The sequence below is a fragment of the Leisingera sp. F5 genome (assembly GCF_001593695.1).
Genome location: NZ_LUKH01000031.1, coordinates 1 through 54,713 on the forward strand (window position 1 = coordinate 1; position 54,713 = coordinate 54,713).

Here is a 54,713-nt window from a genome sequence, read left to right on the forward strand (position 1 = left end):
GCCGTAGACCGGCGCTTCGAGGCCGCGTTCCAAATGCTTGCGCACTGTCTTGCGGTCACAGCCAACTTTCCGCGCGATCGCGGAAATGCTGAGACCCTGTTTCTTCAGATCATGGATCAAAACGATCTCCCTCAGTCCCTTCACCTGCCTGCCCCTGTCACTCTCTGTTTGGAGCATCAGGCCTGTGTCCCGCGGCAGCGCCAATTCCGAATATTTGAGGTTCGGAATTGACCCTGCCGCTCACGGCTGGGGAATTTTCAAACGGCGGTTTTGGGAAGATTACGTCCGGCGGTTACAACTTGTCTTCTGAGATGTTCCGCTGCATGGGCTGCGGCACATGTACTGAGTGCGTCGCTGCCTTTGTCGAAAGTTGCCAGCACCCCGTCACCCATGAATTTGAGGATGTTGCCGCCGTATCTATGGACGCTTTCCACCACGCATTCGAAATAGCTGTTGACCATGTCCAGCAGCTGGTCGCGCGGAATCTCGTCTGATATCTTTGTAAACCCCTGCAGATCCGACGACCAAAGTGCCGCCCGGATGCTCTGTCCGGCACCTCTTTCGATCAGACCGTTGAATACGGTTTCCGCTGCATTTTTGCCAAGGTATGCCCGAACGACGTTGCGGCCGATCTGCTGATTGGATGATGTTTTGATTACCAGGGCTATTGCTTGCGCGATACGCTTGATTGCATCCAGATGCCAATCCTCAAAGCCGCCCGGCCGGTCAGTGGCCCAGGACATCAGAATAAAACGGGCCGGACCCAGGGTCATTCCTGTTCCCAGCGAGATGCGCAGCGCGAAATAGTCAGTCCCGCCGTTCTTTTGCAATTCGTTCAGCAAAGGAAACTGGGTGAAACCGCTGGAACCTGTTAGCGGATACCTGATGGAATCTGTCGGCTGTGAGATCAGCTTGTAGAAAGGGGTTCGGGTAAAATCAGTACCTGTTTCCTGCGATGCGCGCAGCCAGCTTTCTGTCTCAATGCTGCCGTTGCCGCGGGTCCAGATGTGCAGATGGCCGCCGATCGTAGGATGCAGCACAGGCTGGGATGCGTTAAACCTGTAAATGGGTATGCCCGCTTTCAGCAAGCTTCGGCAGGCGCGTTCAAGCACCGCGGCTTCACCTAAATCGCTGAGAGCATCCTCAATGATGGCCTGGGTGATCCGGGAAATCTTTTCATCGGTCATCTGAAGTTCTCAACCTGTCTGGCCTTTCAGCATATCGCCTGTTGGACTGCGGAAGCACTGCAGCGCTTCCGCATCGGAAAACTCCGCCTCTAGTTCTGCGACGTATCCACTGGGCCGCCCTGTTTGACCCATTCGTCAAAACCGCCGGCCATGTGCATTACTGGAGACATGCCCATATCCATTGCCAGCTTGGCAGCCAGCGCCGAGCGGCCGGCGGCCGCGCAGTAGAACACATAGGTCTTGTCTTGGTTGAAGACAGGTTTGTGATGCGGGCTATCCGGGGCAATCTGGAACTCCATGGTGCCGCGTGAGCAATGCACTGCGCCGGGGAGAAGACCGGTCCGCTGCACTTCCGTGCCGTCGCGAATGTCGACAAACACATAATTTTCGTCTGAAACTTTTACCTTTGCGTCGTCAATTGTCATGACGGCAACTTCGCTGTTCGCTTCGTCGATCAGGGACTTGAGACCCTTGGTGAAGTTCTGTGCCATAGTTCTACTCTCTCATTACTTGAGTGTTGCGGTGGTTCCGCTGCCGCGCAATCTTATATAAACCTCAGATATTTATGATCTTTCCCGCTTGTGCTAACCAGGAGTACAGGGGATCTTCTGAAGATTTTTCCGACTCATGTTGACAGAACCGGTTTTTTAGATATTTTGCTGCTATGACTATTTCAAGCTCCAATGCCCGTGCCCTTGCTGCCCTTGGCCATGATGCCCGCCTGGACATCTATCGAATCCTGGTGAAAGCAGGCGAAGAAGGATTGCGGGTTGGTGATATCGCCGAGCATTTGGGGCTTGCTGCGTCTACTCTGGCGCACCATCTTTCGACCCTCGTCGATGCCAAACTTGTTATTCAGGAAAAGAGAGGACGCGAAGTGTTTAACCGGATCGACTATCCTGTTATGCTGAAGCTCTCTACTTTCCTGACTTCCGGGTGCTGCGAGGGAGTAACGCTTTCTGTCAAAGAAGGTGCCGATTGATTTGGATCGGCTTTTTTTTGGCTTGAAAATAACTAAAAAACTGGAAGTTTAGATATGACTAGTGCAACTGAAAACTCTCCAAGACAAGGCGCCGCTGTCTGGCAGTTCCTCAAGGACCAGCGGGTCTGGGTGGCATCCGCTGTCATCCTTTTGCTGCTGGCAGTCTTTGATCCCTCGCAGGCGCCGGAAAGTGCGGCATTTGCAGGTGCCGCGCTTTTGCACACCGCACCTTACCTGCTGTTCTCTATTGCCGTAGCAGCCTGGGCCGGGGCGACCGGAGCGGACAATCTGGTGGCCAGGGCCTTTACCGGCTCACCGCTTTTGATGATTGCTCTTGGAGCCCTGGCCGGCGGGCTGTCGCCCTTTTGTTCCTGCGGCGTGATCCCGCTGATTGCCGCATTGCTCACCATGGGCGTGCCGCTTTCGGCCGTCATGGCATTCTGGCTGGCATCGCCGATCATGGATCCTTCCATGTTCTTCCTGACGGCTGGGGTTCTCGGCGTTGAATTCGCAGTGGCCAAGACATTCGCCGCTGTTGGCCTTGGGCTATTTGGCGGATTTGCCGTCCACTTGCTGAGCCATAGCGGCGCGTTGAACGATCCGCTGCGTGACGGCGTCGGCAATGGCGGCTGCGGCGGCTCGAAAATGCGTGCGCCCAAGCCGGTGGTCTGGAAATTCTGGACTGAGGCCGAGCGCCGGGGGAAATTCACCGCGACTGCCTGGACCACAACCCTGTTCCTGGCCAAATGGCTGCTGCTGGCCTTCATCCTGGAAAGCCTGATGCTGGCCTGGATCCCGGCGGAAACCGTGACATCCACCCTTGGCGGCGAGGGGCTGCTGCCGATCATCACCGCAACGCTGGTTGGTGTGCCTGCCTATCTCAATGGCTATGCCGCGCTGCCGCTGGTCGGCGGATTGATCGAGCAAGGTATGGCACCCGGTGCGGGCCTGGCGTTCCTGGTGGCTGGCGGCGTGACCTCGATCCCCGCAGCAATGGCTGTCTGGGCGCTGGCAAAGCCCAAGGTCTTTGCCATCTACCTTGGCCTGTCGCTCAGCGGCGCATTCGCGGTGGGGCTGCTCTTTCAACTCTGGCACACGGTCTGACCTGATACCGGCCCGGGCGCCCAGCGGCGCCCGGGCCCGCACATACGCGCAAGGCGTACTGTCAGCCGCAAGGCTGCAAAAGAAGGAGGAAACTCATGACAAGCAACACAGGTTTTCTGGGAAGACGCGACTTCCTGAAAACAGGCGCCACATTGCTGACAGCCAGCGCCGCTGCCGTTCCTGCGGCACTGGCGGCAAGCGGATCTGCAAAGGCCCGGGAATTCCCGGACAACATGCTTTACCCCGGGGCCGAGGATGAACCCTATGGCAGCCCGTCGGAGCACGAATCTGATGTTGTGCGGAAGATCTTCCCGCAGCACGGCCAATCGACTCTGACGGCGTCATTTTCGCCGCTTCAAGTCCAGAAAGGGATTATCACCCCCTCCGGCCTGCATTTCGGCGCGCATCATTCGGGTGTTCCGGATGTTGATCCGGACAACCATGAGCTCATCATTCACGGAATGACGGAGCGGCCGCTTAAGTTCACCGCGCGTGATCTGCTGCGCTATCCGATGAGCGGCGGCATCAACTTTCTGGAATGCGGCGGCAACACGGCCCCCAATGGCTACAACTCTGATCCGCAGCAGATGCCGCTTCAATATCTCTACGGTCTTCTTTCAGGATCAGAGTGGATCGGTGTCCCGGTCAAGCTTCTCCTGCAGGAGGCAGGCATCGATCCCAAGGCCAAGTGGGTCATTGCAGTCGGTGCTGATGCAGGCGGTCTGGCTCGCAGTATTCCCTTGGAAAAACTGATGGATGACGCGATCATCGCGCTTTACCAGAATGGCGAGCGCCTGCGTCCGGCTCAGGGCTATCCGATGCGCCTGTTCCTGCCGGGTTGGGAAGGCAACACCAATGTTAAATGGCTGCACCGGCTTGAAGTAACCGACCGTCCCGCGTTTACCCGCGAGGAAAGCCGGCACTACAGCGAAACCCTGGCCGACGGCTCGATCGAAGGGTTCAGCATGTATATGCGGACCAAATCGGTGATCACCTCCCCGGCTGTGGGGCAGACGCTGCACGACAAGGGGTATTATCAGGTGACGGGCCTGGCCTGGTCGGGCTTCGGCCGGATCACCAAAGTCGAAGTCTCCGACAATGGCGGCAAAACCTGGGTGCCTGCCGAGATCGAGGGCCCGGTGCTGAGCAAATCGCTCACCCGCTTTGTTCTGCCTTGGCGCTGGAATGGAGACCCGGCGCGCCTGCAAAGCCGGGCCACCGACGAGTGGGGAAACACACAGCCCACCCATCACGAATGGAAGAGCCGGTATTTTGAAGGCAGCCGAAATCACTACAACGCCGTCCAAGCGTGGCAAATCGACGGTCTGGGAGCCATCACCAATGTCTTCTAAATTATATCTGACGTGCGCTGTTGCCTTTGCATTTCTGGCTGAGGGAGCTGCCGCACAGGACACGCCTGCACTGGGAACCGAGGTCTCGGAAGCGGAGTTCGCGAACTTCTACACCACCATCTTTCCCGACGGTGAAGGCTTGCCTGCAGGCGGCGGTACCGTCCAGGAAGGTAAGGTTGTCTACGAAGAGCAATGCTCAGTCTGCCATGGGGAAAATGGTGAAGGGGACATGAGCAAATACATCCCAATCCTGGCCAGTAACGGCAAGCCGGATCACGGATTCCTTTGGTCCACGGGTTACTCCTGGCCATATGCGACGTCGATTTTTGACTACGTTCGTGTTGCCATGCCGCCGTTCAACCCAAAGGAGTTGAGCGATGATGAAACCTACGCCGTCACCGCTTACATCCTTCACTTGAATGGATTCCTGCCGGAGGACGGCAGCGTGACTCAGGATACCCTGCCGCAGGTCAAAATGCCTTCCCAGGACTACTTCGGCAGCCTTTGGGAAAAAGAAGAAAGCCAGCGCTGAATCTGGCTGAAGATGACCAGGCAGCGTGCCGCCGCTGTATGGCAAGGCGAACTGCGCAAGCAGTTTGCCCCTGCCCGGAGCAGGCACACCTTGTAGCAATCATTGTTGGCACCGCTATAGAGTGCTGTCCTGCTCCGGGCTTTCCATATGTATCAAACGAAAAACAGGAGCGAGCGAAATGCTTGACGGAAAGACCGCCCTGATTACCGGTGGCTCAAGCGGGATCGGGTATGCAACTGCAAAAATGTTGAATGACAGCGGCGCCCGGGTCGCGATCACCGGTCAGGACACGTACAAACTGGAAGCAGCTTGCGCATCTCTAGGCGGCGACACCCTGGCTATTCAGGCTGATATCAGCTCGGCGAAAGATCTCGAGCGTATGCAAGAGACGCTGAAAGACAAATTCGGCAAGCTGGATATCTTCTTCGCAAACGCGGGTGCTGCATTCAACACTCCCCTCGGCAAGACGAGCGAAGAAATGTACTATCGGCTGACGGACGTGAATGTGAAAGGCACGTTCTTCTCTGTCCAGTCTGTTCTGCCGCTGATGCCGGAAGGCGCTTCGATTATTCTGAACACATCTTGGCTCAACCAGATCGGGACGCCGGGAAAGGCGCTGCTGTCGGCATCCAAAGCAGCAGTTCGTTCCTTTGCGCGCGTCATGTCGGCAGAGCTGCTGGAGCGCAAAATCCGCGTGAACTGCGTGAGTCCCGGCACGATCGAAACACCGATCCATCGCGGCAAGGATGAGACTGATGAGCATTTCCAGGCTTATGTTGAGCAGATCGGCACTCAGGTTCCAGTCGGACGGATGGGCACACCGGACGACATTGCCTCAGCTGTTCTTTACCTGGCCAGCGATGCTTCCAGCTACATGCTTGGCGCGGAAATCGTAGTGGATGGGGGCCGGGCGGAACTTTGAGCATCTGGTGATTGCCTGAGAGACCGGAGTTGAATGTAACTCCGGTCTTTTCGCGTCGAGGATCCCGGAATGCTGGCCTGAACAAGCTCAAGCAGGTAAACCTGCCGTGCCGTCAGAAACAGCGCCGGCAATAGGCAGTGTTTGAAGCAGAAAGAGACCGGGAGGCTCCAAACAGATTTGGTGAAACCTCCAGGTCCTAGTTGGCTGCTAGCGTTGACTGAACGGGGGCCAGTCTTAGCAGCAGCTATCTGCTTTGGGAGCGCAAGCCGCCGCGACGCAATCAGAGGCGTCGGAGTTATCGATCACCGTCTTGAACTGCTTGAAAGCGGCTTCGATATCTGCCCGGGGCGCTGCGATGTTCACCCGGATAAAGCGGGTTGCGTCTTGATCGAACCAAGTGCCCGGTGTGGCGCCAAAGCCGGATTCGCTCAGTTTTGCTTTCAAAGCGTCACCTTCGAGACCGGTGGCTGAGCAGTCGAGCCAAACCTGATAGGTGCCTTCAACCGGCGACATCTTGATTGCTGGCAGTTCCTCTTTCAAGAAACTCCCGATCCAATTCACGGTACCTTCCAGATAGGCGATCAATTCGTCCACCCAGGCGTCGCCTTCTTCATAGGCCGCAACGGTTGCAGCCAGAGTGAAAGCGTTGCTGTGCGTCAGATACATGGAGTCGGCGATCTTCTTGAAGCGCTCCAGAATATCGGCATTCTCCGTATAGACGTAACCATTCGAGATGCTGTGCAAACCGAAGGTCTTGGCAGGCGAGCCGATTACCGCCACGTGGTTTGCTGCATCAACGGCCATCAGGCTGGTAAACTTGTGGCCGCTGTAAATGATGTCCGCGTGGATCTCGTCGCTGATGAGGGTCACGCCGTGTTTGTTTGCCAGCGCGGCCAGTTTCCCGAGTTCGTCTTCGCGCCAGACGCGGCCGACAGGGTTATGCGGGTTGCACAGGATCATCGCTTTTACAGCCGGTGCGCTCAGCTTGGCGTCGAGATCGTCAAAATCCATCTCATAGGCGCCATCTGTATTGCGCAATGGGCTTTTGACGATTTCACGGCCTGCACCACTGATCACTTTGCCAAATTGGTGGTAGGCAGGCACCTGCATCAGCACGCTGTCTCCTGCTTCGGTCAGCTCGCGGATCAGCATCGACACGGCGGTCAGCACACCTGTCACTTGTTCGAAATTGTCGGGGTTCAGCGTCAGCCCATGGCGGCGCCCGTACCAGCCGGAGATTGCGGAAAACACGCCTTTTGCATTGAACTCGTAGCAGAACTGCCCGCGGTTTGCGATGCGCAGCATGGCATTCTTGATCGGATCTGCGATGGCGAAATCCATGTCAGCTACCCACAAAGGGGCCATCTCTTCCTTGCCGAAGACCATTTTCAGGAAATTCGGGTTGTGGCGGACAAAATTGTCGCCGGTCTTTTCAGGTGCGGTGTCAAAGATGCTCATTGAGGTTCTCCTTCAGGCCGTGGCCTGGTTAGTGACAGAGTTGCGGTTGGAGAGGAAAACTGCAGCCACGAAGGCCAGCAGCATAGTGGCGCTGACGGCCGACAGGCCAAATAGGAGCCCGGCGTAGCTGCCGCTGCTGCTCCAGACGAGCGCCGCAATTGCAGGTGCGAAGGCCTTGCTCATCAAGGCAGGCGTATTGAGCATACCGTTGATTGCGCCGTAGGACGTCTTGCTTAACAGCTCCGGAACGGACAGCCCCATGACGATAGTCATGACACCCGTTGCGGCTCCATAGGCGATTGCAGCTGCGACCAGCACGGGAAAGCTTTCCGGGAACAAGGCAAAGGCGAGCAAGGCCAAGGGAAAGATGGAGGCTACGAAGATCCCGATGGATGCGATGCTTCTGGTCTGAAAGACCTTCATGAAAGCCCGCCCTGCTACTTGGGCGGGGCCGAACAGAGCCAGGATAAAGACAGCGTTTTCGCTTGAGAGGCCGTTTTCTCCAAGCAGCGGATAGAGGTGGAAGCGGAAGGATGTCTCCATGGCGCCATAGAGCACAAAGCACATCAGGAGCGCCCAGAAGACAGGCCGCCGCAGCGCCCGCGCCGGAGCCTCTTTCGTCACGGATGCCTTTGGCTCCGAAGTATTACCGCTGCCGGCCGAAGTAACGCGCGGCAGGAAATAGTAGATGCTTGCGCATACCAGAACGTTGACCAATCCCAGTGCAATCAGCACCTGGCGCCAGTCAAAGTACCCCATCAGATATTCGATCGAGGGAATGAAAACCGTGCTGGCGAAGCCTCCCCAAAGAGTGAGGGTTGTCACATAGTCCCGTGTTTTGGATGTATCGCAGTGCCGTGCGACGACAGCAAAAGAAGCATTGTACAGGACAGCAGCTTGAAGACAGCCTATCCCGCCAAAAGCAACGTAGAACCACAGCAGCGACTGGGTCTGAGACCATGCAAAGAACAATATTCCCGCGAAAACTGATCCGCCAGTCATAATGGCACGGCCATATCCTTTGTCGATTGCGGCGCCGACCGGGACGGATACCAGCGCTGACATCAAAAGCCCGATTGTCAGCGCAACATAGATCTCGGATTTGGCCCAACCGAATTCAGTCCCCATTGCCACGGCCATTTGCGGGAATGCGTAGTAAAGCGTTCCCCAGGAACACAGCTGAGCGAAGCCAAATGCAGACAGAAAAACCGGGCTGAATTTCGCCGCGCTGCCCGTCTCGTTTTCTGAGGTTTGCATCAGAGGTGCTCCATGCAGTTGCTTGCTGGGATGGGAGCCATGCACCTATCAGGGCAGGCTGCCGCCATCCTGTTGTTGGTCAGGCCGGTGTTAAACACACCCGCGGTTGGGTTCTCGGATGAAGGCCTCATGTTTACTCATCGATGCATCGACCATCTAAGTTAAAGGGCAAAAAAGAGGCGGCTGAAACTATGCCTCAGCCATACTCACGCAGTCATTCAGGGCTTGTGTGATCTTCATCCACTCCCCCAGCCCGACCTTGAAGGCTTCACGGCCCTTGTCGGTGACCGTGTAAATCTTACGCTCGCGGCCGGAAACTGTCTCCGTTTCATAGGTGACGTAGCCACCCTCTGCGAACTGCTTCAGAACCGGGTAGATCGTGCCCTCTTTCGGGGCACAGCATCCTTTTGTTCTGTTGATGACCTCCTTGGCGATGTCATAGCCATGCAGGTCGCGTTCACACAGCACACATAGAATGAAAAACTTCGACAAGCTCATCCTGATGGTGCTGTTCCAGTAGTCGGGGCTGAGGAGGTCCGGCGATTTGGTATTGATGCTCATGCTGCGCTCCTATACATCGATCATCGACATGTCAAGCGGCCGTCGGCATCCTTCCCGACCGGAGCCGTTTGCCGCAACGCAGGCAGTCCGTTGAATCCAGACCTGAAAGGAAAGCGCCTTGGCCGAAACCATTCTCTACCTTCTGAAGTCCGATTTTATAGATGCCCAGCATGGGGACAGACTCTTTTATTGCCCGTCTTGCCTTAAGGTTGAAGGCCTTCTGAGCATGTTCCCGAAAATCCGGCAGGAACTTGATGTACGCTATGTGGATTTCGCCCGTCCGCGGGGAGATATGTCCGGCTTTGTTGGAGAAAGCCAGGGGTGCCCGCATATTGTTTTGCCCGGCGGGGATGATGATCATTCTGCGGAATTGAGCGTAGCGGGTGCGGGAATTGTGCGCAGGATTGAGAAAGATGAAGACATCTTTGCTTACCTGATCAACCGTTTTGGGGTTTCACATCCGCACCCCTGAACGCTGCTGGCCGCACGTGGTGCTGCCCAGCTGATCCCGGATTGTGTGGCCGGCACCAGAAAGCGGCGTTGATCTGACAGTTCTTGCCCAAAGCAATAAGACGCTGAGTCCTGGGAAAGGGCCGTAGTTGAAGGGCTGGAAACTCTCACTCCGCGGCGGCTCGCAAAGTCTATGAATCTCCAAGGCGCCGACGCGCAGGATAACAGCTGCGAGAACGCAGGAACAATCCTCCCAGAGGAGTGCCTGGAGCAGTCTTGACACTAATGTCGAATGCAGAGCTAACAGATGGAAAACGATTATCCTTTGAAACTAGACCATATTGCGGTCGCGGCGCGCTCTCTCTAGGAGGGATGCGCCTACATTAAAGGTGCTTTGGCTGTCGATATGCCCGAAGGCGGTACGCACCCTCAGATGGGCACACACAATAAACTGATGTCATTGGGCAGTGAGACTTGTCTGGAAGTGATCTCAATTGACCCCAACGCTCCAACGCTCCAACGCTCAGCCGGTCGAGATGGTTTGATCTGACAGATTCGACGGCCATCCGAAGTTGGGAACTTGGATAGTTAGCACCAAACAGATCAAGGCGGATTTAGCTCAGGCGCATCCAAACAGCGGCCGTGCAATAGAGATGACACGGGGTGATCTTAACTGGCTCATCTCACTTCCTGATGATGGCGTACCTGCAGTTCAGGTGCTAGCATTTGTATTCTCCTTTAAAAGCGGGCAGCCGCACTGAATGCTGCGGCTGCCCAATGAAACTTACTGAAGCTTGCCAGGCAGGCTCAGATCGCCTGAGGCTACGTCGAATACATCGGTGACGCACAGCAGCGGCGCGTGAATGCTGGTGTTCACCCGCAGGGCGGAAGTGACTCCGTCATAGGCAACGCCTTCCAGCTCGACGCCGCTGGCAAAGCCTGCATTCACCTTGATTTCCGGGCCGTCGAACAGCGGCGTGAATCCGGGGCTGTCCAGGAAGATCGGGAACCCGGGCCAGGTCGCGGGCAGTTTGGGCGTCGCGCCTTCCGGTATGTCGCGCACGGCGAGGGCACCGGGGCCGCAGGCTTCGGTCGGAGTCAGAACAACCCAATGGCTGTGCCATTCGATACCGTCATTGGCCGGATCGCCGTCGCCGTTTTCATCAAAAAGCGGGGTGTCGTCAAAATCCGGGTGGCTGGTTGCAGCCATTGCCAGAATGCCGGTGCCGCCTTCAAAGCCCACAGCAGAGGGGTCAAGAGATGTAGGCCACACGTAGGACCAGACATCTGACCCGCCCACTGCCCCGGTAGCCGCTGGGACCGATGCTCCGGCGGTGCCGCTGGTGGTCATGCGGAAGGTAACAGTGTTGCCGTTGCGATGCGCGTGCGCCGCGAGGATGTCAAAATCAGCTACCTTGCCGACATCTGCTGGAGAGACGACGGCCCCCTCCTGATGAATGGCATGGCCGCCGTCCGCAACAGCGGACGAAGCACCGAACACGATGGCGGCAAGGGATATCCAGGGAAGTTTCATTTCTCATCTCCAGTCATTTGATAGCGACTCGCTACTATACGGAAAAACACATTGCAACTTTAATTTCGACTCGCTACCTGTTGAGCATGAGAAAAGACCACGGCATCCGCATCCTCATCAACCGCCTTGCCAGGATAGATTCCGCCGCTGGCTGGACCGGCGACCTGAACCCGGCACAAAGGGCAGCGCTGGAGTATCTGACTGAGGCCAATCAGTTTTCCCGTTCGCCGTCACATGTCGCCGAGTATCTGGGAACAACGCGCGGAACGATGTCCCAAACGCTGAAGGCACTGGTGCGCAAGGGATACGCTGCTGAACGCCGGCAGAAGTCCGACCAGCGATCAATTTCCTATGAGCTGACCGAGGCAGGCCTGGCCGCCGTGACAGGATCTAATCCGATTGCAGACGCCATTGGCAGCCTGCCCGCCGCCGTTCAGGCCGCGCTTGAGGACGGCCTGCTTCAGAGCCTTAGGCTGGCTCTGGCGGCAAACGGCGGCCAGTCGTTCGGGAAATGCAAAACCTGCGCCTATCATGACGCCGGTTCCGGAAATGGCTTCTGCACCTTGCTGGGGCTCGGCCTGGAGCCGGGCGAAAAAGACAAGATCTGCATCGAACACCAAGAGGCCTGAATGACCCTTCCTGAACTCTCGGCAGAAATCGGCGGCATCTTCCTGGGCAGCGTTCAGGACCGCTGGGAAGGAAAAGCACCCTCCGCCATTCAGAAAGACCGGGTGCCCGGCCCTCAGGCCATTACGCAGACCGGATTTTCAGAAGATGCGCAGGCGGACCTGACCGTGCATGGCGGCGAAGAAAAAGCCATTCATCACTACGCGCTGGATCACTATGCGGCCTGGCAGGACGAGGGGCACATGGCCGCCGGAACAGTCCCCGCGGCCTTTGGTGAAAATATCACAGCAACCGGTTTGACCGAGGAAAACCTCTGCATCGGGGATATCCTGAAGCTGGGTAAAGCCACCGTTCAAATCAGCCAGGGCCGCCAGCCCTGCTGGAAACTGGGGCTGCACACCGGAAATGAAAAGATGCCCTACCTGTTTCAGAAGACAGGCCGCACCGGATGGTACTACCGTGTGCTGGAAACCGGCGCGGCTGAAGCTGGCGGCCGCATAACGCTGATAGAAAGACGCAACCCGGACTGGAGTGTCCTGCGCGTGACCCGCGCCCGGCTGACACGCAGGGTTTCCCGCGAAGATGCCGAAGCTCTGGCAGATCTGGCTGATCTCGCCTCCGGCTGGAGGCAGGCATTCGCGCGCGTGGCTGCGGGGGAAACAAGGGAAGACACAAAGGCCAGGCTTGCTGGTTAGGACTGATACCGGCACATTGCTGACCTTGGCTATGGTCGCTGCACGACAGTTACTGCTTTCTCGGCTGTGGATGGCTGCTTGCACAGTTCGGAGAAGTTGCTCTCGCAGCTGCAGAGAATGTACACTTTTCGCTCTACATGTTGCATGGCCATGTCTGCTTTGTGCTGCCTACCGTCATTCACGCCTGGCGCGGCGAATGCCCCGGTCAGAGCCTTGAACGGTCTGGCAGTGGCCGTGCGGCGCGCGTTGAACGTCCCCTAAGTGCCATTCACAGCCTTCTCCCCGTACGAGATGCCTTGAAGGGACTGAGGTCTGCCGCGAAAGGCCGAGGCAGGCATTTCCATGTTTTTAAAGCTCCCCGACGGATCTTACAAAGGATCACATGTTCTGGGCAGAATGTATCTTCCAGTAGCCGTCGGCTGGCGCACCGGAAAACCTGCTTCGTCAAAGTAATGCAGCCGGTAGTCGTGAAACGCCAATGTGCCTGCCACTCCTGGAAGGGCAGCAATGCGTTCCAGATGCTGCTGGAGCGCTTTGTTGTCGCCCCATCTCCGGTGCAGAAGATGGAAGGCACCGTGGTAGGCTATATCAAACCGAATGCCTGTGGCAAAAATCATGAGATCGGCAATGGTGGGGCCTGACCCGAAAGCATAGCCGTCGGCGACCAGTTCTGCAGTCTTGTCCAGGGCGATATCCAGGGCGTCAACGGCGCTGCCATAAGATGCCTGATCCGTGGCAAAGCCAACCTTGTAGACCCCTATGTTCAGGTGCTGATGGATCCAGTTGCACAGGTCTGCAAACTCCGGTTCTTGTGGGCACATTTCCAGCAAGCAGGCGGCTGCAAGGGCTTGCATAATATCCAGGGACTCTGCCGAAGCGATTGCCCCTGCGGTACTGTCCCAAAGAACCGGCACGGTGACGCGGCCCGAATAGGCCGGGTCGGATACCGCATAGACCTGCCAAAGCGCCTCCTGCCCGGTCGGCGGTGCGGATCCGGGCGCAAAGGTCCAGCCCTGCGGGCCGCCCAGCCAGGGATCGCAGTAGGTAACGCCAACGGGCGCTTGCCGGATCAGGGCCCGCATCATCAGAACTCGATGGGCAAACGGGCACGCCTTTGCCGCAAACAGGTGATAGCTACCGGGCTGGTCCCGCAAACGCGCAATGTCCGTATTCACTCGGGATGCCGGAGTGGCAAAACTCGCTGCGATATCAGCGCCGCGGTCGGGCAGCGTCGCAAGATCGCTATACCATTGCCCTTGGTACATGCCGCGCTTGGGTGCAGTGCTCATGTGCATCGCCTCAAAATTCAAGCGGAGCAGGCGGTGTGCCTGCTCCTGTTTGCAAATAGAAACTCTGACCACTTCGTCAGATCAGACTTCGAAGCGGTACTCGTCCGGCTGCCAGGCATAGGCTTCTCCCGAGCGCAGAACCCTGCCGAAAGTCGGGAAGGGCAGATGCGCGGAGGCAATCAGGACGCCTTCGCCGGCGGCCATATCCAGCAGGCTGGCACGGGTTTGTTTTCCGGTTGCGCCATCGACATCGAAGGCCAGACCCGCTTCCGGGTGGGCGAATTGAACCGACGCGACACCGCAAGCGTCGCCCCAAATCAGCAGATCCTCGCCACCTGACGACAGACGGTAACCGCTGTGGCCCGGCGTGTGGCCATAGAGCGGCACCGCTGTGAAGCCCGGGATCACTTCGGGCGCACCAGAGAAAACGTGGATCCGACCGTCATATGCAGTTTTCACTCCGATGGCGGCATCAAACCAGGATTTGGCGAAATCAGGTGCTTTCGACTGTTCAGTCGCTGACGTCCAATAATCGAACTCGAGACCGGCAACGTGGATTTGCGCATTCGGGAACACGGCTGCACCGTTTTCCAAGAGGGCTCCGATGTGATCAGGGTGCATGTGTGTTATCAGAATGTCATCCACCTGATCCGGCGTATGCCCCGCCGCTGCGAGAGCAGAAAGGAATTTGCCAGCGGTCGGACCGAACAAGTCTGCAGAGCCGGTATCGACCAGGACCAGGCGGTTGCCCTGATTAATCAGATAGGAGGTGACGCCGATCCGGATCGAGCCATTGTCCGGCAGGCCAGCTGCAGCTGCCAAGTCTTCGACCGATGCCTGCTCGATACCTGTCCAGAACCCGTGGGCGACATCAATATAACCGTCCAGCAAGGCCGTGACCTGGGCATCCCCTACCTTGCGGCGGTAAAATCCCGGGGCCTGCCCGCTTGCCAAAGGAGCCTTGGCCGAAACTACAGCCGGAAGAACCGTTGCGGCGGCGGCGGCAGCTGTGGTCCCAAATACTTGTCTGCGAGTGATTTGTGTCATCTTCGATCTCCTTGCTAATAAGCCGCAAGCAAGCCCGAGAAAACCGCGTACCGGCCCGGCAAACCCCATGTGAGGCTCTTCAAACCAGCGTCCCTTGCTTGCATCGCTCGAAGCGGACGATAAGATCTAGGGAACCAGATCAAAAGTACGCACCTTTTGGTTCCTATGAGGTTTTCACAAATGCTTGATATCAAGCCCGATCCATACGCAGCCCTCTGCCCTTCCCGTCAGATCATTGCAGTGATCGGAGACAAATGGTCCTTGCTGGTCATCCCCCTGCTGCTGGACGGGCCAATGCGCAACGCCGAATTGATGCGGGCAATTGAAGGGGTTTCACAGAAGATGCTGACCCAGACTTTGAAAAGGCTGGAAGACTACAATTTGGTCACCCGCCGCGACTATGGCGAGGTGCCGCCCCGAGTGGACTACCGCCTGTCGCCGCTTGGGCATTCGCTAGCCGCGGTGATCAGCACGCTTGACAACTGGGTGATTGAAAACTGCGATGACATGACCCGGAAGTGAAGCCACGCTTGAGCTGGTGCCCACCCTGCCCTCGGCCCGGCATCAGTTCAGGGTGCGCTTCATGAATTTACTGAAGGCCTGGATCAGCGGATTGCCGCGGTTGCTGGGATGGTACAAGCACCAGATTTCGGAGAACTCACTGACCTCCAGGCCATCCATTCTGACCAGCCCATCGGTGAGCGCAGGCAGGTCCGGCACCAGTGAAACACCCAGGTCCGCCCTGACGGCCTGTATCATGAGGCTCATGGAATCGAAGCTTGTGACCGAGGCACAAGCCGCGGCGTTCCTTGCAAACCATTTCCTGACCGGATGCTGCGCCAGGCCGCTGCCCGGCACCAGCCAATCAAATTCAGCGCCGCTGCCAGTCCCCTGCGCCGGCTTGTAGCCTCGCCCCCGAACAACGGCATATTCCAGCCGCCTGAGAAACTGCACCATCAATTGTTCAGGCGGATTGGCGGAGGGGCGGACCGCCAGATCAAACCCGCGCTCCCACAGCTTGGCGAATTGATTGCTGGTGCTGAAATCAATGTCGACATTGGGAAACTCGCGCCGGAAACCAGCAAGGTTCGGCAAGATGAAGTGCTCCAGCAGGAGATCCGTAGTGGTGATCCGCAGGCGGCCGCTCAACTGATCATCCAGGCCAGAGCAGATGGCCTCAGCCTGCGACAGCGCCTCGCTGATTTCCCGCCCCTGTTCGGCCAGCTCTTCAGCTGCCGGAAAAGGGTGAAAGCCGGTTTTGGAGCGAGAGAATAACGGCGCACCGGCTTTGGTCCCGATCCGCTTGATCGCCCGGAACACCGAGGACACATCCCGGTCCAGAAACCGGCCAGCCCTGTCCAGGGTCCGCTCCCGGCACAGTGCCAGGATCACCAGAAGATCATCACTGGTCAGTTTCATCGGCCCCCCCGAAACGGATCATTGCAGCAGCGCACATTTCGCTTCTCCGCCATTTCCATAGGTTCATTTGCATCAACTTCCGCCCATGGGGGCAGCCGGGTTGGCTGCCGACCGCCATTGCCAAAGGAGATCATGAAATGGGTATTTTCAAACTTGCCGCCGCAGCCGCGGTTTCGCTCACCGCAGCAACCGCAGCATTTGCGGACACCGGGCTGATGACGAAATTCGACGACATCAAATGGACCCCGATCGAGGGCACCCCGATGTCGCTGTCCATTCTTTGGGGTGACCGCAATACCGGCCCCTATGCCATGTACCTGAAGATGCCCGGCGGTTTCGAGGTTCCCGAACATGCCCACACTTACGCCTATGAAGGCTTCACTATCCAGGGCGAATGGCAGCACAGCTTCGCCGGCGAAACTAAGGTGCTGCCGGTCGGATCGCGTGTCACCCAGCCCGGCAACGCTTTTCACGGCGATGCCTGCGTGAGCGAAGAGGATTGCGTTCTGTTCGTCTTCCAGGATGGCAAGGGCGATGCGATTTTCCACAGCGAATAATCTGCCTGTTCCGTCTGTCACGAGTACAGCCGCCCCCTGCCGGGGCGGCTTTTGCCTGGTCAACCCGCTGGCGCCGAGCAGGGCCTATTGCCGTTGCCGCCACTGCTGCTCATAAGTTCCAAAAGCTTCAGCGAACCCTTCCAGCGGCCATTCCAGGCTGAAGCGGCGGCCATGCCGGCCCACGAATTCAAACCGGAAAACACCGCCCTGCTGCATAGCTTGCAGAACCGCCGCCGACTCGTCCTGACCCAGGCTGCAGTCCGCCCACAAAAGGCACCGCCGGTCCCGCATCTGCCAAACGGTCCGGCCATCTCTGTCTATCCGGAATCCATCCGCCACAAAGGCGGTTCCCGGTTCGGGTCCGAACATGACATCATGCACACTGCCTGCCTCGTCCCGCGGCGTCACGAAAGTGAACAGGGCCCCGAATTCAGGGGCTTCGGCATAAACATCCACCCAGCGGACATAGCACCGCTTATTCAAGGTGCCGTGTTCCTGCCGCTCGTCGCAGATCGTGTTCCAGATGCCATGCTCCGAATAATGGGTGACCCGCCAGTTTCCCGCCGTGTCACGCCCTTGCAGATCCTGCGCTCCGGCTGCGCCTGCGATCAGCAGGCCAATGCCGCCGGCCAGGCAGCGCAGCCAAGTCATCCGCTTTGGCCTGCCAATTGCCGCGCGGAATCCAAAGCGGCGCGCCAGTCATGGCCATGAACTGACACAATCCGGCCGGCTTGCGAGACAACGAATATCGGCGGATAGACAAATTCCAGCTGAGGTGCAGCCAGACGCAGGATCGGATCGCGCTCCCCGTAGACGCCCGGGGTTGGCACATCCCGCGTCCGCCGGATCACGTTATCCTCGACCTCAAACCCCAGCGCGCCCCCTTCTGCCTTGACGCCGGCCAGGTGGTCCCGTTTGAAAGCCATGCAAGGCGGGCAGTCCTCGGCGCCATAGAAGTGAAATGTGACCGCTCCGGCGGCAATTGCCTGCCCGCCCGCGGCCACAGTCAACGCCGCCAGTGCAGCCGCGCAAAACATCCGTCTTTTCAACATCTCTCATCTCCTGTCTTAGAAAACTATCATTCCGCTGCATCCGGAGCAGATGCGCTCAGCAGTTGCTGAACTGCCGGAGCAATTGCCCGCCCCAGGCGGCGTTGGGCCTTGGCGGTTAAGTGAACGCCGTCCGCACCGTCGGCCTTGGTAACCTGCCCAGCGTCGAACATTGGGATGCCTGCCCGTTGCGACATTTGGCTGAAGGCTGAAGCCAGACGTTCCGATGGCTCCGCCGCGGCACCAAAGAGAGATGCCAGCCTGCCCTTTTGCGGATTCTTCAACGGCGGTGGTGCGATGACGAGAACCTGCTGCACCCCGCCCGCATGCAGGATTCGAGCCAACGAGAAAGCAGAGCGCGCGATTGTTTCAGCATCCCGGCGCAGCCCGGCCTGAAGGTCATTTGTGCCCAGCATGATCACAGCGAGGTCCAGCGGCAAATGCCGAGCCGCCACATCCGGGAGCGGGGTCAGAACCGCCAAGCCAATATTGTCCAAGGGTGCTCTGTGGTGCAAATCGGTCCGGCGTCCGATGCGGCCTTCTTCAATGATAACTGCATCCCCCAGTGCAGCACCCATCACTGGGCCCCAGCGGCTTCCTGCATCGTGGCGGGAACCGGATGCATTCGAACCCCATGTATTGCTGTCGCCCAGCGCCAGAATACGGACCTCCGCTAAAACCAGATTCGGCAGCAGGCATATCAAAACGGCGATCAGGTGCTTGCGCATGAGTGGTTCTCCGTTTGCAGGCGCTCTTCTGTGCCAACCTACCGCCCGCCCACGAATGCGTGCAGAAGGCACCTTTTGGTAACTATCCTAATACGGTTCACATTTGCGGGAGGCTCAGCCCCTGGCAGCTTCTGAAATCCAATCCACGAACTGACGCACAGCCCGCTTCCGCATCGCGGACGGAGACCTCAAAACCCGGTAGTGGTATCCAGGCAATTGCGGGCCTTCGAGCTGCACCAGGCTGTCTTCGAACTCCGAGGAATTCACAATGGTCCGGCTCAGCAGAGCCGCACCGTGGCCACGTTTCAACGCGTCGAAGGCCAAGTTGTAGGCATCAAAGCTCATCCGGCGGTAAGTCTCGAAACCATCCCGGCCTGCGGCTGTAAACCAGGCTTTCCAAGACGGTGCCGTCAGCGCGGAATTCTCCCAGCGGACCTCAATCAGACGCTGCTTGGTCAGCATTTCAATTCTGGCGGCCCTGCCCGGCTGCAGCAGCGAATTGCTGACTGCGGCAACGTAGTATTCCTGATAAAGCGCGATTTCTTCGCTGCCATCGGGAGGCTTCGCACCATAGCGGATTGCCACATCAATCTCGCTACCGCTCATATCCGCCACCCCTTCGCTGGCGTAGATATTCAGCGTCATCTGCGGAAAGGCCTCATAGAATTGGCCCAGCCTGGGCTGCAGCCAATAGCGGGCAAACTCGCGTGTGGTCGAAATATTGACTGAATTGGCATCGATGTTGCCATAAGTCTCCTCAAACGCCGCTGCCAGGCAATCCATGCCGCGGGTGATATCCGGCAGCATCCGGGCGCCTTGGTCAGTCAGCGTGATATTGCGGCCCGAACGCTCGAACAGTTTGATATCCAGCAGCGTTTCCAGGTGGCGTATCTGATGGCTGACGGCTGTTGGCGTCACAGACAATTCATCCGCGGCATCCGAAATGCTCTGCAGCCGGGCAGCAGCTTCAAAGGCGCGGATCGCGTTCAGAGGCGGCAGGCGTCGTTTCATCTCACCCTTTCATGACACGGACGGCGGTGTCAGACAAAGTTGAATTATCTGCATAAAAGGGATTGAAAGCGCGTAGGTTCCGGGCCTCCGCGATACGAGAGGCCCGGAGCAACGGCATCAGTGGATGTCGGAATATGTGATCGTGACGCTGTCCACGTTCACCAGACCCAGAAACGGCTTGTTCACCGGGTCGGCAACAAACTTGTCCAGCGCAGCGCGGCCTGCCTCTTCGCTTTCCCAGTATTCGACCTCAATCCAGACACCATCGGCCTGCAAAGCCACATGGCGGTCAACGAAGCCCTCGTAGTTGGCATGCAGATTTGCGTTCACGGCACCTCCGGCAGCGGCTTCTGACATCGCTTCGACAGTAACACCCTCCTTGGCTTTGAAGGTGACGTATTCGATGGTTCCGGCTTTCGTCAGATTTGCAGCCATAGCGGTGGTCACGGTCCCAATGGCCAGCGTTGCCGCAATTGCTGCGGTATTCAGGCCTGTTGCAAGTTTCATCATGTCTTTCTCCTCCGTTTGCATGATGGGATTGTGAGTGGTGGCAATTGAAAATCAGAGCGCCCGCACGGCTTCGGCGATTGCCTTGCCAAGCTGAGCATGTTGTTGCTTGCTCATGTGCAGCCCGTCTGTGCCCTCGGCATTGCCCACCACAGCGCCTGCGTTAAAGCTGGCGATCCCAACCTTGTCCGCCGCGGTTTTGAGCGCAGCTCCCAGCGCCTCGGACTTGGCCTTTCCGCCTTCGAACATTGCTGCAAAATCAGGGTGCGGCATGACGCTGACAGGGGCCGGCGACACCACCAGCACCTTGGGCGCATCATAGTGATAGGCAACACCGCCCGCGCAGCCTTGCGCCACCTTCGCAACCTCAATGATTGCATCGGCAATGTCTTCGGCAGAGCGGTTCGTCTCGGCCTTCAGATCATTGGTACCTAGCGCGATGACCAGCAGATCCACCGGCATTTCGCGGGCGATGGCGGCGGGCAGCGTTTTGGCGCCATTGAACATATCCGCCTTGATGGCGTTCCAGTCCATGGATTCATCGAGGTTCGTCGCCCGCGCAGTCAGCCCATCCACAGCAACCCGGTAACCACCACCAAGCTCTTCCGCCATGACGCCTGCCCAGCGTTCATTGTCGGCGTAGCGGGTGGAGGGGAATGCTTCTTCCACACCGATCCAGCCCCAAGTGTTGCTGTCGCCGTAAACAAGGATCTTCTTTTCTGCCATTTGAGGCTTCCTTTCTATTATTCAGTGATGATGTGGCCGTCTTCCGGGTGCCAGCTCGCCGTCACGCCAGCGCCCACTTCGATATCCAAGGACTGCATGTCCCGCTGCTGAAGCTGGACCGTGACCTGGGTTCCCGCCCCGGTTTCAAGGCGCAGGTTGACCAGAGCCCCAACAAATTCCTCGCCGATGACACGGCAGGGCACCTCGTTGTCTGCCCAGCCTGCCGCCGGAGTGATGGAGATCTGGTCGGCCCGAACAACCAGGCTGACCCGCTGCCCAGGTGCCAGCCCTGCAGTCTTCAACGCATCAGATTTGAAAGTGCCGTCAGCGCTCTCCAGCACCAGTTCACCGTTCTTGCGCGGGCGAACGGTGCAACCGAAAATCGAGGAGCCGCCCAGGAAGTCGGCGACAAAAGGCGTTGCGGGTCGCAAGTAGATATTTTCCGGGCTTCCAGCCTGCTCAATTCGGCCCTTGTTCATGATTACCACGGTATCAGCCATGGAGAACGCCTCCGAATGGCTGTGGGTGACATAGATAAAGGTGATACCCAGCTCGCGCTGCAGGCGCTTCAATTCCCCCTGCATCTGCACTGACAGACGCGCATCCAAGGCCGACAGGGGTTCGTCCAGCAACAAAACGGAGGGTTCCGTCACCAAGCAGCGGGCCAGAGCAACGCGCTGCCGCTGTCCGCCAGAAAGCTGGTTGATCCCCCGGTCCGCATACTCGCCAAGACCCAGCTTCTTCAACCAGACTTGCGCCCGGAGTTTACGTTCCGCCGCTCCGACACCATTCATGCGCAGACCGAACTCTACGTTTTCGCGCACGTTCAAGAAGGGAAACAGCGCCAGGGACTGCCAGACCATCGGCATCTCGCGTTCCCAGATCGGCAAGTCATTGATCCGCCGGCCCTGGTGCAGGATGTCTCCGCTGCTGGCGTCTTCCAGCCCGGCCAGCATCCGAAGCATGGTGGACTTGCCGCAGCCCGAGGGGCCCATAATGGCGATGAATTTTCCTTCTTCGATGTCCAGGTCAAGGTTTTCCACGGCCACGGCCGCACCGTAGGTCTTGCGGAGGTTCTTCACCGAGATATGGGCTTGGCTCATGGCGCGCTCCTGCGGCTGGGGCGCGGCATCCCGCGCGGATTGGAGTTGGAGGGGAGACAAACTGTTCATTTCGCGTCTTTCGTCAGGCGGCGCAGCACCAGGAACTGGGCGCCCAGGATCAAAGAGATGGAGGTGACAAAGGTGATCGAGCCGATGGCATTGATGCGCGGGCTGACGGCGGATTGCAGGAAGCTGAGAATCCGGACCGAAGATGTTTCCTCCAGCCCCCCGACAAACCAAGTGACCGCGTATTCATCAAAGCTCACCGCCATGCATAAAAGGAAGGCTGCGAGCACCGAGGTTTTTGTCGACGGGATGATGACTTCCCTAAACGCGCGCCAGTTGGAAGCGCCCAGGTTCTGCGCTGCAAATTCGAGGTCGCCGTCGATCTGCGAAAACCGCAGGCGGATGATCGCCATTGCAAAGGGTGAGGTCAGGACAATATGGCTGACGACGATGGCGGGTAATGTGCCGGACAGGCCGATGCGGGACAGGTAGGCCAGCATCGCCAGACCAATGACCACCAGCGGGATCAGCGGCGGCATCAGCGCAAAGACCAGCACCAGCTTCTTGCCAAGAAAATTGAACCGGTAATCGGCATAAGCCGCCGCAAAACCCATCAGGGTGGCAACCGGCGCCACAATCAGCGCAATCTTGACTGTGTTCTTGAAAGCGTCGATCACCAGCGCATCTGCTAGGATCAGCCGGTACCATTCCAGCGTGAAGCCGCCGAGCGGGATGGTTGGAAACCGGTCCGAATTCAGGGAAAACACAAAGTTCGTCAGGATTGGCGCATAAAGGAACGCCAGGGCCAAGCCGGTGAAGACAAGGGTTAGACGGCGGGTGATGCGGGAGACACGCATGGATCAGGACCTCCGGTATGCAAAGGTGATCGAGGCCAGAGCTGTGAGCAGCAGCGTCGCGATCATCATCAGGGCGACGACGGCGGCGCGGGGCCACTGCTGGCCGGACTTCACGGTGTCAGCGATCAGGATAGAAAGGGTCGTGAACTTGCCGCCGCCCAGATAAGTCGCCGTCACGAAATCTCCGAAGCTGAAGATAAAGGCGAACAATGCCCCCAGCACGATCCCGGGACGGGCCGCGGGCAGCACCGTGGCAAACAGCACCCGGCGCGGGCCGCAGCCAAGATTGTAAGCGGCGTCGATCAGGGTCCGGTCCAGCGACAGGAGCGAGATCGACTGGATCACGATCACCAGCGGCAGCGTCAGGGTGACCAGTCCGATCATCAGTGCCAGCGGCGTGTTCAGCAGGCTGCCGGTCTCGATGCCGATGGCTGCCATCAGCTTCATAACGATGCCGTTTTCGGTCAGGTAGATCTGCCAGGAGTAGATGCGCACCAGATAGGAGGTGAAGAAGGGCACGACAAACAGACCGAGCAGCACCATCCGGGCGCGGGGTGTCAGGAAAAAACTGATGGCCAGCGCACAGGGCAGCGCAACCAGCGTGGCCAGCGCGGCGGCGCTGATGGCTATCACCGCAGTGCGCGCATAGGCAGACCAGAAATACCCGGCGGTCAGGATCTTCTGCCAGTTCTCCAGCTGGAAATTCGGCGTCAGCAGAAAGTTCTTCACATCCCAGAAGCTGAGCCAGATCAGCAGGACCATCGGCCCCAGGAAGAACCCAGCCAGCCAGACCGGCAGCGGCAGGCTCCACATGGCGCCATAGGCGGCCCTGGAAAGGCGCCGGGCTTGAACAAGAGAAGTCATGAAAGGTTCCTTCGGCTCGATGAAGGGGAAGTGTCCCGCCGCCAATGGGAGCCCGGCAGCGGGACTGAAGCACCTGAGAGGGGAGATCAGGCGCTCTTGTAAGCGGACCAGAAATCGTTCCAGTCACTCAGATCCTGCTGCACCGGCAGCTGGCGGATATGGATGCGACCCTTACGGATCAGATCAATGGCGTTGCCGTCGCCTTTGAACATCCCCAGGTGGCGGGCATCTTCCGGCTTCTCGGCAATCATCCGTTCCCAGCCGGATTTCGACGGGATGATCGCAGGGAACACGTTGAGGTTGGCCAGGTTGTACTGCCCGGCTGGGCTGGAGGCGTGCTGGATGAACTTGCGCGCCAGCTCCGCCTTGCGGGAGCCGCGCCCGATCGAGAAGCTCTCGGTGAACTGGATGCCGCCCTGCTCCGGGATGGTGGTGGTGACATTGGCCCCGTCACGGCGCAGCACGCCGGTAATCCACTCGCCGATTCCCGGCATCACGGTGACTTCGCCGGATTTCAGCGACGACAGGACCCCGCCGTAATCATAGAAACCGCGCACCTGCGGTTTCAGGCTCAGCGTGGTGTCCTGCAGTTTTTTCCATGCCTCTTCGCCAATGTCATAGGGCTGTGCGTTGCCGTCGCGCAGACTCAGAACGCCGAGGTTGGGCAGGTGCCAGTCGAAATGGCCGATCTTGTCCCTGTGCTTGGCGTCCCACAGCATGTCATAGGACATCGCCTCTTTGACAGAAACGGCCTCCAGGTTGTGGGAAATGCCCAGGAAGCCGAACCGGCTGATCACGGCATAAAGCTCATCGTCATGCCAGTGGCCCGGGAACTTGTGGAACTCCGGGTAGAAGTCATCGAACGGGTAGTCTTCCGGGTCCAGCTTCTCGACAAAGTTGGCCCGGACCAGCTGCTGCACATATTCGGCATCGGCATGGATCAGGTCATAGGTTCCCGCCGGGGACTGCGCCAGCAGGGCCAGCATCTGCTCGCCGCCGACATAGTATTTCGGGGTGATCTTCACGTTGTGCAGCTCTTCAAACTCGGCAACAGCGTCCGGCTCCGCCTGGCCGTACCAGGCCAGCATCGTCAATTCCGTGACGGACTGCGCCCGTGCAATCATCGGCATCGCCAGCGCACCGGCTGCCATGGCGCTTGTTTTCAGAAGACTCCGCCGTGTGAGATTAATCTTGGCCATTTCCGGCTCCTCCCTTGCGTGATGAAGGAAGTATCCAGCCCAGCTACCGCCCCAACAATCGAGCAGAACTCAGCCGTTTCCAAGATTTTCTCAGCCTTTTGACAGGGCTTGCCGGGGTGTTTTGCAGGCGGGAACCCTTGAAAGCTGCAATCCAGGCGCCGAATCTTAGCCCTGGGGCATAAACTGCTGGCCATAAGCGCTGTCCCGGAACAGGTCCGCCTCGCTCAGCAGCCAGTCTTGAAATGCCTTGATCTTCGCCGTGCGGGCCCGTTCCACCGGGCAGACCAAGTAATAGCTGCGGTCCTTTAGCACCTGCGAGATAGGGGCCGCAATGCGCCCCCGCTCAATCTCGCGTGAGGCAGCGATCACGCTGACAAGGGCAACCGCGCGGTTGTCTATCGCGGCCTCAATACACATGATTTCATCGCTGAAATGCGCAATCGGGCGGATCTGGCAGGCAGGCACCCCCGCTGAGGTAAACCAAGTTCGCCAGTTCGGATCGCCCTCCTCGAACCCAAGCCATTCATATTCCACCAGATCCCTGCTCAACAGATCTTCGGGGGTTCTGATCTTGCTGCTCAGCTTACGGGCGCAGACCGGGGTCACAAAATCATCCAGCACCCAGGCCGCATGGGCGCCCGGATCAGGCGTGTCCGTGTATCTGATTGAAATATCAACGGAGTAACGCGCAAAATCCAAAACACTGTCCGAGGCAATGACTTTGACATCAAGCTGCGGATAAAGGCGGCTGAATTTTGGCAGCCGGGGACTGAGCCAGCTCCAGGCAAAAGAGCGCGTGGTGGTTACCACCAGCTCACCCTCGATCTCATCCATGCTGAGCTGCGCCACGCCCTGTGTCAGCTGGCTGAAGGCATCGCCGACAAAGGGGCTCAGTATTTCGCCCTCGGCCGTCAGTTTCAGCGAGCGCGTCAGCCGGTGGAACAACGAAATGCCCAGCTGGGTTTCCAGGGTCTTGAGCCGGTGGCTGATCGCGGTGGGCGTCAACGACAGCTCCTCTGCCGCCAGCTTGATGCTCATATGCCGGGAGACGGCCTCGAAGGCCTGAAGGCTGGTCAGGGGCGGCAAGCGTTTCACGGCATGAACCTCTCTTTTCAAGGGGCAAGCCTCTCCCAAACGGGAGAGGCCTGCAGGTTCAATCTGGAATTACCCCCGTCTGGAGCGCAATACGTCCAAACCAGCAGCCACAATCAAAACGGTGCCAGTTGTCATGAGACTCAACTCAGTTGGAACATTCATCAGAATCAGCCCGTTCGACAGCATCCCCAGCAGCCAGACGCCCAGCACAACCCTCAAGACCGACCCCTTGCCACCGGTAAAGGGGATGCCACCCAGCAGAACCGCCGTCAGAACGCTCAGTTCCACCCCGATGCCCAGCGTGCCGGCAGGGGCCGAGTTGATCCGGGAAATGCTCATCAGCGCTGCAACGGCCACAAAGAATCCAGTCGCGGCATACAGACCGACGCCGATGGCCTTGACCCTGAGACCAACCAGGAAGGCCGCGCGCTGATTCACACCCAGCGCCACGATCTGCGGTCCGATCGGCAACAGAGTCATGACCGCCGCCCCAAGAGCGATGACCGCCAGCATGATCCAGGTCAAAACCGGAAGCCCGAGAACCCGCTCGTAGCCGATCACCAGGAACTCCTCCGGAAAACCGAAAATCGGATTTGGTGCCAGCCATTGGGCCACGCCGCGGATAAGGGTGAGCGTGCCCAGTGTCACGATGATCGGGGACATTCCAATCGATGACACAAGCACCCCGTTGATCAGGCCCACGCCTGTTCCCACTGCAAGGGTAAGCAGCACCGCGCCAGTGATCCCCAAGGGCTCAAAGCTGAGGCCCGCCACCACACCGCACAGCGCCAGGGTGGAACCGACCGACAGGTCAATCTTGCCGGCCATCAGCAGCATCGCAAAGGGAATGGAGATCGTCATCAGCGCTGACACTTGCACCGAAATCGCAATCCAATTGTTGGCGGTCATGAAGACCGGCGCCTTTAGATAAAAGAACAGCGCCAGCAGGGCGATGGCCATCGGCAATGCTGCCGCCACCGCGATTTCGAACCAGTCGTGTTCCGTTTTTTCGTCAGCCGCTGCCGCGGCCCGTGTCAGTCCGGTATCTGTCATTGCGTCAATTCCATTTGCTTTGCTTCAGGTGCTGCGGCCGGAAGGTCCTGTTGCGCGCTGTGCTCTGCCCGGTGGGCCAGTTCGATCAGCATCTCTTCATCATGAGGGTTATCGATTAGGGCCACTTGCCTGCCGCGGCCCAGCACCAGCACCTTGTCGGCCAGCAGACAGATCTCAGTCGCGTCCGAGGATGCCACCGCAACTGCGGTGCCTTTGCGCTTCACATCTGCCAGGGCTTCGTAGAGTTCGTGCCGGGCTCCAATGTCGACGCCCTGGGTCGGCTCATCCAGCAGCAGCAGCTTCAGCCCTGTCCCTTCGACCAGCCAGCGGCCGACCATGATTTTCTGCGCATTGCCGCCGCTGAACCGCTGCCCCTGCAAGCGCGGGTTGGGCGGCTGAATGTTCAGGCGGCGGGAGGCACGTTCAAACTCCCGCCCCTCGCGGCGGAAATCGCGCAGCAGCCGCGGCATCGGAGAGCGCCCGAAGTGCGGCACAAGCAGGTTTTCAACGGCAGCGAAGCTTGCAAACAGGCTCTGCTCCTTGCGGTCGCTGGCCACCAGGGCCACACCCTGCGACAGCGCTTCGCGCGGCGCAGCGAAGCTGACATCCTGCCCGTCCAGCTCGATCCGGCCGCCGGACTTCGGCGCAGCACCCGACAGGCATTCCAGCAGCTCGGTTCTGCCCGCTCCCATCAGCCCGTAGATGCCGAGAACCTCGCCTGCCCGCAGTTCAGCGCTGACAGGTCCGACAAATCCTGTGCTCAGGTCTTCCATCTTCAAGACAGCGGGACCGCTGGGCGTGAATTCGGATTTTTCCATCCCCTGCAACAGCGCATCCGGGGAAATCGCGTCCGTCATGTCGGCAATCGTCACTTCTTCTACCGGCCGGGTCCACAGGATACTTCCGTCGCGCAGGATAGTGACCTGATCGGCAACCTTGTGGATCTCATCCAGAAAATGCGTGACGTAGATGACCCCGATGCCATCCTTGGCAACCGCCTGGCGGATCACTGCATGCAGCGCCTTTGCCTCCTTGTCAGAAAGGGAGGCCGTCGGCTCATCAAGAATGAGAAACCTGGGTTTCAGCCGCAGCGCACGCGCAATTTCCACCACCTTGCGCTCGCCGATACCCAGCGTTCCTAGGTCAGAGCGCGGATTGATGCCCGCAACCCCGAGCCGCGCGAGCAGCTCCCGCGCCTGGGCATTCTGGGCGCGGCGGTCCACCCGACCGCCACGCTTGATTTCATGGCCAAGAAAGATGTTCTCGGCAACGGTCAGCCCTTCAAAGACCTGAAAATGCTGATAGATGATCGCCACGCCCAGGTCCTGCACCTGCCGCGGCGTGGCACCGCGCAAGGAAGCTCCAGCCGCAAGAATATCGCCCTTGTCCGCGTCCTGCGCTCCGCTGATGCAGTTCAGCAGCGTGGACTTGCCCGCGCCGTTTGCTCCCAGGAATGCCAGGACTTTTCCGGCCTCGACCTGCAAGTCCACTCCTTTGAGCACGGCAACCGGGCCATAGGATTTTCGAAGATCCTTCACTTCAAGACGCATGGGTCGCCTCCTTGCCGGTTCCGTGCATCAGTTTTCGTAGTTCGACAGCAGGAAGTTCAGCAGCGGCTGGTCCGCCTTGCTGGCCAGCACCGTGGGCGTGTAGGCAAAGCTCGGCTCTTTCTCGCGCACTGCGTTCAGCGCCAGATCTACGATATTGGCTCCCAGCTCATTGATCAGGATAGCTGCGGACGCACGGTAGGCGCCGCCATCGTCTACTGCACTCAGCCCTTCCAGTGAGCCGTCCTGGCCGCCAACAAACATGGCGTCAGGATCAGCGCCTGCCAGTTTGATGGCCCGCAATGCGCCCACCGCAGCATCGTCCGCCATGCCGATAATGATATCCAGGTCCGGATGCTGCTGCAGGACTGTCTCGGCAACCCGCAAGCCGTTGGTCTGGTCTGCAGCGTCTTGCTCTGCCACCACTTCGATGCCGTTTTCTGCAAAGATCCGGGTCACTTCACTCCAGCGCGGAGCAAGCGAGGGCAGCGGAGTCAGCGTGGTTACTAGCGCCTTGGCACCTGTCACACCGTTTTCCTTGGCCCAATCAACCGCGGCCTGAGCCACGATCTGGCCGGACTGGGCGTGATCGAAACCGACAAAGCCATCCGACCCGTCCATTTTCCCCAGGTAAGTCAGCCACTTGATCCCCTGCGTCTGGGCCTGGCGCTGCAGCGGCTGCAAAGCTGTGGGTTCAATCGGCAGAACAACGATGGCGTCAACGCCAAGGGTGATCCAGCCCTGGATCGCATTGATCTGCTGTTCCAGGTTATTGGCCTGCGTGTTGTCATGCAGGACCGTCACGCACCCCAGCTGAGCCGCGCGTTCATCGGCAAACCGGCGCACCTGCTTGACGATTGCAACCTCTGAAACCGAGTGGCTGTATGCCACCTGGTAGGTTTGGCCGCCGGTGCAGGCATCAGCTGCAGCTTCCCGGATCTGTGTGATGGTGACATCTTTGATTTCATCAGCCTGCGCCAGCGTGCCCGCTGCCAGGCCCATCGCCAGAGCGAGGGTTCTTGTAACCATTTTCATCGGATTTCCCTGTTGTTGTTTGGCATTGAGTGACTGCCTTGCCTGGCAGTTCTTTGGTCGGACGGGGCCGTAGCGCCCCGCCCCAAAGCCGGTTTAGAACTCAAAAAGGTTGGAGTATTTCACCGACAGCGAGTCGCCGTTGACCAACGCCAGGAAACCCTTGGTGCGCGGGTCTTCGACAAAGCGCGGCAGGGCCGCTTCGGCATCTTCCTGCGACATCCAGTAAACAACCTCGACCCAGGAGCCATCGGTGTTTCTGGCCAGGTGGCGGGCTACGAACCCGTCATAGCCTTCCAGCACTTCGTCCATTGCCAGGGTTTCGCGCAGGAACGCATCCGGGTTGGCGCCGTCAACCAGGTTGAACTCAAGATATTCGACGACAACCGCCTTGTTGATCGGCAGCGCCTCGGCCATGGCGCCGACGGTGGCGGTCACAGTCATGGCAGCGGCAAGCGCCAGAGATTTCAGCATTTTCATTAGTATTCTCCTGTTGGTTTGGCAAAAAGCGGCCGACACGCCGCAGGGTCGCCTGCGTGTGGGATCCGGCCCTAGAGGCAGTCCGGACTGTTAGAGGGCAATCCGGCTGTAGTGCTGCGACCACGGGCGCAGGCGTTCAAAGGCCGCAGCGGCGGCCAACACGTCGCCGTCGGCCTGGCGCCGTCCGGCAATGTGCAGGCCAACCGGCAGGCCAGAGGTGCCCAGGCCCGCGGGCACTGACACCGAGGGATGGCCGGTGAAGTTGGTCAGGAAGGTCGGACACCAGCCGATCAGCGGATCGATTTCGACACCGTTGATTTCGCTGGGGCCCTTAGTGTTGCCATCCGTGGTGTTCTTGACCGGCATTGCGCTCACCGTGGGTGAAACGATCAGGTCGTATTTCGCAAAAGTAGCCTGGTAGGCGTCAAACACTTCCGAGCGGACAGACAGGTCGCGATAGAGATCATCGGCGCTGTAGCCCGGCCCGACGCGCTCCACCCAATCAAGCAGGTCCGGCGCCAGACCGTGGCGATGCTCCTCGGACAGCAGGTCAAGACCGGAGGCTTTGATGGCGTCGAAGCTGTGGCGCATGATCGGCACGAACAGACGGCACCAGATGTCGCTGTATTCGCGCTGGTCGCAGGTCAGGCCGATCTTGATCTCTTCCACTTCGGCGCCGGCCTGCTCGAACACTTTGACCGCATCGGCGACAACGTCGCTCACCTCGCCTTCGATGGGGAAGACATCCAGGTTCGGGCTATAGCCGATCTTCATCCCCTTGATGCCGCGCAGGGCTGCATCCGAAAAGTCGTTGACCATCTGGTGGCAGTTCGGGTCGCCGGGATGCGCTCCTTGCAGAATGCCCAGCGACAGGATCGCATCCTCGACATTGCGGGTGATGGTGCCCTCAAAGATATAGGGCAGCGTGTTGGCAAAAGCATTCGGGCGTACCAGCAGCGGCGTGCGGCCCGCCGAGGCACGGTAGCCGACGGTGTTGGTCCAAGCAGCAGGAATGCGGATCGACCCTCCGCCGTCGGTGCCTTCGGCAACCGGCAGCATACCAGCCGCAACCGCCGCGGCGGAACCGCCCGAAGAGCCGCCGGCGTTGCGGCTGGTGTCAAACGGGTTGGAGGTCGGGCCAAAGGCCACGTTGTCCGTGGTGCCGCGGTAGCCCATTGCCGGGCTGTTGGTCTTACCGACAAAAATAGCGCCTGCCGCTTCCATGCTTTCGACAAAGCCGCATTTCATGTCGGCAATATTGTCTTTGAGCTGCGGAATGCCGCCCAAAGTGCTCGGCCAGCCCGGTTTGAAGTCAAACAGGTCTTTCATCGCAGTCGGTACGCCATGCAACGCGCCCAGCTCATCGCCGCGGGCGACGGCTTGGTCTGCGGCCTTGGCAGCATCCCGTGCCTCATCAAAGGCGGTAAAGACAAACGCATTCAGTTTTTCATTACCCGCTTCGATCCGCGCAATTGCAGCTTCCATAACTTCTGATGCGGAAACACGCCGCTCCCGGATGGCCAGCGCGGTTTCGGTTGCACTCAGCTTGGCAAGATCCGTCATGGTTAAATTCCTCCCTGTTTCATGTCCGGATCTGAATGGCTTCCGCCCCGGCTTTCCCACAGGATGGCGGAGCTGGGGATTCCAACAACTGAGAAAAGCTCAGCCCATGCGTGAGGAATGATTTCTAGTTTATTTACAGACCGCTGGGTGGATCTGACCGCCCCTCCAAACTGTAAGCTCACGCGCCGGGGATTTCCGCTGCATCCGTGCGAAATCAGGCGCAAAAGCCGGAACTCTGCGCCTGATGGAATTCGGTTTCCGCTGCCCGCCGGAAAGCTTTCCAGGGCCGCTGTTTTAGTCTGGTTTCTCCGCCTGCCGGGGCTTAAAGGCGCCCGCCACGCCCTCGGGGAAGAAAATCACCGTCAGCACCACCGCCACCCCCAGCAGAAGCAGCCGGTAGTCATCGAAACTGCGCAGCAGTTCATTGCCGATCACAACGATAAAGACCCCTGCAATAGCGCCGGGAAACCGGCCCATGCCGCCAATGGCCAGCATCACCATCGCCATCAGGAAGAACTCTGTTCCAAGGACCTTGGGCGTCACCACAGAAGTGTAATGCGCATAGATACCGCCAGCCACCGCCGTAAACACCGCCGAAACCACAAAGGCCAGGAGTTTGTATTTGTACTCATTCACACCAATTGCCTGCGCAAAGGTCTCTGCATCGCGCATGGCGACAAACGCCAGCCCTAGCCGCCCGCGCAGGATGACAAAGTAGATCAGGTAGACACAGACCGCGCCTAAGGCGAGGGTCACCCAGTACCAGGTCAGCTTGTCGATGGAAGAGACCTGGAAGCCAAAGAGGTTGAGCCACGGGATGCCCAAAAGACCGGTATTGCCGCCCATGCCAATCGCCTTGCCCTGCTGGATGAGCGGCGGCAGCGCCAAATGCACCGCAAAGGTGAACAGCGCCACGTATTCCCCTTTCAACCGCAAGCTGGGCACCGCCACCAGCGCGCCGATCCCGGCCCCGACCAGGGCCGCAGCTCCAATCGCCAGCAAGGGCGTCAGCCCGGCATAAATCGACAGCATGGCAGAACCATATGCGCCAAAGGCAAAGAACACGAGCTGCGCATAGTTGAAGATCCCAGCATAGCCCAGGATCAGATCCCAACTGGCAATCACAATGCACCAGATGAAGACCAGGATGAAAATATGCCGGACATAGCTGTCGCCCAAGAGCCCGCCCAGCAGGGCAAGCCCCCCTACCAAGGCCCAGAAAATCAGGCTGTCGCGGCCCAGCCCGGCGCCGGTGAATTGCGACGTGATAGAAAAGAAACGGTCAGTCATCTTAGTTCTCCCAGACTCCGAACAGGCCTTTGGGGCGGATCATCAGAACGGCGATCAGCATCACCAGCCAGGCCGGCATGGCCCAGCTCGGGCCGATATAGAAAATGACAAAGGCTTCGAGGATGGCGAGGATGAAGGCCGCCACAAAGGCCCCCTTGGTGCTGCCCAGCCCGCCAAGAACCACGATCACAAAGGCTTTGAGAAACGGTGCCCAGCCGCCCAGGGGTGAGATCAGGAATACCGGCGCCAGCAAGATTCCAGCGATGCCAGTCAGCACAACCGAGAGAGCAAAGGTCATGGAAAACACCTGATTGACGTTCACCCCCACCTGATTGGCGCCCTGCATGTCCTGGCTGACCGCCCGCACCGCCTGACCATAACGGGTGGCCGACAGAAAGTACTCCAGCGAGGCGACCAGCGCCAAAGAGATGGCAAAGATCCAGACCCGGTACCACGACAGGGTGATCCCGCCGATCTCCAGCACGCCTTCGGTGAAGGGCGGGATCGTCTTGGTGCCGGGGCCGAACACCAGCTGCAGACCGTTCTCTACGATAAAGGCCAGACCCAGCGTCACCATGATGGTGTTGATCTTCCAGTTTGCACTGCCCCTCAGCGGCCGGATGATCAGCCGTTCGATGCCAATCCCTGCCACCGCCAGAATGGGGATGGCAATCAGCACTGCCAGCCACAATGGCAGGTTGAAGTGCCCTACGACCAGGAACCAGGCCAGAAAGCCCCCCAATGAATAGAGCGAGCCATGGGCAAAGTTCAAAATGCGCGAGGCGCCGTAAACGAGGGACAAGCCGACTGCGACAACGCAGTAGACCGCCCCCTGGGTGATCCCGCTCAGCAGGATTTCAATGATTTGTGTCATAGGGCCTCCTGCAGGCTGCGGCTATCTGTTTCGGTGACCACGCCTTCCTCAATGGAATAGACCCGGTCGATCATCCCTTCGAGCAGCGCCAGGCTTTGTTCGACCAGCAGCACAGTGAGACCCTCACGGTTCAGCTGCGACACGGTACGCAGCATGGTTTCCGTAAGGTTCGGCGCCAGTCCCAGAGAGGGTTCGTCTATTGCAAGAAGCGACGGGTTGGACATCAGCCCCCGCCCCAGCGCCACCATCTGCGCCTCGCCGCCGGACAATGAGCGGCACAGCTGGCTGCGGCGCTCCGCCAGGCGCGGATACAGGCTGAACACGCGGTCCAGGTTTTCTTTCTCCCGCCTGCGCGCTTCGGGCAGATAGGCGCCCAGCTGCAGATTCTCCAGCACGGTCATATCGGGAAACAGGCGGCGGTCCTCGGCCACATAGACCAGGCCCTGGCCAACCAGATGCGGCGCCTTGCGCCCGGCAATGTCCTGGCCGTCAAAAGTAATCCGGCCCGACTTCGCGGGCACCAGTCCGCATATCGTTTTCAGCAGGGTGCTTTTGCCGTGGCCGTTGGCCCCGACCACTGCAACCAGCTCCCCCTTGTACACGCTCAGCGATGCATCATGCAGCACATGGAAATCGCTGTAGAAGGCGTTGACGCCTTTCACCTCAAGCATCGTGTTTCTTTCCAAGATAGATCTCGACCACATGGTCATCGTTCAGCACCACTTCGGGGCGGTCCAGCATCACGAACTCGCCGAAATTGATGATCAGGATACGGTCCGCGATCTCTGCCAGCGCCCGCGTCTTGTGCTCGACCATCACGATGGTGATGCCCAGCTCCTCGCGGACGTGGCGGATCACCTGCAGGAATTCCACGATTTCCTCGGCGTTCAGCCCGCCAAGCGGTTCATCCATAAAAATGATCTCCGGCCCCGTTGCCAGTGCCGCCCCCAGCATGATCCGTTTGCGGGTCAAGAGATCGGCCTGTGACGCCGGAAGGTTCAGCGCACCCTCAAGCTGGGTCAGGTAGAGGATATCCTGCATCGGGATATCCGGCGCCGACCCGCGGGCCTCGCTTCCGAACATCTGCCCGGCCAGAAGGTTTTCCCCCACCGTCACGGACGACAACAACGTCGGTATCTGAAAGGTCTGGGCAATTCCCAGCCCGCAGCGGCTGTGGCGCTTGAAACCCGTCACGTCCTTGGCATTGAACAGCACCCTGCCCCGGCTCGCGTGCAGACCGCCGGTGCAGACATTCATCAAGGTAGACTTGCCTGCGCCATTTGGTCCAGCCACGCCCAGGATCTCGCCCCGTTCGATCTGGAAAGACAGATCCGTAAGCGCCCGGAACGGTCCGAATTGCATGGTTACATTTTCGAGAGACATCTGCGTCATGAGGAATGCTTTCTGGACGGTTTGCCTGTGTCAGACCTGCTGTCTGAAAATGCCGCGCCTCCGGAGAAGGAGGGAGAGCGAAGGCGCGGCAGGTGCCCGGACCGTTACTTGATCCAGGAAGGAGACACGATCTCAGCAACCTTCTGGTCGCCGACCACAACACGGACGCGTTCCTTGTTCTGCACCTGGAACAGCTGTGCAGGCTGGGTGTTCGGCCCGTTATCGATGAAGTTGCGCTCGTTGAAATCGAAGGTGCCCACCAGGCCCTGATACTTCATGGTGCGGATAGCATCAGCGACAGCCGCATGGTCCGAAGCATCGCCCGCCTGTTCGACGGCAGCCGCCCACATGTAGACCATGTCATAGACAGCGGCAGCCAGGCTGACCGAGGGCTCACGGCCATAGGCGGCCTCCCAGCTCTCGACAAAGGCTGCTCCGGCTTCGTTTTCCTGATGCGCGTTCAGAGTGAAGGCCAGCAAACCTTCGGCCTGCCCCTGGGCGATCACATCATCCAGCCCGGTGGTGGCGCCAATATAACCGACATTCAGCAACGCTCTGCCGGCGGGCTTGTTCTTGTACTGCGACAGGAAGGTGGTGGCGACAGCCGGTTCCAGTGCTTCCAGGTGGATCAGCGACGGCGCGGCCTCGCGGATCTGCGACTGGATGCCGGTCCATTCCACGGTGTCATAAGGCACTTCCTGAACATAGACAACTTCCCAGCCCGCGTCCTCAGCAGCGGCGGCCATGGATTTGGCGTTGTTGATGTCCCACTCATAGTCGCCATGCACGATGGCCAGGCGTTTGGTCTCAAACTCATGGCCGGTTTTCAGCACCATATCGAATTGCGCACGGCCATAATTCAAGTCGACATCGGAGGCGTTGAAGATGGCATTGCAGCGCATCCGCTCTGCCAGATCGACCACTCCGATGACCGCGTCATTGTGGATATAGGGAATGCCATAGGGGCAGAATGCCGGGATATCCGGCCCCATACCGCCATAGCCATTGATCAGGGCGCTGACCTGTTCCCGTTCGATCAGGTTTGCTGCCGCCGCCGCCAGCTTGTCCGGGGTCAGATCGCCGATGTCAAAGGTCACGACCTCAACCTGATTGCCAAGCAGCCCGCCATTTGCGTTGATCTCGCCGACAGCCAGATTGATCGCCTGTTCCATCGTCTCGCCATCCGCCGCGAAATACCCGGTCAGCGGAATCGGTGCGCCGAGCGAGATTGTATCCGCATTGGCCGCACCCGCTGTTGCAGCAAGAGCACCGGCAAGCAAACCGGCCTTTGCCTGGACTTTTATAGAATTGAAAACCATGTAAGTTCCTCCCGTTGGAACAGCTGTGTTTTTGGCAAGGCTCCGCCCCGGGCGCGCAGGCGCCCTGCCGCAAACCGCAGATTGCGGGCTGGCTTGCAAATCCTTGCTGAACAGAGGCCTTGTGAGGCCGCACAGCGCCAATGCCAGGCGCTGCACATCCCGACACTAACTGCGGCCCGCCGTTTCCTCGCCTGAAATCTCCTCATCCAAGGGCTGAGGTTTCGTCGGGTGACAGCAACTGCCTGTGCGCCTCACCTATTCAGGACATTCAAAAGGAGGTTTCCATGACTGATCAGGAACGCAACAAGGCTACGGTGGCTGATATCTACGCCACCTGCTGGAATAAGAACGATATGCAGCGCGTCGATGAGATCTTTAACGAAGACGTGAGCCACGGGCTTCTGCTGGACGGCTGGCCTTCTGGCCGTGATGGCTTCAAGAAGCTGGTGGCGTTCTGGCGCGAGGCGTTCCCCGACATCCACGAAGACGCGATTGACCTGGTGGCCGATGGCAACACGGTGATGTCGCGTTTCCGCCTGCGCGGCACCCATCAAGGCGACTTTTACGGCATTCCCGGCACCGGGCGCAAAGTCGACATCTATGGCGCCGAGTGGTTCAAGTTCGCCGAGAACGGCAAGGTCACTGATTACCTCTATCACGAAGACACCCTGGGCCTGTTCTTCCAGCTGGGCGTCATGCCGCTGCCGCACCTGGCCATTGCCGGTGTCGACAGCTCGCGGAAGTAAACACTGTTGCCCATGGACCTTTCCAAACTGCCTTCGGTTGTTGGCGGCGAGACGCTGTCGAACAGCTTCCTCGGCAATGCGGTTGAGCTGTGCATTGTCACCGATGACCACGTGAAAACAATGGAGGGCCTCTGCCGGCTGGGGATCGGCCCATGGGCCGTCTACACCTTTTCGCCGGAAACGGTGTCAGACCAGACATATAAAGGCGAACCCTGCGAATTTGCGCTCAAGGTCTGTTTTGCCCAATCCGGCAACATGATCTGGGAGCTGATGCAGCCGCTTTGGGGTCCTTCAATTTTTCAGGACTTCCTCGACAAGCACGGCACCGGCTTTCACCATGTGGCGTATGACTGCAACGATGAGCCCTGGGAAACCCGGATCAGCGAACTGGAAAAACGCGGTTTCAAAATGGTGCAGTCCGGCAAATGGCAGGGCCAGAATGCGTTTGCCTTCTTTGACACAGAAGACGCCACAGGAACCACGTTCGAGACTTATCACTTTCCAGAGGGGTGGGACTATCCGGAACCGGAAAGCTGGTTCCCGGCGCCGCCGCCCACTGGCGCGGACTTGTAAGAACCTCTCCCCCAAACTTCCACGGTGCCCGGCCCTTGCCGGCACCGTCTTTTATTCAGGAGACCCAAAAATGACAAACCCTTCAGCAGTGGACTTTAGCGGCCAATCGGTTTTCGTCACTGGCGCCAGCCGAGGGATCGGCTACGGCGTTGCCCGCGCTTTTGCACATCATGGCGCGAGCTTGCACATTCTGGCACAGAGTGAAGAAATCCATGATGCCGCTCGCCGGATTTCCGATGAAACCGGTCAAAGCGTAACTGGATGGACATGCGACATTACGGACAGTGCCAAGGTCGAAGAGGTCTTTGCCGAAGTCGGTCCGCTGGACGTATTTGTCGCCAATGCCGGGCTGGAAGCCGTCACCCCGATCAGTGACCGTAGCACGGAGGCCGAGGCCCAATTTCGCCGGGTGACCGAAATCAATACCGTCGGCACCTATCTGACCACCCGCGCCGCAGTGCCGCAGATGGGGCCAGGCGGGCGTATCATCATCACCGCATCGATCTGGGGAAGCACCGCGGTGCCCGAACTCAGCGCCTATGTGGCCTCCAAACACGCCAACATCGGTTTCATGCGGTCTATGGCCAAGGAGCTTGGCCCGCGCGGCATCCGTGTCAACGCGGTCTGCCCGGGCTGGGTGATGACCGGCCCTGCGCTCAACACGCTCAGGGAAATGTCGCGGGAGCGGGGGGTGGCGGAAGAAGTAATCACTCAGGAGATCAGTACGGAACAATCCCTGCCTGGTGTGCAATCCGCTGATGATGTCGCGCTCAGCTATCTCTATCTCGCCTCACCTCTGGCAGCCAATATCACCGGCCAGACTCTGAACGCGGATCGCGGTGCGGTGCAGGGCTGAACACACTCAGCTTAGATTTTCTTCGCTCTGGCCTGAAGATTCCTCAGTTTTCGCAGGAGGGCCTTTGGTGTGTTCTTTGGAAAACCAACACGACAAAGGTCTGCCCGCCATGATCCCCTCCGCCACCAAATTCGACCCCGCCCAGCCGGACGGCACCAACCGCAGCATGGAAATTGCCATCTCGGCCGATGGCTCGCCTGAACTTGGCCTCACTTACGAAATTCCCGCCCGCTGCGGCATAGCCGTGCGAGTTCGTAAGGGGCAGACACTTACTGTGATTAATCCCGCGGGATTTCAGGTCTGCGACTTCTGGATTTTCGCGGCGGACGACCTGAACGAGTACAGTTCGATGGAGCATCTGCACACCTCGCTCGGCTCTATCTTTCCGAAGGTGGGCGACGGCGTGGTCTCGAACCTGCGCCGACCTTTGATGACAATCACCGAAGACACCTCACCCGGCGTGCATGACACCGTGATTGCCGCCTGCGATCACAACCGCTACCGGCAGCTTGGTGTCGAGGCCTACCACGACAACTGCGCCGACAACCTGCGGCAAGCTCTGATTGCAATTGGCCTGCGGGCGCCGGCCATCCCCGCCCCGTTTAATCTTTGGATGAATGTGCCGGTGCAGCCCGACGGCAGCACCAGTTTCGAGCCGCCGGTGTCCAAGCCCGGCGACCAGATGTCGTTCCGTGCCGAAACCGATGTGATTGCGGTCATGTCCGCCTGCCCGCAGGATGTGACGCCGGTGAATGGCGAAGGCACTTCGCCGGAGCGGCTCAAATTCCGTGTCACTGGCGACTGAGGCAGGTGCGGGATGCGTGATCTGCTGCTGACAGGCCGCTGGGTGGTGCTTTCCTCCGCTGACGTGCGCCAGGACTATGCGGTCCTGGTTCGCAACGGGCGCGTGGCTAAGTCCGGACCGGCGGCGGACATGCGGGATGCTCATCCGGGCATACCGGAATGGGGCGGCCCCGGCTGCGCCATTATGCCGGGGCTAATCAACGCACACCACCATTGCTACGGGCCGGAACTGCTCAACCAGGCGGTGGCGGACGACCTGCTGGAGCCCTGGATGTTCAGCGGCCCTGCCATGGCCGGGCTGTCCCCCTATGCCTCAACGGCTTATTCGGCGGCCCGGCTGCTGCGCTCGGGTGTGACGGCGGTTGTGGACATGTGCGCGGCCGGACCGGACCAGGGGGCTGCTGAAACGGGGCTGCAGAAAAAGGCAGCAGCCTACCGCGACGCCGGGATCCGTGCAGCCATCGCCCCCGGTGAACGCTGGCAGAACCGCATCGTGCATGGCGCGGGAGAAGAAGCCGCCTTTCTCGCTACCTTGCCCGGGGACCTGCGCAAGCGGCTGCTTGAGAGCGAGGCCCGCAGGCAGCGGCTGGCGCCGGAAGAGTATTTCGCCCTGATCAGCACTCTGGTGCCACAGGGGAACGGGTCGCAGGATTTCTGGTTCGGCCCCACCGGCCCGCAATGGACTCCGGACGGGCTGCTGCTGCAGATCGCGTCGGCGGCTGAACGCCTGAATACCCGTATCCAGACCCACGCGCTGGAAAGCCACTATGAGAGCATCGAAAGCCCGCGCATCCGCGGCGGCTCTGTCATCCGGCATTTCGAAAACTCCGGGCTGTTGACAGGGCGTTTGTCCCTGGCGCATGCGGTCTGGGCTACCAGCGAAGACATTGAGCACCTTGCCCGCTGCGGAACCCAAGTGAGCCACAACCCCAGTTCCAACCTGCGCCTGCGGTCGGGGATCGCGCCTGCTGCCGCCATGGTGGACGCCGGGGTTACAACCGCCATCGGCATGGATGGCACCTCGCTGGCCGGTGATGAAGATATGTTTGCCGAGATGCGCCTCGCCCTCAATCTGAACCGGCCGCCTCACGGCGCGGCGCAGTCGCTGACGGCGCAACAAGTCTTTGCAATGGCAACAGAACACGGTGCGCGCCTGATGGGCCGGGAAGGCGAGCTGGGCCAGTTGCATCCAGGGTTTTGCGCAGATGCGGTGGTTCTGGATCTGGAGCGTTTCCTTACCCCCTGGAGCAGCACCGCTGTTGATCCGCTGGAACTTATCGCCGGCCGCGGCAAAGCGGACGATGTGCGCGACGTTCTGGTGGCCGGCCGGCCGGTACTGCGCAACCGCATCTGCACGGGGATTGATGAGCCATCCCTGATGAAGCGGGTGCAGCAGGAAGCAGATGCCGCCCCGCCCAGCCCCGAGTCCCGGCAGCTGCAGCGCGATCTGCGCCCCTATCTGATGCGCTGGTACGCACAGTGGGACGCCTGGGCCGCCGACACTCATCCGCCGGTGATGCGCTACGGCGCCCGGCCTTCGCCGACAGGAAAGGACCTGCAATGATCCGCAATCCGATTAAATGGCCGAATGGCGCGCGCTGTGCCTGCGCCATCAGCTTTGACATTGACGCTGACAGCCTCATCCACATCTCCCGCCCCAACGACGGCCATGACCGGCTCTATCCCATCTCGATGGGCAAATACGGCCCCACAGTTGCCATCCCGCGCATCCTGAAGACCTACCGCCGGTTTGGCTTGAAACAGTCGTTCTTTGCCCCTGGCTGGGTGGTCGAGCAGTACCCCGAGGCCATGGAGATGATCCTGAAGGACGGCCATGAAATCGGCCACCACGGCTATCTGCACGAGGATCCCACCGCACACGGGCCTGCCGAGCAGCGGGAGTGGTTCGAACGGGCCTTGGACAGCCACAAACGGGTGCTGGGCAACACGCCCAAGGGCTACCGCGCGCCGGTCTACAATGTGACGCAGGCGGTGATCGACCTGCTGATTGAGCATGGGTTCGAATACGAAAGCTCACTGATGGCCGATGATGTGCCCTATCTGATGAACACCTCCGCCGGATCGCTGGTTGAGCTTCCGGTTCATTGGGGCACCGACGACTGGCCGCCTTTCGCCCACTATGATGAGATCGGCTATATGATGCCAGTGGCCGGGCCAAGCCGCGGCCTTGAAGGATTCTGGGAGGAATTCGAAGCGCAATACGAGGCCGGCGGCTTCTGGCTGGCGATCTGGCATCCTTTCCTGACCGGGCGTCTAGCGCGCTGGCGGCAGGTGGAGGCCTGGCTGGAAAAAGTGCTGGAGCGCGGCGATGTCTGGTTTGCCCCGATGCATGAAATCGCGGCCCATGTCTGCGCCGAGGCCGCAAAAGATCCGAACGCCGTCCGGGTCGAGGAGCTGCCCTATTACACCAAGCCGGTGCTGTTCTGATGTCAGCAGTCACCCGGCTTGCCCGCGCATTGGGCCGGGCCGATCAGCCCGATGCAGCTGGCATCTTCATCCGCCGCGACGATGCCGGGCTGTTTGAGCTGGCACGGCAATCGGACCGGCGGCAGGCGGAAGGCAGCTCTCTTGGCCAGCTCGACGGCAAAATCGTTGTGATCAAGGGCAATATCGCTCTGAGCGGCCTGCCGACCACCGCAGGGTCGCTCAGCTTTATTGCCCAGGCAGAAACGGCGGACGCCCCTCTGGTACAGCGCCTGAAGGCGCAAGGGGCCATTCCGATGGGCCATGCGAATCTGTCGGAGTTTGCGTTTTCCGGATTGGGGCTGAACCCGCATTTCGGGACACCGCGCAACGGGCTGGATCCGTATTTTGTGCCCGGCGGCTCCTCCTCCGGCTGTGCCTCGGCCCTTGCGCTTGGCATTGCCGATCTTGCGCTTGGCACCGACACCTCAGGCTCCACCCGTGTTCCGGCCGCATACCAGGGGCTGTTTGGCTTCCGCCCGACAATGGGCCGCTATGATGGCGGCAGCATCCTGCCGCTGGCCCCGTCGCTGGACACACCCGGGCCAATGGCGCGGGATCTGGACGGGCTGATAGCCCTGGATGATGCTTTGCGGGATACCATGCCGGCGGCCAGTGCTGCTCTGCACCGGCGGATCGTCATTCCTGACCACGTCAGCCTGGGAAGCCTGTCTTCTGAGATCGCGGATTTGCTGCACGCAGCCGCCGGGCGGTTGCGTGAAAGCGGCTGGGCGGTAGAGATCCGGCCTTTTGCGGCGCTGGACGAAATCCGCGCGCTGTTTGAACGCTTCGGAACACTGGTCGCCGCCGAAGCGCCGGACACCCTGACCCGGTATACCCGCCTCAGCAATCCAGCGATTGATCCCAATGTCCGCCGCAGGCTTCAAGCTGCGCTGCCGGTGAATCCTGCAAATGCCCGGCAGCTGATGTCCGCGCGCAAACGCCTGCAAGCGCTCGCTAGACGGGAGTTGGACGGTGCCCTGATGCTGATGCCAACGGTTCCGGCCCCCCCGCCCCGCCTAGAGGCCGTTTCAACCAGCGCAGACAGGTTCGCCCAGGAAAATGCCAAAGCACTGAGCCTGGCGATGCCGCTTGCCTTTCTCGACATGCCTTCACTTGCAATGCCTGTCGGCACAGCCAGGCCCGGGCATTCGCTTACCCTTGCCGGCCCCGTCGGCAGCGACAGCAGCATTCTGGCCTCCGCCGGGGCGCTTGCACCGCTGCTTTCACTGCTTACCATGGAGACACCAGCATGACAGCCGCCAATCAAACCGCAGCCGACCGCGAGGAGATCGCAGCGCTGATTGCCCGCCAGTTCCGCGCCTTGTACTGGGACGAAGAAACGCCGCCTGATGCCGCCGCCTTGACCGGGTCTTGTCTGCCGGAGGCTCAGCTCTTCGCCTCTGCCCGCCCGACCCAGGCCCAGTCCGCCCAGGACTTCGCCGCCAGAATGGCCGGCCTGCGTGACAGCGGCCGCATTCCGTTATTTGAGGAAAAGGGCCGTGGCCTGCACATCTGGGTTGTCGGCAATGTCGCCGTCGCAATGGCGGGCTGCGAGATGCATGAAAACCGGACAGAAGTCACCGAAGACATCAGCGCCTTCCTGCTGGTCCGGAACCCGGACGGCTGGGCCATCGCCTCCCAGGCTTGGGACATCCTGCCTTCGATCACATCGGCTTTTGCCGCAACCGGCCTTGGCGCCGAACCTTTTGACGTCTGAACATCTTTTCCAACAGGAGCAAACACATGTCCAAGTCCCTACTTATCGTGCATTCCAGCGCCCGGCAGAACCGCTCGCACACGCGCGACCTGGCCCGTATTTTTGCCGAAACCTGGACAGCCAGCGGCGGCGGTTCCATCACCGAACGCGATGTCGGCCTAACCCCGCCGGGCATCATCAACGAAGACTGGATCGCTGCAGTTTTCACCAGCCCGGAGGAGCTGACCGATGATCAGCGCGCCCTTCTTGCCGAATCCAACGCACTGATCGAAGAAATCAAGGCCGCTGATGTGATCGCGCTTGGCGCTCCCATGTACAACTATTCTATGCCAGCCGCGCTTAAGGCCTGGTTTGACCTGATCGCACGTGTCGGGGTGACATTCAGCTTCGACCTGGCCCGCGGCGATGTGCCGATTGAGCCGATCCTGACCGGCAAGAAACTGGTTGTGCTGTCGTCCCGAGGGGAGTTCGGCTTTGCCCCCGGTGGCGAGCGGGCTCATTTGAATGGGCTTGATCCGGCCCTGGCGGCTTCGGCTCACTACCTGGGTGCTGACGCCTTGGAAATGGAGACCGTCGCCATCGAATATGAGGAATTCAAAGACGCTCGCTGGGAAACCTCACTCGCGGCTGCGCAAACCCGCACGGCAGAGTTGGCCGGAGTTCTAGCTGCAGAGTGATCGGAGAACCCGGTACTCGCATTTGCTGCGGAGGGCCATTGCGCCCTCCGCAGTCCTGGTGACCGCTGCACAGCACTTTCTGCGAAGACAGGTGCAAATGAATGTTTTGAACTGCCACGAAGTTGGCAGGAGCGATTTCAAGAACTCTCACCAGAAGAGATCATTGACGCCTTCCAAAGCCGATTTCAGCAGTTTTGCAAACTCGTCGGCCTGTCTGACGTTAGACACTGTGAATTCGATTTTTTCGCTGCGCGCGCGCAGCGTGGAAAATGCTGCACAGGCGATAAACTTGGTGTTGCCGCGCAGCGAGAAAACCGGTCGTTCGTCGGGGCTACAGAATGGATCAGGCATCGAATTCACAGGACGCGGACAAAGCCGCCGCTCAAGTCGCCGGGGGCAACGACCGCAGGCTGCTCAACGTGACATCCGCATCAGGCGCAGTGCCAATTCCGCTGCGAGTGCTAAGCATTTGGGCCAGTTTCCCGAAAGCAACCGTCCAAAAACCTGTGGCGGCCCAGCTGATGCGCGCTCCACTCCAGAGGTGCAGAGCCCAGGAAGCTTCCGCTGCAAAGTTACCAACTGTCGGCGCCCTTCGGAATCTGACCGGCCCTGAGTTACCGTTCACCTCACCTTTAGCCACCGCGGTGCAGCTTCACCAGACCAGCCATTCGTATGCCACGCAGCATTTGCCAGGATCAAAGGTCTGCTCGCCGGGCAGACCGGCCGCCTTAACCAGTTGCTCGGGAAGCCCGCTCTGGTCTTCAGACCGCTTCCCGCACCGCGCTCAGGAATTGCTGTGTCCGCTCCCGCTGCGGGTTGCCGAACAGTTGCGCGGGCGGGCCCTGCTCCTCGATCTTGCCGCCATAGAAGAAGCATACCCGGTCAGATATATCGCGGGCAAAACCCATTTGGTGCGTGACCATCAGCATGGTCAGATTGTGCTCAGACACCAGCTGGCGGATGACGGTGGTCACCTCGCCGATCACCTCCGGGTCCAGGGCCGAGGTCACCTCGTCGAACAGCATCACCTTGGGCCGCATCGCCAGCGCCCGGGCAATCGCCACCCGCTGCTGCTGGCCGCCCGACAGGCGCGAGGGATGCTGGTCCTTTTTGGAGATCATACCTACCATCTCCAGCAGTTCCTCGGAACGGTCGCGGGCTTCGGCCTTGGACAGGCCCAGGACCTGCACCGGCCCTTCCATGCAGTTTTCCAGCGCCGTCATATGTGGGAACAGGTTGAAGTGCTGGAAACACATGCCGATGTCAGCGCGGCGGCTCCGCAGGTGGCGTTCGCTGGCAGGCACCAGCTGGCCGCCTTTGGGCATATGCGTCAGCGGCTTGCCGTCCACATAGATCACCCCGCCGTTGATCTGCTCAAGCGTCATCAGCATCCGCAGCACGGTGGTCTTGCCCGAGCCGGAGGGGCCAATGATCGAGACCATTTCCCCGGCCGCGACGTCGAGATCGAGATCGTCCAGCACAGTGAGCGCCCCATAGGATTTGTTCACCTTGCGAAAGCTTACCATCGGCGTATCTTCACCGGTGATTTCAAGCGGAAAGCCAGTATTGTCCAGCATCGTTACAGTCCCAGTTTGCGGCGCACATACCCTTCGAACAGCCGGATCAGGCCCGCTGCCGGCAGGGAGATTGCCAGAAAAATGATGCCGACCATCGTGTAAGGCTCAAGAAAGCGGTAGTTTTCCGAGCCGATGGCATTGGCGGTATGGATAAGCTCGGCAACCCCGATCACCGAGAGCATCGGTGTGTCCTTGAAGATGCCGACCAGATAGTTGCCCATGCCCGACAGCGCGGGCGGGATGGTCTGCGGAATAATCACCCGGCGGTACTTCTGCGCCGTGGTCATGTTGAGCGCGATGGCGGCTTCCCACTGGCCTTTCGGCACACTTTCAATACCGCCGCGGAAGACCTCCGACAGATAGCATGCATAATGCAGGCCGATGGCGATCATGCCGGACATCCACGGGCTGAGCCGGATACCGAACTGCGGGCCGACGTAGAACACAAAGAAGATTTGCAGGATCAGCGGAGTGGAGCGGATGAACTCGACGAATTCCCGCACCGCAAATGTCACGGCTTTGGAGGGGGTCCGCTGCGCAAGTGCCAGGGCCATGCCCAGCACCACCGCAATCGCATAGCCTGCGACGGCTGCGACCAGCGTGTTGCCGGTGGCGATGATCAGGCGGGGCAGAATTTCCCAGGTGAAATCCCATTGCCAGTCAAACATGGCTTATGCCCTCCCCAGCTTGCGCGCCATGTGGCGTTCCAGCCAGCGCATGAACGGCGTCACGAAAAAGCGGGCCAGGACGTAATAGATGACCAGTGCCGCGCCAAAGACCTGCGCCGACAAGAAGGTAGATGCGTTGATCTGGCGGGATTCGAACATCAGGTCGGCAACCGAGATCAGCGAGACCAGCGCAGTGCCTTTCAACAGCTCGATCATCAGGTTGCCCCAAGGCGGCAGCATGCTGACCAGCGCCTGCGGCAGGATGATCCGCCGCATCCGCTGCGCCGGGCTCATGTTGATGGCAAGCGCGGCCTCCCACTGACCCTTGGGCACCGACAGAATGCCGCCGCGCACCAGTTCGGCCCCGTATGCGCCGATGTTCATGCCCACCGCCAGGTAACCGGCAGTGAATTTTTCAATCGTCAGGCCGAACAGCGGCAGGACGAAGAAGATCCAGTAAAGCTGGACCACAAGCGAGGTGCCGCGGAAAATTTCGATATATGTGACAGCCGCACCATGCAGCAACCGGTTCTGCGAGAGCTTCATCAGGCCCATCCAGAGCGAGATCGCGATGCCGATTGCCGCCGCGAGCAGGAACTGGACGACGGTAACGCCTGTGCCTGACAGCAACCGCGGCCAGTACTGGACCAGGAATTCGTAAAGATCCATCAGTAATCCGTATTGCACGAGGAGAGTTTATGAGCGGCAGACCCCAAGACCCCGCCGCTCAGCCGGATCAGCGGTTCGCGCAGGTCCATTCGGTGGTTTTGTCACCGGGCAGAGTGCTTTCGGTGTAGCCGTACTGCGCCACGGTCTGCATCATCTCCTCCGAGCCGATGTAGTCTGCCAGCGCCGTGTTAAACTCGGCCAGGAATTCGCTATCCGCGTCACGGAAGCCGACGCCGACCCAGTTCAGCGTCCATTCCGGCAGCGCACTGGGATCGGTCACGTCGATGGCCTCGTCGCTGTCCGCCAGATGCGCGGCTTCGAAATAGGTCATGCCGGCGGCATCCGCACGGCCGGCCTTGACGGCTGCCAGCATTTCGGTGGGTCCGGGCACCTGCATGATTACCGCGTCGGTCAGCCCTTCCTTCTTGGCGGCTTCGACGGTGTTGTAGCCAGACCCGGCAGCCAGAACCGCCTCGGCGGACAGGATGTCCTGATAGGTCTGGATTCCCTTGGGGTTACCGGCCGGAACGATGAATGCGTCACCGGATTGGGCAATCGGCTCGGAGAAGGAAATATTCTCGCAGCGGCTGTTGAGGATATAAAGCCCGCCGGTGATCATGTCATAGCGGTTGGCCTGCAGGCCCGGGATCAGACCGCCCCAGTCGGTGACAGTGGCCTCGACGTTGTCATGGCCCATCTTTTTCAAGATACCAATGGCGATCTCGTTCACGAAGCCCTTGGCGTCGCCGTTCTCGTCCGGGTAGCCCCAGATCGGAATGTTGGAGAAACCGATACGGAGCGGATCGCCTGCGGCAATCCGGTCATCTATCGGTCCGGCCAGCGCCGCGACCGAGCTGACGACGGTTGCAACTGCCGCTGCGCCCAGAGTGTTGAGTAGTTTGAAAGTCATGGTTTCCTCCCTGAATTTAACCTGTCTTCGATATGGAACACGCGCCCGCCATTTGGCTGGGACTGCGGCTCCATGGCCACGGTCCTGAGCGCGTGCCGGTAATGAGAGCGGAACACCGGGCATGTGCATCAGGACCGTGAACTCCTCCTTGATGCCGGGCGCCCTCAGGCGCCGGACAGCATCCGTTTGCTTTGCGGGTCATAGAACGGGGTCAGGCTGACATCGGCCGCGATGCTTTGCCCCTCGACCAGGACCGTGAATTGGCCGATCTCAACCGCTGCCTTGTCTGTTTCGCCGTCCGGCAGGGTCAGCAGGCACAGGCCGACAGCCGCCCCGACGGTCTGGCCCCAGGCGCCGGCGGTCACATAGCCCGCAATCTTGCCGTCCCGCAGAACAGGCTCGTTGTGATGCAGCAGCGGTCCGGGGTCGCGCAGTTTGACCGAACACAGGAACGGCCCCTTGTTCTCTGCCTTGCGTGCCAGATAGGCGTCGCGGCCAATGAAGGGGATGGGCTTCTTTGCCTTGCAGACAAACTCCATGCCCATCTGATGCGGCGCCTCGGTATAGGCCATGTCGTGGCCCCAGTGGACAAATCCCTTTTCCAGCCGCAGCGCATTCAGCGCCTCGCCACCGATCAGGCGGATGCCGAACTGTTCACCGGCCTGCATCAGAACGTCGAACACATGCTCAGCGAAATCCGGGGTGACGAAGATTTCCCAGCCCAACTCGCCGGAATAGGACAGGCGCTGCGCAAACACTGATGCGTGGCCGATGTGGAAATGCTGCAGGCTGTTGAACGGAAAAGCCGCGTGCGAGACATCCGCATCGCTGACGGCCTGCAGCAGTTCACGGCTTTTCGGCCCCATGATCCCCAGCACACCATAGGCGGTTGTCGCATCGCGCAGACGCACGTCCTCATCCGGGTGGATCAGATCGCGCAAGTGCAGGTAGTCGCGCCGGGTGTGCGAGATCGAGCTCATCATCATAAAGCTGTCCGGCCCATGATGGGCAACCGTGACATCACTTTCGATGCCGCCGCGTTCGTTCAGCATCAGCGTATAGGCGACGCGGCCGTTGGCCATCGCCATGTTGTTGGTGCAGACCCGCTGCAGGAAGCTTTCGGCGTCACGACCTTCAACCATCAGCTTGCCCAGCATGGTGTAGTCGATCATCGCAACGGCTTCACGCGCAGCCTTCTGCTCCTCTTGTACATGGGGGAACCAGTTCTGGCGGCCAAAGCTGTATTCATATTTCGGCTCCACCCCTTTGGGCGCAAACCAGCCGGGGCGTTCCCAGCCCTGGGCCTCGGTGAAACAGGCGCCGCGGGCCTTCATCGGGTGATAGAACGGCGTACGGCGCAGGTTGCGGACGCTCTCGCGCTGGCGGTTCGGCCAGTGCATCGCATAAGTCAGCACCAGCGTTTCCGGGCAGCGTTCCTGCAGATAGGGATCGCGCGCCTGGAATTCCTCGCAGCGCTTAGGGTCCATTTCGCTGAGGTCGATCGGCGGGTGGCCGTCGATGATCCACTGCGCCAAGGCCCGGCCCGCACCTGAGCCCGACTGAATACCGGTGGAGTTCACCCCGCCCAGTACAAAGTAGTTTGAGATGTCCGGCGCCTGCCCCAGGATGAAACGGCCGTCATAGGAATAGCTCTCCGGCCCGTTAAAGAAGGTGCGGATGCCGGTTTCCTGCAGCAGAGGCACCCGGTTCATTGCCAGCTCCAGCACCTCCATCACGTCGTCTTCGACAAACGGCAGGCTGTCGAATTCAAAGTCCTCAGAGATCCCTTTCATGCCCCAGGGCTTGGCCTGGAAATGGGCAAAGCCAAACAGCAGCTTGCCCGCGTCTTCCTTCCAGTAGGTGCCGTCGCAATAAGAGCGCAGCACCGGCAGGTCACTGGGCAGGTTATCAATCGTCTCAGTCACCAGGTAGTAGTGTTCGCAGGCGTGCAACGGCACCCCGACACCGTTCTGGCGGCCCAGTTCCCGCGCCCACATACCGCCGCAGTTCACCACGTAATCGGCGCTGATCGTGCCCTGATCCGTGCGCACGCCAACTGCCTTGTTCTCGCGGGTCAGCACCTCTTCAACCTTGATGTTCTCAAAGATCTTGGCACCGCGCATTCGCGCGCCCTTGGCCAGCGCTGTGGTCAGATCCACCGGGTTGGCAGAGCCGTCGCTGGGCATATAGATGCCGCCCAGCACACCGTCGGGGTTCATCAGCGGCCAGCGTTCCTGAATTTCGGCGGTTTCCAGATAGTGCGCTTCGATCCCGAACAGTGCCGCGAAGTCCGCCTTGCGCTTCAGCTCGGCCATCCGTTCATCGTTCACCGCAACCGAGATCGAACCCGACCGCCGGTAGCCCGGGTTCTGGCCGGTTTCCGCCTCGATCTCTTCCAGCAGTTCGATGCCGTATTTGGCAAAGGCGGTGGTGGCGTGGCTGCCCTGCAGCTGCCCCACAAGGCCGGCAGCGTGCCAGGTCGTGCCGCTGGTCAGCTGTTTGCGCTCCAGCAGCACAACATCGGTCAGCCCCTGTTTGGCAAGGTGATAGGCCACCGAGCAGCCGTGGATGCCGCCGCCGATGATGACAACCTGCGCGTGGGACGGGAGTTGCTTGGTCATTCTGGTGATATCCGTGGCTTATGTGATAATCGGAAGCTCGCGCGCAGCACGGCGCGACAGCAGTTCGGCGCCATCCTCGTGGATGACGATGTTTTCTTCGTGCAGCATCATCTTGTTGCCGCCAAAGGCGAAGCCGGGTTCAAGCGTCAGCACCATGCCGGCCTCGATCACGGTATTGTCGCCGGGCATCAGCGAGGGCCATTCGGTCACCTGCATGCCCAGCCCGTGGCCCATCCGGCCGATCTGATGGCCGCTGCAGCCGCCCTCTTCCAGCACCTTGGCCATTGCACCCCACAGGTCCGCGGTGGTGATACCGGGACGCGCAACTTGCAGGCCAGCCTCGGTTGCCCGCCAAGCCAGATCATAGGCCGTCTTGGCTTCGTCCGTGGCATGGCCAAAGGCATAGTTCCGGTCAAAGTCGCAGCTGTAGCCACCCCAAAGGGAGCCGGTATCGAGCAGCAGCATGTCGCCGTCTGCGATCACCCGGTCGGTGGGCCGATTGATCACGTCTGAGAAACCGCCGAGGCCGGAGCTGCCAACCAGATAAGGCACGTCATCGGCGCCTTTCTGCAGCAGGTCGATCTTGAACTTAGCAAAGGCCTGGCGTTCGGTATCGCCCGCCCGGATATGGTTCGGCAGATCCTCAAAAGCGGCCGAGGCGATGCTGCAGATGCGCGCGATCTTGGCAATTTCAGAGGGTGATTTCACCATCCGCAGGCGGCGCACCACATCAGTGCCGTCGGCTATGGAAATACCATCCAGTCTGCCCTGCAGTTTCTGAAAGTCAGCCGCAGGCATACGCACATGGGTTTCATGCCCCATAGGGAGGCCCAGGGTGCCGCCACCCGGCATCACCTCGCGCAAAGTCTCAGCCAGCAGGGAAATGCCGTCGTCCTCCGGCTGAGGCGCCAGCCAGGTGCGGACATCGGAAATCCAGGTCAGCGACATGCTGGGGGCGCCGATTTCCGGGATCACCGCAATCGGGGCACCACTGGCCGGGATCACCACAAACCAGGGCCGCGTCGGACTCAGCCAGAAGATTGTGTCGAAGCCGGTGAAATAGCGCACTTCCGGTTCGGTGGTCAGCAGCAGCGCATCCAGCCCAAGACCCGCCATGATCTTCTGCGCTGCCGCAGTCCGCTGCTCGAATTCTCTTGTGGAGAAGCCGCGCTCGGCAGCCGGGTGCAGGTCCGTCATCATCTTAATCCTGAGGCTTCAGTTGAGTGTGAAAAAGCATGCCCGCCCCGGCGATGCTGTCGCGCACCCCGGCCAGCCGGGCCAGGTGCCAGGCGGTGACCTGATTGCTGGACAGAACCGGCTTGCCCAGGGCGTCTTCGGCTTCGGCGATAATGGGCAGCGCCCGCAGGCTGGTGCAGGACACAAACACGCCATCACAATCATCGCGCTGGCCGATTTCCTTGACCGCAGCCAGAATGCTTTGCGAGGAAATCCGGGCGACCTTGAAATCGTCCGATTGATTGAAGGTTCCGATTGCGTTCACCTCGAAACCCGCCGCTGCCAGGTTGTCCCGCATTTCAGTGGTCACTTCTGGGGCGTAAGGTGTGATCAGCGCGATCTTTTTCACCTTCAGGGCTTGAAGCGCAGCCTTGCAGGCCGTCAGCGGATTGGTGATTTTTGCCTTCGGATGCACTGTGCGCAGAATGCCGTCCACCCGTTCTTCGCCAATCATCGTGGCGCCGGATGTGCAGCAATATCCGATTGCGTCGAATTCAAACGCCGGCGGCAGCAACTCAGCCGCGGCAGGCAGGTCGGCTTCCATCTTGCGCAGCGTGCCGCAAGTGACTTCCATCTCGTTCGGGATCCGCGCGTGATACAAGGCAACATCATCGCGCCGCAAAAGCGCAGAGAACTCATGCTCAAGCGTCTGGTCGGATTGCAGCACGATCAGTCCGATCCGCGCCCTAGCGCCCAGACCGCCATCCGCTGCGAACTCCAGAGCCTGAATATCCGGCACCACGTTCATTCGCCTGTCTCCAGAAATCATCGGGCTGCAGCAGCCCCTCCCCACCTGCTTCGCCACCTTGCATTCCCTGGGTTCCCCATGCAGTCAGGTAGCGAAATCCTTGATCTCTGGTATACACCAATGAACTGGTATATACCAAACAAAAACTGTGGAACCTGTACAGCATGAGCGAAAAAAATCCGGCCGCAGGAAGCAAAGTTCCTGTTTTTCAGAAAGTTATCGACCATCTGCGCGACGAGATCCGCAGTGGAAACCTGCCCGAACATAGCGCACTGCCCTCTGAAAGAGCCATCGGAGAGCAGTTCGGCATCAGCAGGATGACCGCCCGCCGCGCACTTTTGGCTGTTGAACAGGAAGGTCTCGCCTACAGTTCCGGGCGCCGCGGCCGATTCGTCTCTCCGCAGCGGCTGACCTATGACATCAGCAAGACGGTCAGCTTCTTTGCCCATGCAGAAAGCGGCGAACTTGGCCTTAAGATCGAACTTATCTCAAAACAGCTGACCCAAGCCGACGCCGCCCTGGCGGCCAAGCTTGCAGTGGCCGAGGGCGACGCCCTTTACAAGTACACACGGCTGTTTCTGCTCAAAGGGCATCCTGCCTTTGTAGAAGAGGAATTTGCCGTCGCGCATCTGTTTCCGGATCTTTTCAGCCATGACCTGCAGCAATCAACAACGCTGCTCATGGAGCGGGAATACGGTATGCCGCCTCATTCCGGCGACATTTCCATCCGTATGCGCGCATTGAATGAGGAGGAGGCAGGATTGCTCGGGTTGCCGACCTATAATGCAGGGATCGAACTGGAGCAGGTGATCTTCGACGCGGGTGGACGGCCGTTCTGCTTTGGCCGCCAAATCTGGCGCGGCGAACTGGCCGAATTCACCGCCCATGCAATCGTGCGGGACCGCCATCTTCCAACTCCAGACAAGGCTTGAAGAATTCAACTCTTCTTGTGAGCACTGAATCGCAAGAAAGGTGGGCCTGGAAGGTTTCGTTTCCGCTTCCTGTTCTCCCTGACTACGCTTGCGAAGCAGACGCGACTAGACCACCACATCAGCATTTGTCATTGCAGCGTGAACAGGCTGCACAGACGGCGGTCTTTCATATTACGCAGATCTTTCAGGACCATCCACCGGGTGGCACCAAGACCGCTGTGAAACGTCGGTGGGCCAGCGGTCGCTTCATCCCGCGTCTCGCTGCTTCGGCCAAAGTTCCGCGAATGGTCGGTTTGAAATCCGCCCGTCGGTGCGGTTTTCAATAACCGCTTTGACGAAATCTGCTGCGATCCCAAAAACCCGTTGCTGCAAACGCAAGCATCATTGTGTGCTTTCTGCAGATGCATTGACTACGGAGGCGTACGTCCGGTAACTCCGGCGTCTTGTTGGTCCGAACGAGTCGCGGCGAAAGCACGGTCTAGGTTCCAGTCAAAACGACGCCCATGAATGGCTGGAATGACGACACACGCTGCGTTGCAGCAGTACAAGCGCCGCGACTGCGAGGAAATGCTGCGCCAGCGAAGTGGAGAAAACGAATGACGGCAAAGTCCCGACAGCAAACCTTGGCTTTTCACGCAGCAAAAGGCAGCAATCGGTCCTATTTCGGTCCGCTGTCTATCCCACCGTGCGAGATCTGCTTCAGCCGCGCATCATCTTCCGGTTCCCATTTCTGACGCAGGCCGCGCACATAATCCGCGTCACTTTTCAGCTTTTGCCGTTCCTTGGCGAGGACGCGTTTCACGGTCCGGGCCACCAGTTGAGCA

61 protein-coding genes (1 of these 61 running past the window's edge) are annotated in these 54,713 nt (G+C 59.7%); 21 read left to right on the plus strand and 40 right to left on the minus strand.

Features of this window, described 5'->3' with window-relative positions; genetic code table 11:
• The 3 genes from A2I95_RS18535 to A2I95_RS18545 all read right to left on the minus strand — a co-directional run.
• Positions 1-177 (minus strand): helix-turn-helix domain-containing protein (locus A2I95_RS18535; protein ID WP_291732066.1); only part of this gene is annotated, 177 nt, incomplete at its 3' end.
• A gap of 80 nt (positions 178-257) precedes the next feature.
• Positions 258-1,187 (minus strand): adenylate/guanylate cyclase domain-containing protein, encoded by a 930-nt coding sequence (locus tag A2I95_RS18540; RefSeq protein WP_291731978.1) that lies wholly within the window; start codon positions 1,185-1,187, stop codon positions 258-260.
• A gap of 89 nt (positions 1,188-1,276) precedes the next feature.
• The gene (locus A2I95_RS18545; protein ID WP_291731980.1) at positions 1,277-1,678 is read right to left on the minus strand and encodes a rhodanese-like domain-containing protein; all 402 of its coding nucleotides are present in this window, start codon (positions 1,676-1,678) and stop codon (positions 1,277-1,279) included.
• Positions 1,679-1,851: 173 nt separating this feature from the next.
• Between A2I95_RS18545 and A2I95_RS18550 the strand changes: the two genes are divergently transcribed.
• The 5 genes from A2I95_RS18550 (at position 1,852) to A2I95_RS18570 (ending at position 6,079) form a co-directional block, all read left to right on the plus strand.
• Positions 1,852-2,169 (plus strand): helix-turn-helix transcriptional regulator, encoded by a 318-nt coding sequence (locus A2I95_RS18550; protein WP_291731982.1) that lies wholly within the window; start codon positions 1,852-1,854, stop codon positions 2,167-2,169.
• Positions 2,170-2,223: 54 nt separating this feature from the next.
• Positions 2,224-3,273 (plus strand): permease, encoded by a 1,050-nt coding sequence (locus A2I95_RS18555; RefSeq protein ID WP_291731984.1) that lies wholly within the window; start codon positions 2,224-2,226, stop codon positions 3,271-3,273.
• A gap of 95 nt (positions 3,274-3,368) precedes the next feature.
• Positions 3,369-4,625 (plus strand): sulfite dehydrogenase, encoded by a 1,257-nt coding sequence (soxC, locus tag A2I95_RS18560; protein ID WP_291731986.1) that lies wholly within the window; start codon positions 3,369-3,371, stop codon positions 4,623-4,625.
• Positions 4,615-5,157, plus strand: coding sequence for a c-type cytochrome (locus A2I95_RS18565; protein ID WP_291731988.1), 543 nt, complete (start codon positions 4,615-4,617; stop codon positions 5,155-5,157). The genes soxC and A2I95_RS18565 overlap by 11 nt, the downstream gene beginning before the upstream one ends.
• A 178-nt stretch (positions 5,158-5,335) precedes the next feature.
• Complete coding sequence (locus A2I95_RS18570) at positions 5,336-6,079, plus strand: SDR family oxidoreductase (protein WP_291731990.1); 744 nt, start codon at positions 5,336-5,338, stop codon at positions 6,077-6,079.
• Between the two features lie 234 nt (positions 6,080-6,313).
• Here the strand turns inward: A2I95_RS18570 and A2I95_RS18575 are convergent, their stop codons facing one another.
• From A2I95_RS18575 to A2I95_RS18585, 3 genes are all read right to left on the minus strand, one after another.
• Positions 6,314-7,537 (minus strand): aminotransferase class I/II-fold pyridoxal phosphate-dependent enzyme, encoded by a 1,224-nt coding sequence (locus A2I95_RS18575; protein ID WP_291731993.1) that lies wholly within the window; start codon positions 7,535-7,537, stop codon positions 6,314-6,316.
• A gap of 12 nt (positions 7,538-7,549) precedes the next feature.
• Positions 7,550-8,794 (minus strand): MFS transporter, encoded by a 1,245-nt coding sequence (locus A2I95_RS18580; protein ID WP_291731996.1) that lies wholly within the window; start codon positions 8,792-8,794, stop codon positions 7,550-7,552.
• Positions 8,795-8,983: 189 nt separating this feature from the next.
• Entirely contained in the window at positions 8,984-9,355 is a 372-nt protein-coding gene (locus A2I95_RS18585; RefSeq protein ID WP_291731997.1) for a PadR family transcriptional regulator, read from the minus strand.
• A gap of 118 nt (positions 9,356-9,473) precedes the next feature.
• Here A2I95_RS18585 and A2I95_RS18590 point away from each other — a divergent pair, with 118 nt between their 5' ends.
• Together A2I95_RS18590 and A2I95_RS42580 are read left to right on the plus strand one after the other, a co-directional pair.
• Positions 9,474-9,827 (plus strand): DUF3088 family protein, encoded by a 354-nt coding sequence (locus A2I95_RS18590; protein ID WP_291731999.1) that lies wholly within the window; start codon positions 9,474-9,476, stop codon positions 9,825-9,827.
• A gap of 411 nt (positions 9,828-10,238) precedes the next feature.
• A complete protein-coding gene (locus tag A2I95_RS42580; RefSeq protein WP_367151973.1) occupies positions 10,239-10,355 on the plus strand; it encodes a hypothetical protein in 117 nt (38 codons plus the stop codon).
• A gap of 234 nt (positions 10,356-10,589) precedes the next feature.
• On the opposite strand, the gene A2I95_RS18595 is transcribed toward A2I95_RS42580, so the two are convergent.
• Positions 10,590-11,339, minus strand: a complete 750-nt coding sequence (locus A2I95_RS18595; RefSeq protein WP_291732000.1) for a hypothetical protein — start codon at positions 11,337-11,339, stop codon at positions 10,590-10,592.
• An 86-nt stretch (positions 11,340-11,425) separates the two neighbouring features.
• Between A2I95_RS18595 and A2I95_RS18600 the strand changes: the two genes are divergently transcribed.
• Both A2I95_RS18600 and A2I95_RS18605 read left to right on the plus strand, forming a co-directional pair.
• Positions 11,426-11,968, plus strand: coding sequence for a MarR family winged helix-turn-helix transcriptional regulator (locus tag A2I95_RS18600; RefSeq protein WP_291732001.1), 543 nt, complete (start codon positions 11,426-11,428; stop codon positions 11,966-11,968).
• A complete protein-coding gene (locus A2I95_RS18605; RefSeq protein WP_291732003.1) occupies positions 11,969-12,661 on the plus strand; it encodes an MOSC domain-containing protein in 693 nt (230 codons plus the stop codon). It abuts the gene before it with no gap.
• 368 nt (positions 12,662-13,029) lie between these two features.
• On the opposite strand, the gene A2I95_RS18610 is transcribed toward A2I95_RS18605, so the two are convergent.
• Both A2I95_RS18610 and A2I95_RS18615 read right to left on the minus strand, forming a co-directional pair.
• Positions 13,030-13,950, minus strand: coding sequence for a glutathione S-transferase C-terminal domain-containing protein (locus A2I95_RS18610; RefSeq protein ID WP_291732005.1), 921 nt, complete (start codon positions 13,948-13,950; stop codon positions 13,030-13,032).
• 81 nt (positions 13,951-14,031) lie between these two features.
• The gene (locus A2I95_RS18615; protein ID WP_291732007.1) at positions 14,032-15,066 is read right to left on the minus strand and encodes an MBL fold metallo-hydrolase; all 1,035 of its coding nucleotides are present in this window, start codon (positions 15,064-15,066) and stop codon (positions 14,032-14,034) included.
• A gap of 111 nt (positions 15,067-15,177) precedes the next feature.
• Here A2I95_RS18615 and A2I95_RS18620 point away from each other — a divergent pair, with 111 nt between their 5' ends.
• Positions 15,178-15,519 carry a helix-turn-helix domain-containing protein gene (locus tag A2I95_RS18620; protein WP_291732008.1) on the plus strand — a complete coding sequence of 114 codons (342 nt, stop codon included), beginning with the start codon at positions 15,178-15,180 and terminating at the stop codon, positions 15,517-15,519.
• Between the two features lie 42 nt (positions 15,520-15,561).
• Here the strand turns inward: A2I95_RS18620 and A2I95_RS18625 are convergent, their stop codons facing one another.
• Entirely contained in the window at positions 15,562-16,416 is an 855-nt protein-coding gene (locus A2I95_RS18625; RefSeq protein WP_291732009.1) for a LysR family transcriptional regulator, read from the minus strand.
• 137 nt (positions 16,417-16,553) lie between these two features.
• Between A2I95_RS18625 and A2I95_RS18630 the strand changes: the two genes are divergently transcribed.
• Positions 16,554-16,973 (plus strand): DUF4437 domain-containing protein, encoded by a 420-nt coding sequence (locus A2I95_RS18630; RefSeq protein ID WP_291732011.1) that lies wholly within the window; start codon positions 16,554-16,556, stop codon positions 16,971-16,973.
• A gap of 84 nt (positions 16,974-17,057) precedes the next feature.
• Here A2I95_RS18630 and A2I95_RS18635 read toward each other — a convergent pair whose 3' ends face one another.
• The 21 genes from A2I95_RS18635 to A2I95_RS18735 all read right to left on the minus strand — a co-directional run bounded on the left by A2I95_RS18635 (position 17,058) and on the right by A2I95_RS18735 (position 36,668).
• Positions 17,058-17,624: a hypothetical protein gene (locus A2I95_RS18635; RefSeq protein WP_291732012.1), complete on the minus strand. Its 567-nt coding sequence runs from the start codon at positions 17,622-17,624 to the stop codon at positions 17,058-17,060.
• Positions 17,621-18,025, minus strand: coding sequence for a hypothetical protein (locus tag A2I95_RS18640; RefSeq protein WP_291732014.1), 405 nt, complete (start codon positions 18,023-18,025; stop codon positions 17,621-17,623). The genes A2I95_RS18635 and A2I95_RS18640 overlap by 4 nt, the downstream gene beginning before the upstream one ends.
• Before the next feature lie 26 nt (positions 18,026-18,051).
• The gene (locus tag A2I95_RS18645; protein ID WP_291732016.1) at positions 18,052-18,822 is read right to left on the minus strand and encodes an SGNH/GDSL hydrolase family protein; all 771 of its coding nucleotides are present in this window, start codon (positions 18,820-18,822) and stop codon (positions 18,052-18,054) included.
• A gap of 42 nt (positions 18,823-18,864) precedes the next feature.
• Positions 18,865-19,761 (minus strand): LysR substrate-binding domain-containing protein, encoded by an 897-nt coding sequence (locus A2I95_RS18650; RefSeq protein ID WP_291732019.1) that lies wholly within the window; start codon positions 19,759-19,761, stop codon positions 18,865-18,867.
• A gap of 117 nt (positions 19,762-19,878) precedes the next feature.
• Positions 19,879-20,271: a hypothetical protein gene (locus A2I95_RS18655; RefSeq protein ID WP_291732022.1), complete on the minus strand. Its 393-nt coding sequence runs from the start codon at positions 20,269-20,271 to the stop codon at positions 19,879-19,881.
• A 51-nt stretch (positions 20,272-20,322) separates the two neighbouring features.
• Positions 20,323-20,994, minus strand: coding sequence for a GDSL-type esterase/lipase family protein (locus A2I95_RS18660; protein ID WP_291732024.1), 672 nt, complete (start codon positions 20,992-20,994; stop codon positions 20,323-20,325).
• A 17-nt stretch (positions 20,995-21,011) separates the two neighbouring features.
• Positions 21,012-22,097 carry an ABC transporter ATP-binding protein gene (locus A2I95_RS18665; RefSeq protein WP_291732026.1) on the minus strand — a complete coding sequence of 362 codons (1,086 nt, stop codon included), beginning with the start codon at positions 22,095-22,097 and terminating at the stop codon, positions 21,012-21,014.
• Between the two features lie 65 nt (positions 22,098-22,162).
• The gene (locus A2I95_RS18670; protein WP_291732028.1) at positions 22,163-22,960 is read right to left on the minus strand and encodes an ABC transporter permease; all 798 of its coding nucleotides are present in this window, start codon (positions 22,958-22,960) and stop codon (positions 22,163-22,165) included.
• 3 nt (positions 22,961-22,963) lie between these two features.
• A complete protein-coding gene (locus A2I95_RS18675) occupies positions 22,964-23,824 on the minus strand; it encodes an ABC transporter permease (protein WP_291732031.1) in 861 nt (286 codons plus the stop codon).
• An 86-nt stretch (positions 23,825-23,910) separates the two neighbouring features.
• Positions 23,911-25,023 (minus strand): PotD/PotF family extracellular solute-binding protein, encoded by a 1,113-nt coding sequence (locus A2I95_RS18680; RefSeq protein WP_291732033.1) that lies wholly within the window; start codon positions 25,021-25,023, stop codon positions 23,911-23,913.
• Positions 25,024-25,188: 165 nt separating this feature from the next.
• Positions 25,189-26,118: a LysR substrate-binding domain-containing protein gene (locus A2I95_RS18685; RefSeq protein ID WP_291732034.1), complete on the minus strand. Its 930-nt coding sequence runs from the start codon at positions 26,116-26,118 to the stop codon at positions 25,189-25,191.
• Positions 26,119-26,187: 69 nt separating this feature from the next.
• Complete coding sequence (locus A2I95_RS18690; RefSeq protein ID WP_291732035.1) at positions 26,188-27,171, minus strand: ABC transporter permease; 984 nt, start codon at positions 27,169-27,171, stop codon at positions 26,188-26,190.
• Complete coding sequence (locus A2I95_RS18695; protein ID WP_291732036.1) at positions 27,168-28,721, minus strand: sugar ABC transporter ATP-binding protein; 1,554 nt, start codon at positions 28,719-28,721, stop codon at positions 27,168-27,170. Before A2I95_RS18695 ends, A2I95_RS18690 begins: the two co-directional genes overlap by 4 nt.
• A 27-nt stretch (positions 28,722-28,748) precedes the next feature.
• Complete coding sequence (locus A2I95_RS18700) at positions 28,749-29,753, minus strand: sugar ABC transporter substrate-binding protein (RefSeq protein ID WP_291732037.1); 1,005 nt, start codon at positions 29,751-29,753, stop codon at positions 28,749-28,751.
• 93 nt (positions 29,754-29,846) lie between these two features.
• Positions 29,847-30,230, minus strand: coding sequence for a hypothetical protein (locus tag A2I95_RS18705; RefSeq protein WP_291732038.1), 384 nt, complete (start codon positions 30,228-30,230; stop codon positions 29,847-29,849).
• 90 nt (positions 30,231-30,320) lie between these two features.
• Complete coding sequence (locus A2I95_RS18710; protein ID WP_291732039.1) at positions 30,321-31,793, minus strand: amidase; 1,473 nt, start codon at positions 31,791-31,793, stop codon at positions 30,321-30,323.
• A 294-nt stretch (positions 31,794-32,087) separates the two neighbouring features.
• On the minus strand, positions 32,088-33,083 hold the full coding sequence (locus A2I95_RS18715) for a branched-chain amino acid ABC transporter permease (protein WP_291732040.1): 996 nt from the start codon (positions 33,081-33,083) through the stop codon (positions 32,088-32,090).
• Position 33,084: 1 nt separating this feature from the next.
• Positions 33,085-33,957, minus strand: coding sequence for a branched-chain amino acid ABC transporter permease (locus A2I95_RS18720; protein ID WP_291732041.1), 873 nt, complete (start codon positions 33,955-33,957; stop codon positions 33,085-33,087).
• Entirely contained in the window at positions 33,954-34,628 is a 675-nt protein-coding gene (locus A2I95_RS18725) for an ABC transporter ATP-binding protein (protein ID WP_291732042.1), read from the minus strand. Before A2I95_RS18725 ends, A2I95_RS18720 begins: the two co-directional genes overlap by 4 nt.
• On the minus strand, positions 34,621-35,349 hold the full coding sequence (locus A2I95_RS18730; protein WP_291732043.1) for an ABC transporter ATP-binding protein: 729 nt from the start codon (positions 35,347-35,349) through the stop codon (positions 34,621-34,623). The genes A2I95_RS18725 and A2I95_RS18730 overlap by 8 nt, the downstream gene beginning before the upstream one ends.
• 104 nt (positions 35,350-35,453) lie before the next feature.
• Positions 35,454-36,668, minus strand: coding sequence for an ABC transporter substrate-binding protein (locus tag A2I95_RS18735; RefSeq protein ID WP_291732044.1), 1,215 nt, complete (start codon positions 36,666-36,668; stop codon positions 35,454-35,456).
• A gap of 284 nt (positions 36,669-36,952) precedes the next feature.
• On the opposite strand from A2I95_RS18735, the gene A2I95_RS18740 reads away from it, so the two are divergent.
• From A2I95_RS18740 to A2I95_RS18780, 9 genes are all read left to right on the plus strand, one after another.
• Complete coding sequence (locus tag A2I95_RS18740; protein ID WP_291732045.1) at positions 36,953-37,414, plus strand: ester cyclase; 462 nt, start codon at positions 36,953-36,955, stop codon at positions 37,412-37,414.
• A 12-nt stretch (positions 37,415-37,426) separates the two neighbouring features.
• Positions 37,427-37,987, plus strand: coding sequence for a VOC family protein (locus tag A2I95_RS18745; protein WP_291732046.1), 561 nt, complete (start codon positions 37,427-37,429; stop codon positions 37,985-37,987).
• A gap of 70 nt (positions 37,988-38,057) precedes the next feature.
• Entirely contained in the window at positions 38,058-38,843 is a 786-nt protein-coding gene (locus A2I95_RS18750) for an SDR family NAD(P)-dependent oxidoreductase (protein WP_291732047.1), read from the plus strand.
• Positions 38,844-38,952: 109 nt separating this feature from the next.
• Positions 38,953-39,648: an urea carboxylase-associated family protein gene (locus A2I95_RS18755; protein ID WP_291732048.1), complete on the plus strand. Its 696-nt coding sequence runs from the start codon at positions 38,953-38,955 to the stop codon at positions 39,646-39,648.
• Positions 39,649-39,660: 12 nt separating this feature from the next.
• Complete coding sequence (locus A2I95_RS18760; RefSeq protein ID WP_291732049.1) at positions 39,661-41,211, plus strand: amidohydrolase family protein; 1,551 nt, start codon at positions 39,661-39,663, stop codon at positions 41,209-41,211.
• Complete coding sequence (locus A2I95_RS18765; protein WP_291732050.1) at positions 41,208-42,095, plus strand: polysaccharide deacetylase; 888 nt, start codon at positions 41,208-41,210, stop codon at positions 42,093-42,095. Before A2I95_RS18760 ends, A2I95_RS18765 begins: the two co-directional genes overlap by 4 nt.
• On the plus strand, positions 42,095-43,387 hold the full coding sequence (locus A2I95_RS18770; protein ID WP_291732051.1) for an amidase: 1,293 nt from the start codon (positions 42,095-42,097) through the stop codon (positions 43,385-43,387). Before A2I95_RS18765 ends, A2I95_RS18770 begins: the two co-directional genes overlap by 1 nt.
• Positions 43,384-43,851 carry a hypothetical protein gene (locus A2I95_RS18775; protein ID WP_291732052.1) on the plus strand — a complete coding sequence of 156 codons (468 nt, stop codon included), beginning with the start codon at positions 43,384-43,386 and terminating at the stop codon, positions 43,849-43,851. The genes A2I95_RS18770 and A2I95_RS18775 overlap by 4 nt, the downstream gene beginning before the upstream one ends.
• Positions 43,852-43,877: 26 nt before the next feature.
• Positions 43,878-44,528: an NAD(P)H-dependent oxidoreductase gene (locus tag A2I95_RS18780; RefSeq protein WP_291732053.1), complete on the plus strand. Its 651-nt coding sequence runs from the start codon at positions 43,878-43,880 to the stop codon at positions 44,526-44,528.
• Between the two features lie 147 nt (positions 44,529-44,675).
• On the opposite strand, the gene A2I95_RS18785 is transcribed toward A2I95_RS18780, so the two are convergent.
• From A2I95_RS18785 to A2I95_RS18820, 8 genes are all read right to left on the minus strand, one after another.
• Complete coding sequence (locus A2I95_RS18785; protein ID WP_291732054.1) at positions 44,676-44,879, minus strand: hypothetical protein; 204 nt, start codon at positions 44,877-44,879, stop codon at positions 44,676-44,678.
• A gap of 410 nt (positions 44,880-45,289) precedes the next feature.
• Entirely contained in the window at positions 45,290-46,105 is an 816-nt protein-coding gene (gene ehuA / locus A2I95_RS18790) for an ectoine/hydroxyectoine ABC transporter ATP-binding protein EhuA (RefSeq protein ID WP_291732055.1), read from the minus strand.
• A gap of 2 nt (positions 46,106-46,107) precedes the next feature.
• Positions 46,108-46,773, minus strand: coding sequence for an ectoine/hydroxyectoine ABC transporter permease subunit EhuD (ehuD, locus tag A2I95_RS18795; RefSeq protein ID WP_291732057.1), 666 nt, complete (start codon positions 46,771-46,773; stop codon positions 46,108-46,110).
• 3 nt (positions 46,774-46,776) lie between these two features.
• Positions 46,777-47,442 (minus strand): ectoine/hydroxyectoine ABC transporter permease subunit EhuC, encoded by a 666-nt coding sequence (gene ehuC / locus A2I95_RS18800; RefSeq protein WP_291732058.1) that lies wholly within the window; start codon positions 47,440-47,442, stop codon positions 46,777-46,779.
• Between the two features lie 67 nt (positions 47,443-47,509).
• Positions 47,510-48,352 carry a transporter substrate-binding domain-containing protein gene (locus A2I95_RS18805; RefSeq protein ID WP_291732059.1) on the minus strand — a complete coding sequence of 281 codons (843 nt, stop codon included), beginning with the start codon at positions 48,350-48,352 and terminating at the stop codon, positions 47,510-47,512.
• A 164-nt stretch (positions 48,353-48,516) separates the two neighbouring features.
• Entirely contained in the window at positions 48,517-50,973 is a 2,457-nt protein-coding gene (locus tag A2I95_RS18810; protein ID WP_291732060.1) for an FAD-dependent oxidoreductase, read from the minus strand.
• An 18-nt stretch (positions 50,974-50,991) separates the two neighbouring features.
• Positions 50,992-52,173: a Xaa-Pro peptidase family protein gene (locus A2I95_RS18815; RefSeq protein WP_291732061.1), complete on the minus strand. Its 1,182-nt coding sequence runs from the start codon at positions 52,171-52,173 to the stop codon at positions 50,992-50,994.
• 1 nt (position 52,174) lies between these two features.
• The gene (locus A2I95_RS18820; RefSeq protein ID WP_291732062.1) at positions 52,175-52,957 is read right to left on the minus strand and encodes an Asp/Glu racemase; all 783 of its coding nucleotides are present in this window, start codon (positions 52,955-52,957) and stop codon (positions 52,175-52,177) included.
• 164 nt (positions 52,958-53,121) lie between these two features.
• On the opposite strand from A2I95_RS18820, the gene A2I95_RS18825 reads away from it, so the two are divergent.
• Complete coding sequence (locus tag A2I95_RS18825; RefSeq protein ID WP_291732063.1) at positions 53,122-53,889, plus strand: GntR family transcriptional regulator; 768 nt, start codon at positions 53,122-53,124, stop codon at positions 53,887-53,889.
• 658 nt (positions 53,890-54,547) lie between these two features.
• On the opposite strand, the gene A2I95_RS18830 is transcribed toward A2I95_RS18825, so the two are convergent.
• On the minus strand, positions 54,548-54,713 hold the 3' portion of the coding sequence (locus tag A2I95_RS18830; RefSeq protein ID WP_291732064.1) for a hypothetical protein. 14 nt of this gene lie beyond the right edge of the window; the window shows 166 of its 180 coding nt (coding positions 15-180); its start codon lies beyond the right edge, outside the window; the stop codon is at positions 54,548-54,550.

Excerpts from the sequence above, each read along its gene's own strand:
- A2I95_RS18665 (WP_291732026.1), bottom strand. The coding sequence starts at position 22,097 with ATGAGCCAAGCCCATATCTCGGTGAAGAACCTCCGCAAGACCTACGGT.
- A2I95_RS18680 (WP_291732033.1), bottom strand. The coding sequence starts at position 25,023 with ATGGCCAAGATTAATCTCACACGGCGGAGTCTTCTGAAAACAAGCGCC.
- A2I95_RS18755 (WP_291732048.1), top strand. The coding sequence starts at position 38,953 with ATGATCCCCTCCGCCACCAAATTCGACCCCGCCCAGCCGGACGGCACC.
- A2I95_RS18655 (WP_291732022.1), bottom strand. The coding sequence starts at position 20,271 with ATGATGAAACTTGCAACAGGCCTGAATACCGCAGCAATTGCGGCAACG.
- A2I95_RS18750 (WP_291732047.1), top strand. The coding sequence starts at position 38,058 with ATGACAAACCCTTCAGCAGTGGACTTTAGCGGCCAATCGGTTTTCGTC.
- A2I95_RS18640 (WP_291732014.1), bottom strand. The coding sequence starts at position 18,025 with ATGTTGAAAAGACGGATGTTTTGCGCGGCTGCACTGGCGGCGTTGACT.
- A2I95_RS42580 (WP_367151973.1), top strand. The coding sequence starts at position 10,239 with ATGGGCACACACAATAAACTGATGTCATTGGGCAGTGAGACTTGTCTG.
- A2I95_RS18805 (WP_291732059.1), bottom strand. The coding sequence starts at position 48,352 with ATGACTTTCAAACTACTCAACACTCTGGGCGCAGCGGCAGTTGCAACC.
- A2I95_RS18575 (WP_291731993.1), bottom strand. The coding sequence starts at position 7,537 with ATGAGCATCTTTGACACCGCACCTGAAAAGACCGGCGACAATTTTGTC.
- A2I95_RS18630 (WP_291732011.1), top strand. The coding sequence starts at position 16,554 with ATGGGTATTTTCAAACTTGCCGCCGCAGCCGCGGTTTCGCTCACCGCA.
- A2I95_RS18810 (WP_291732060.1), bottom strand. The coding sequence starts at position 50,973 with ATGACCAAGCAACTCCCGTCCCACGCGCAGGTTGTCATCATCGGCGGC.
- ehuD (WP_291732057.1), bottom strand. The coding sequence starts at position 46,773 with ATGTTTGACTGGCAATGGGATTTCACCTGGGAAATTCTGCCCCGCCTG.
- A2I95_RS18595 (WP_291732000.1), bottom strand. The coding sequence starts at position 11,339 with ATGAAACTTCCCTGGATATCCCTTGCCGCCATCGTGTTCGGTGCTTCG.
- A2I95_RS18670 (WP_291732028.1), bottom strand. The coding sequence starts at position 22,960 with ATGCGTGTCTCCCGCATCACCCGCCGTCTAACCCTTGTCTTCACCGGC.
- ehuA (WP_291732055.1), bottom strand. The coding sequence starts at position 46,105 with ATGCTGGACAATACTGGCTTTCCGCTTGAAATCACCGGTGAAGATACG.
- A2I95_RS18620 (WP_291732008.1), top strand. The coding sequence starts at position 15,178 with ATGCTTGATATCAAGCCCGATCCATACGCAGCCCTCTGCCCTTCCCGT.
- A2I95_RS18825 (WP_291732063.1), top strand. The coding sequence starts at position 53,122 with ATGAGCGAAAAAAATCCGGCCGCAGGAAGCAAAGTTCCTGTTTTTCAG.
- A2I95_RS18745 (WP_291732046.1), top strand. The coding sequence starts at position 37,427 with ATGGACCTTTCCAAACTGCCTTCGGTTGTTGGCGGCGAGACGCTGTCG.
- A2I95_RS18660 (WP_291732024.1), bottom strand. The coding sequence starts at position 20,994 with ATGGCAGAAAAGAAGATCCTTGTTTACGGCGACAGCAACACTTGGGGC.
- A2I95_RS18570 (WP_291731990.1), top strand. The coding sequence starts at position 5,336 with ATGCTTGACGGAAAGACCGCCCTGATTACCGGTGGCTCAAGCGGGATC.
- A2I95_RS18815 (WP_291732061.1), bottom strand. The coding sequence starts at position 52,173 with ATGATGACGGACCTGCACCCGGCTGCCGAGCGCGGCTTCTCCACAAGA.
- A2I95_RS18545 (WP_291731980.1), bottom strand. The coding sequence starts at position 1,678 with ATGGCACAGAACTTCACCAAGGGTCTCAAGTCCCTGATCGACGAAGCG.
- A2I95_RS18580 (WP_291731996.1), bottom strand. The coding sequence starts at position 8,794 with ATGCAAACCTCAGAAAACGAGACGGGCAGCGCGGCGAAATTCAGCCCG.
- A2I95_RS18710 (WP_291732039.1), bottom strand. The coding sequence starts at position 31,793 with ATGACGGATCTTGCCAAGCTGAGTGCAACCGAAACCGCGCTGGCCATC.
- A2I95_RS18600 (WP_291732001.1), top strand. The coding sequence starts at position 11,426 with ATGAGAAAAGACCACGGCATCCGCATCCTCATCAACCGCCTTGCCAGG.
- A2I95_RS18690 (WP_291732035.1), bottom strand. The coding sequence starts at position 27,171 with ATGACAGATACCGGACTGACACGGGCCGCGGCAGCGGCTGACGAAAAA.
- A2I95_RS18775 (WP_291732052.1), top strand. The coding sequence starts at position 43,384 with ATGACAGCCGCCAATCAAACCGCAGCCGACCGCGAGGAGATCGCAGCG.
- A2I95_RS18605 (WP_291732003.1), top strand. The coding sequence starts at position 11,969 with ATGACCCTTCCTGAACTCTCGGCAGAAATCGGCGGCATCTTCCTGGGC.
- A2I95_RS18730 (WP_291732043.1), bottom strand. The coding sequence starts at position 35,349 with ATGACGCAGATGTCTCTCGAAAATGTAACCATGCAATTCGGACCGTTC.
- A2I95_RS18820 (WP_291732062.1), bottom strand. The coding sequence starts at position 52,957 with ATGAACGTGGTGCCGGATATTCAGGCTCTGGAGTTCGCAGCGGATGGC.
- A2I95_RS18770 (WP_291732051.1), top strand. The coding sequence starts at position 42,095 with ATGTCAGCAGTCACCCGGCTTGCCCGCGCATTGGGCCGGGCCGATCAG.
- A2I95_RS18725 (WP_291732042.1), bottom strand. The coding sequence starts at position 34,628 with ATGCTTGAGGTGAAAGGCGTCAACGCCTTCTACAGCGATTTCCATGTG.
- A2I95_RS18625 (WP_291732009.1), bottom strand. The coding sequence starts at position 16,416 with ATGAAACTGACCAGTGATGATCTTCTGGTGATCCTGGCACTGTGCCGG.
- A2I95_RS18695 (WP_291732036.1), bottom strand. The coding sequence starts at position 28,721 with ATGCGTCTTGAAGTGAAGGATCTTCGAAAATCCTATGGCCCGGTTGCC.
- A2I95_RS18715 (WP_291732040.1), bottom strand. The coding sequence starts at position 33,083 with ATGACTGACCGTTTCTTTTCTATCACGTCGCAATTCACCGGCGCCGGG.
- A2I95_RS18615 (WP_291732007.1), bottom strand. The coding sequence starts at position 15,066 with ATGGGGTTTGCCGGGCCGGTACGCGGTTTTCTCGGGCTTGCTTGCGGC.
- A2I95_RS18780 (WP_291732053.1), top strand. The coding sequence starts at position 43,878 with ATGTCCAAGTCCCTACTTATCGTGCATTCCAGCGCCCGGCAGAACCGC.
- A2I95_RS18585 (WP_291731997.1), bottom strand. The coding sequence starts at position 9,355 with ATGAGCATCAATACCAAATCGCCGGACCTCCTCAGCCCCGACTACTGG.
- A2I95_RS18760 (WP_291732049.1), top strand. The coding sequence starts at position 39,661 with ATGCGTGATCTGCTGCTGACAGGCCGCTGGGTGGTGCTTTCCTCCGCT.
- A2I95_RS18765 (WP_291732050.1), top strand. The coding sequence starts at position 41,208 with ATGATCCGCAATCCGATTAAATGGCCGAATGGCGCGCGCTGTGCCTGC.
- A2I95_RS18785 (WP_291732054.1), bottom strand. The coding sequence starts at position 44,879 with ATGCCTGATCCATTCTGTAGCCCCGACGAACGACCGGTTTTCTCGCTG.
- A2I95_RS18555 (WP_291731984.1), top strand. The coding sequence starts at position 2,224 with ATGACTAGTGCAACTGAAAACTCTCCAAGACAAGGCGCCGCTGTCTGG.
- A2I95_RS18635 (WP_291732012.1), bottom strand. The coding sequence starts at position 17,624 with ATGACTTGGCTGCGCTGCCTGGCCGGCGGCATTGGCCTGCTGATCGCA.
- A2I95_RS18735 (WP_291732044.1), bottom strand. The coding sequence starts at position 36,668 with ATGGTTTTCAATTCTATAAAAGTCCAGGCAAAGGCCGGTTTGCTTGCC.
- A2I95_RS18675 (WP_291732031.1), bottom strand. The coding sequence starts at position 23,824 with ATGACTTCTCTTGTTCAAGCCCGGCGCCTTTCCAGGGCCGCCTATGGC.
- ehuC (WP_291732058.1), bottom strand. The coding sequence starts at position 47,442 with ATGGATCTTTACGAATTCCTGGTCCAGTACTGGCCGCGGTTGCTGTCA.
- A2I95_RS18740 (WP_291732045.1), top strand. The coding sequence starts at position 36,953 with ATGACTGATCAGGAACGCAACAAGGCTACGGTGGCTGATATCTACGCC.
- A2I95_RS18550 (WP_291731982.1), top strand. The coding sequence starts at position 1,852 with ATGACTATTTCAAGCTCCAATGCCCGTGCCCTTGCTGCCCTTGGCCAT.
- A2I95_RS18540 (WP_291731978.1), bottom strand. The coding sequence starts at position 1,187 with ATGACCGATGAAAAGATTTCCCGGATCACCCAGGCCATCATTGAGGAT.
- soxC (WP_291731986.1), top strand. The coding sequence starts at position 3,369 with ATGACAAGCAACACAGGTTTTCTGGGAAGACGCGACTTCCTGAAAACA.
- A2I95_RS18705 (WP_291732038.1), bottom strand. The coding sequence starts at position 30,230 with ATGAAAATGCTGAAATCTCTGGCGCTTGCCGCTGCCATGACTGTGACC.
- A2I95_RS18565 (WP_291731988.1), top strand. The coding sequence starts at position 4,615 with ATGTCTTCTAAATTATATCTGACGTGCGCTGTTGCCTTTGCATTTCTG.
- A2I95_RS18650 (WP_291732019.1), bottom strand. The coding sequence starts at position 19,761 with ATGAAACGACGCCTGCCGCCTCTGAACGCGATCCGCGCCTTTGAAGCT.
- A2I95_RS18700 (WP_291732037.1), bottom strand. The coding sequence starts at position 29,753 with ATGAAAATGGTTACAAGAACCCTCGCTCTGGCGATGGGCCTGGCAGCG.
- A2I95_RS18720 (WP_291732041.1), bottom strand. The coding sequence starts at position 33,957 with ATGACACAAATCATTGAAATCCTGCTGAGCGGGATCACCCAGGGGGCG.
- A2I95_RS18610 (WP_291732005.1), bottom strand. The coding sequence starts at position 13,950 with ATGAGCACTGCACCCAAGCGCGGCATGTACCAAGGGCAATGGTATAGC.